Here is a 57,671-nt window from a genome sequence, read left to right as displayed (position 1 = left end):
GCAGGGAACGATTTAGCAAGCGATTACAAAAAGCTTCATACCAAACTTTGGAACCATGATTCTTAAATTTGTTATTCTGCCAATATTCACATAATTCCTTAAACATTTTTTTCAAAATCATATTGTCTTTTTCTGCAGCTATAAACCAATTGGAAATAATCCTGTCTCTCCCTGGTTTATAAAACATAAAAAGACCGCCTGACAAATATTCCGGAATCCATGAATTCAGGCTTGTGGTACAAAAAGTAGTAGGATCGGCCCAAACTCCACCATATTTTATTAATAATTGCGTCCTTATAAGGTCAGACCTGTGGGCTAGGTTAAGTTTATTAAGAACATTTTCCGCTATGGGCAAAGGCCCGGCATATTGATTAACAGAGTTTTGATCAAGCAATTTTATTTCCCAGTCAGGATGCATCACAATCCATTGTTCCACACAGCGTGAAACAATTTCAGGTGCTTGTTCAAAACCCTGATGCCAGTACATCCATATAATTTTGGTATATTCCATTTACAGCGTCCTAATTAATTTTGCAGGAATTCCCCCAATAATTGAATTGTCCGGAAAACTTTTAGTTACTACGCTGTTTGCGCCTATTACACAATTATTCCCAATAATAATACCTTCTTTTATAAACACGTTAGTGCCTATCCATACGTTATTACCAATGATCGTATCACTCTCGATATGTTTAATATTAGGACCTGTAGGCTGTGCTAAATCATGCGTGATACTTGATATTGTAACATTATGGCCAATTGCACAGCTTTCACCAATCACTATTTTGGATTCTTTTCCCGTTAAGAATCTTCCCGAATTAATATATGTGTGTGGACCAATGCTAATATTACCTTTCAAAGTTGTTATTAACGGATTGTGTAGTCGCACGCTGGAACTTAAGTTATACAATTTCTTATAATGCTGTTCCTGTATTTTTCCAATCCTTCTCTTAAGAAATAAATATATTTTTAATTGTAAATCCATAAAAAATTAAGCCTTAAACACTAGTTATATTCTTCAAGCACGATTATATACTCATTTAAGAAACTGTAAAGGAAATTCACCGATAAATCCTTTTTAAAAATTGTGGCATTGAATTCTTCACTTTGCTGACAATTGGTTTAAGTTCATGCAGAATAAATTGATAGCCTGCATTCTTGGTTGCTATAAAAAATATCCATTGTAAAGCGATAAATATAATAGCTAAAATCCATGAACTTATCTCCGGAAAAAGTTGTTTGTACCCTATGTATAAGCCAAATAACGGAACTAATGGCACAAAAAAGCCCGAAAGTTGTTTTGCAAAGCTAAGATGGAGATAACGATATACTACGTATGCATTAACTATAAAAGCTACAACATTGGCAATAACCATTATAATTACGAATACTGTAATATCATTATAAAGATAACCCAACGTCAAAGGAGTAAACATTATTAACCTTTGCACGATACTAAGATTAAATTTTACTTTGGAAAAGCCTTTGCTCAACAATGCTTTGCTTAATAAAGCTCCGAAAGGAGAAGTTAGCGTTTTGAAAACCAATATCTGGAAAATGACTATACTTGGTGCCCACTTACCTCCGAGAAGACCCAAAATGATCTTGTCCGATAGAAAGAATAAGACTCCCGCAATTGATGACGAAACGACAGATGCTAAGTTAAATACCTTAAAATATATCGTTTTAAAACGTTCATCATCATCCTGTACAGTACTTAAAATAGGAAAAACAATTTTACGAAGGCTATTGGAACAATAAGAATTAATCTGAGCATTTAGCGATTCAGCCCTCGTGTAAAAACCTAATATTGCAGGAGAAAATACTTTACCTATAAAAAGTGTGTCAATCCTGTCAAAAACATTCCTCATGAACTGATCGAGGAAAATATAGCTGGAATAAGAAAAAAGCGCACGAACTTCAGCAAGCGAAAAAATAAGTTTTGGCCGCCAGTTTGAGCTAAACCATAAACTTATTGTCCCTACAAGAGCAGTGACGATTTGCTGCCAAACCAAACTAAGCACTCCCTGCCCGTTGAAGGCAGCTATTACTCCGGCTATACCACCGGCAATAGTTGCGACAATGTCCCTTATATTAAGGGATTTAAAATTCAGGTTTTTTACAAGTATCGTACCGTGGACTTTACCCAAAGCTCCAATGACCGGAACAACAGAAAGCCAACGCAAAACGACAGTAACCTGGGCATTCTCATAAAATACACCGATATAAGGGGCCGCAAAGAAAATTATTACTGCTAAAAGTACGCTTATAGCGATATTGATATAAAAAATCGATGAATATGCAACATCACTTGCGTCTTTTTTCTGAATCAGGCCATCTGTAAACCCAACGTCTATAAACACCTGGGTAACAGTAATAAATATAAGGCTCATCCCAATAATACCGAATTGCTCCGGAGCAAGAAGGCGGGCTAAAAGAATAGTTATCCCTAAACTAACAGCTTGCCTCAAAAAGGAACCTGCAAGATCCCAGGCTAAAGCATTTTTTGCTTTAGATTTTAATGTTTTTTCCTTGGACGACACTTTATAGTATTAAAATATTCAGGAGAATTATTGCGGGCAGCCTACCTCAAAAACACAAAGTATTCTTAAGTCAGGTTAGCCATATTAGTTAACAACCATACCGGCAGCAACCGTTTCGTTGGTACCTTCATCAACAAGGATGATACTTCCTGTAATACGGTTCTCACGATATGAGTCAAGCATCAAACGGTTGTTTGTTTTCAGGGTTACTCGTGAAATATCGTTCATTTGAAGATCTTTATTGTCGGTAATCCTTTCATAGGTATTGATATCGACTTTGTAAATTACGTCTTTTATAATTGCACGCTGCTCATTCGAAGTATGCATAAGCGTATATTTCGCACCCGGTTTCATTGGATTGTTATTTAACCAGCAAAGCATTACGTCGAATTCCTGGAATAATTCAGGCTGGTTGTTCGCCTTTACGATCATATCGCCACGTCCCACATCTATATCATCTTCAAGCTGTATGGCAACCGACATTGGAGCGAAAGCCTCATCAACTTCAACCTCACCGGCGTTTATTGACTTGATCTTTGAAGTAAATCCTGAAGGAAGCACTACAACATCATCTCCAACACGGTATATTCCGCTTGCAATCCTTCCCGCATAACCTCTGTAGTCAATAAACCCTTCACGCTGTGGCCTGATAACTGTCTGTACGGGGAATCGTGCATCAATCTTATTAATGTCGCTACTGATATGCAGAGTTTCAAGCACATGCAAAAGTGGGGATCCCTGATACCAGTCGGCCCTTTCAGACCTGTTTACCACATTGTCGCCATCAAGCGCACTGATTGGAATAAAATGTACGTCCTTAACATTCAACTTTGAGGAGAACTCCTCAAACTGCGAAACAATCTTCGTATAAACCTCTTCAGAAAAATCAACAAGATCCATCTTATTTACACATACAATGATATGTGGAATCTGCAGGAGCGACGCAATGAAAGCATGCCTTTTGGTTTGCTCTATAACGCCATGGCGCGCATCGATGAGGATGATGGCTGCATTGGCGGTAGAAGCTCCGGTTACCATATTACGTGTATACTGTATGTGTCCCGGTGTATCTGCAATGATAAACTTCCGCTTTGGTGTTGTAAAGTAGCGGTACGCCACGTCTATAGTAATACCCTGCTCACGCTCGTCCCTGAGTCCGTCTGTAAAAAGCGCAAGGTCTACACCTCCGTGCCCTTTTCTTTTACTGGTCGCCTCAATGGCTTCCAATTGATCTTCAAAAATAGATTTGGAATCATATAAAAGGCGTCCTATAAGGGTACTTTTTCCGTCGTCAACGCTTCCTGCCGTTGTAAATCGTAATAGCTGATTATTGTCAATGCTCATTGTATTGAAGTATAAGTTGTAAGCTCGGGCTTAGATTGTACAATTTATTAAATATGGATTGGTAATTTGCTTTCCTCTTAGAAATATCCTTCGCGTTTCCTGTCTTCCATAGAAGATTCTGAACGTTTGTCATCAGAACGGTTACCCCTTTCGGTATGGCGCATAGTGGAAACTTCATCCACAATCTTGGCAAGTGTATCTGCGTCAGATTCAATACCTCCTGTAATCGTAATATCTCCAAGGGTACGGAAACGTATCCTTTTAGTGATAACCTCTTCTCTTCCATCCAGTTTAAGATATTCCGATTTTGGTATCCAGCTGTCATTACGCCACACAACTTCTCGGTCGTGTGCGAAATAAAGGGAGGGTATTGCAATGTTTTCACGCTTAATATAGTTCCAAACATCCATTTCAGTCCAGTTACTGATAGGGAATGCCCTAAAGTGTTCACCCATAAAATGCTTGCCATTCAACAGGTTCCAAAGCTCAGGACGCTGGTTTTTAGGATCCCATTGGCCAAAGTCGTCCCTGTGAGAGAAGAAGCGCTCTTTTGCCCTTGCTTTTTCCTCGTCCCTACGGCCACCGCCAATGGCACAATCGATTTTGTTACTTTCTATAGCATCAAGCAAGGCTGTAATCTGAAGCACGTTACGGCTTGCATTTTTACCTTTTTCCTCAGTAACGCGGCCTTTGTCAATAGCTTCCTGTACAGATCCCACAAGCAGGCTTACACCCAGCTCCTTTACAAGATCGTCCCTGAACTGCATCGTTTCCGGAAAGTTGTGCCCGGTGTCAACATGCAATAGAGCAAAAGGTATTTTTGCAGGATGAAAAGCTTTTTTAGCCAGATGGGTTACAACAATCGAGTCCTTACCGCCTGAAAAAAGGATTACGGGGTTTTGGAACTGTGCCCATACTTCGCGAAGAATGAATATTGCTTCGGACTCTAACTCGTCAAGGTAATTCAAATAATATTTGCTCATTGCTTTAAATTTCAAGTTTATGCTTTACAAATGTAACTACTTTTTTAACTGCCATATCAATAGATTCCTTTTCAGTTTCGATTAAAACATCAGGATTAACAGGCTTCTCGTAAGGGGCATCTATGCCTGTAAAGTTCTTAATCTCACCGGCACGGGCTTTTTTATAAAGGCCCTTAACATCCCTGCGCTCACACTCTTCCAGGCTGGTATCTACAAAGATTTCCACAAAATCGGCCCCGCCAACAATGTTTCTCACCAATTCCCTGTCTTTATGCAAAGGCGATACAAAAGCTCCTATCGTGACCATTCCCGCATCTGCAAATAGTTTTGCCACTTCTGCGATACGCCTTAAATTTTCATACCTGTCCTCTTCAGAGAAACTCAGCCCTTTATTTATTCCTGAGCGGATGTTATCTCCATCCAGTGTATAGGTCTGAAGGCCGTCAAGAAAAAGCGCTTCTTCAACCTTATTAGCAATAGTCGATTTCCCTGAGCCGGAAAGGCCGGTAAACCATAATACAACCGATTTATGTTTGTTCTTATGATTTCGCATTTCTCTCGAAACCACATAATCATGCATTACAATATTTTCGCTCATATCTTGCCGTTTTGCTTAGCAGCCTTTACTGCTTCCATTTCTTCAATCTTTTCTTTAGGCAGGCCGAATTTCACTTTATACCAAATCCTTTCGTGCAGGTAATAAAGCGTCATTTTAGTCATCACTTCCGAAAGGCCGATTTTAAATCCTGTGAGAGGATTACCCGAAATAATCCAGGCAAGTATCATAGTGTCGATTGTCCCAACCATACGCCAGCTAACAGTTTTTGCAAGGTGGCGCTTGCGGCTTTCGCGTAATATCCCGTCTTTAGAAAGGTTAATTTTAAACCACGCCCGCTCATGAAGATAATAGAGCAATATTTTGGTCAATACTTCAGAGAAGCCTACCTTGACACCTATCATTGGGTCTCCGGAAATCAGCCAGCTAAGCAGCATGGTATCAATAGTACCCACTACACGCCAGCTAACCGCCTTAACTAAATGCCGCTTGTGTGAATTATCCTTCATATGACACTAAAAAATACGGATTTAAAAGATTCTCTTTATTATACTGCATTTCCTGCTTGGTTCCCCAATCAATGACAGAAACGCCAACAGCCTTACAGATGGCCTGTCCTGCAGCTGTATCCCATTCCATGGTAGGGGCAAACCTGGGGTAAACATCAGCTTTACCTTCTGCAACAAGGCAAAATTTAAGTGAACTACCCTTAGAAACAATCTCTATTTCCTTATCCGTAACTTGTTTAAGGCCATCTACATACTCCAATGTATCCTGGCTCATATGTGACCGGCTGCCTACCACCCTCATCGCCTTATCGTCCCTTGCCGGGCCAATGGCAACTGCATTTTTTAACACTTCTTCAACATCTGCAGAGGTATCTTTGACTTCAGCACGATAGGCAGTACCTGTAGCTGCATCGGCATAATACACCATATTTACAGCAGGGACATAAATTACACCAAATTGTGGCACACCATTAGTCACTAATGCAATATTTACAGTAAACTCTCCATTCTTCTTGATGAATTCCTTTGTACCGTCAAGTGGGTCCACTATCCAACAAGATGTCCAGCCTTTACGTTCTTCATATGGCAATTGTTTGTTTTCCTCACTGATTACAGGGATTCCAATAGGCATCAGGTGCTCCATGATAACCTCATTAGCAGCCTTGTCGGCATCGGTCAGGGGCGACTCGTCCTGTTTGTAATCAACTGCAAAATCCTTTACATAAATTTGCATGATCGCCTCTCCTGCCTCAATACTGGCTTTTATGGCTGTTTTGTAGTTCTGGTTCATCAATTGTATGGTTTGGTTTTATATTTTCAAAAATTGCTTCGAAAGCCTGTTTTTCTTAACAATCTCAAGCTCTTAGCAACCGGGCAAATATAATGCAATTTCACAATAGCAAGCGAAGAATTCTATTAATTATACCAAATCAGTATAATTATATAGTGTTAGCATTCAACATATTGTTTCCAACCTTACTAATTATACTTTATAATATTCCTTATACCAGTTTATGAATTTTTCGACCCCCACACTGATATCGGTTGAAGGCTGGTAGTCAAAATCGGCAGCAAGAGGCGCTACATCGGCCCATGTCCTTTCAACGTCACCCGGCTGCATTGGCAGGTAATCCTTCTTTGCCTCGCGGCCTATGGTTTTTTCTATTTCGGCAATAAAATCTAACAGTTTTACAGGCTTGCTGTTACCTATGTTGTATACTTTGTACAGTGTATCCTTATCAGCATCAAACAATGTATCTACAATACCCTGCACTGTGTCATCTATATAAGTAAAATCCCTTGAGAGCCTACCTTCATTGAATACTTGTATTGGCTTATCTTTTAATATTGCGTCTGTAAACAGGAACATGGCCATGTCAGGCCTGCCCCATGGGCCATACACAGTAAAGAAGCGGAGGCCAGTTGTCTTGATTCCAAACAAGTGGCTGTAAGTGTGCGCCATCAGCTCATTGCTTTTCTTGGTGGCAGCATAGAGGCTTATCGGGTTATCGACGTTGTCATCTGTAGAAAATGGAATCTTATCGTTAAGCCCATATATACTTGAGCTGCTTGCATACACAAGATTTTTCACATTATTATTCCTGCAACACTCGAGTATGTTCATGAATCCTACAATGTTGCTGTCTATATAGGCAAACGGGTTTTGCAGGCTATACCTTACTCCCGCCTGGGCTGCAAGATTGCATACGATGTCAAATTGCTGTTGTTCAAACAGGGCAGGTAGCGCTTGCCTTTCCTCAAGCCCCATCTTCACAAAGCTGAATTTATCATAAATGCTGCTTGGCTGCAAAACATTGTCGGCAGGATCTGCAATACCCAATTGCAAAAGCCTTCCGTATTTAAGGTTTACATCATAGTAATCATTAATGTTGTCAAGCCCCACTACATCATGGCCCATAGCCAGAAGCCTCTCACAAAGGTGGTATCCAATGAATCCCGCAGCGCCTGTAACCAATATTTTCATGCTATGTCCGGTTTATCTGGTTGTGTCCTTGCCCGCGCCATATTTAATGGTCAGCACGACACCTATTGATTCTATTATCAGTTTAATTGTGCTTTTGCTTATTTCATGTATAACGCCGGAATGGTTTGCAAAAGGCCCGTCTTTAATTTCAAAAAGATCGCCTTTTTTTATGCTGCCAACTTCTACATCTGTCACCTCTTCTGTAAGCCATTTTTTTATGGCAAGAATTTCTTCTTCCCTCACAACCGCAGGCTTGCCAAGCCAAAACAGGTATTTGACAACTCCCCTGGCATCAAACACACGGTTTTTATCTTTTTCCTCTATATTTACAAACACATAGGATGTAAATAAAGGTACTTCTACCTTCTTCTTCCTGTCAGACCATTGCCTTACAGCAGACACCAAAGGGCAATATACCTCGATGCCCATTGCGACAAGCTGTTGTGAAACTTTTTTCTCGGATTTCGGATTTGTATAAACTACGTACCACGGCATTATCAGGTCCTTTTCGGCACGCCTTTTCACGGCTCCGCCCCGTCAGTCCCAATTACCTTTGGGCTAACATTCAGTATTATTAATTAATATTATTCAAAACCCTAAGGATCCGTTAATAGGCTTTTCCTACCCCATTAAATATGAACCCTATTCCCATCAGCTTACCGGCATCCAAAACATTCCTGCCATCAAAAACAAAGGCAGGTTTTTTCATATTATCGTATATTTTTTGCCAGTCATATCCTTTAAATTCATCCCACTCTGTCAATACTGCTATAGCATGAGCATTGTGGCATGCCTCATAGGCATCTTCAAATGTTACAACGCCCGATTTGTTTTCAGCAGGCGTCCTTGTACCGAGATAGTCCAGATCCCTGTAAATTGTTTCAGTCTCCACTTTCGGGTCATAAACCGCTATGCTGGCTTGTTCGTTTAACAGGTCATCAGCTACATATATTGCTGCCGATTCACGTGTGTCATTGGTGTCTTTTTTAAATGCCCATCCGAGGAAAGCAATTTTTTTCCCGGATACGGTATTGTAAAGCGTTTTAACAATGTTTGCCGCAAAACGCCTTTTTTGATGATCGTTCATTATGATAACCTGCTCCCAGTAATCAGCAACTTCATGAAGGCCGTATGACTTGGCAATATAGACAAGATTAAGGATATCCTTTTGGAAACATGAGCCGCCAAAACCAACAGATGCCTTGAGGAATTTTGGCCCTATCCGGCTGTCCATCCCTATAGCCCTTGCCACCTCATTCACATCGGCACCGGTTTTTTCACACAGCTCCGACATTGCATTGATAGATGAAACCCTTTGCGCCAGGAAAGCGTTGGCAGTTAACTTTGAAAGTTCTGACGACCATACATTCGTAGTAAGGATGCGCTCCTTAGGTATCCAGTTTGCATATACCTCAACCAGCGCATTGATAGCTTCCTGCCCTTCTGCATCGGTATCGCCGCCTATAAGCACCCTGTCAGGATTCAGCAAATCATCTACAGCTGTTCCTTCGGCAAGGAATTCTGGGTTCGACAATATTTGGAATTTAACACCATTCCCTGTATTATCAAGAATGCTCCTCACCGCTTCAGCAGTACGCACGGGAAGTGTTGATTTTTCAACTACTATTTTATCATCCTTTGCCACAGAGGCAATCTGCCTGGCACAAAGTTCAATATACTTCAAATCTGCCGCCTTGCCCTTCCCAAGTCCATAAGTTTTCGTTGGGGTATTCACAGAAATGAATATCATCTGCGCTTCGTCAATCGCTTTTTCAACTTCTGTAGAGAAAAAAAGGTTCCTTCCCCTTGCCGACCGGACAATCTCTCCAAGGCCCGGTTCATAAACAGGAAGGTTATCTATATTTTCATCATTCCATGCTGCAATCCTTTCAGCATTCAGGTCAACAATTGTTACCTTAATGTCCGGGCACTTGTGCGCAATGACTGCCATTGTCGGCCCGCCAACGTAACCGGCACCTATACAACATATATTTGTAATTTTCATAATTGTAAAAATGTAAGTATCCAATATTAGAGCTTACCGTCGGCTTTAGCGCCCAGTATACCCTTCACATCATAAACAACACTATTAGCTGTCCTGATATTTGAAAAATCAAGCTCTTTAAACTCATTGTGAGCGACACCAAGAACAATGGCATCATACTTTTCAGAAGGAAGCACGGTAACGGTTTCAAGGCCATATTCATGATTAACCTCCGCAGGGCTTGCCCACGGATCAAAAATGGTAATATTGATACCGTAATCCTTCAGTGCCTTGATAACATCGATAATCTTTGTATTCCTCACATCCGGGCAGTTCTCTTTAAAGGTAATACCCAGCATGAGGAGGTTAGAATTATTGATCGTTATATTCCTCTTTATCATCAGCTTAACCACCTGGGATGCTACATACTCCCCCATGCTGTCATTAAGCCTCCTGCCTGCAAGAATGATTTCGGGATGATAGCCTACCTCCTGGGCTTTCTGGGCCAGGTAATAAGGATCTACCCCTATGCAGTGCCCCCCCACAAGGCCCGGCCTGAAGGGAAGGAAATTCCACTTTGTACCCGCGGCCTCCAATACTGCATGTGTATCAATGTCCATGCAGTTGAATATTTTAGCCAACTCATTTACAAAGGCGATATTGATATCCCTTTGCGAGTTCTCGATTACTTTAGCCGCTTCGGCAACTTTTATAGTTGGCGCAAGGTGTGTACCCGCTTTTATAACCGACCTGTAAAGCTCGTTTACTTTCTCGCCAACTTCAGGTGTAGAACCTGCAGTCACCTTTAATATTTTTTCTACAGTATGTTCTTTATCACCGGGGTTAATCCTTTCGGGAGAGTAGCCTGCAAAGAAATCCTCATTGAATTTAAGGCCGCTTACACGCTCCAGCACCGGTACGCATTCGTCCTCGGTAACTCCGGGATACACAGTAGATTCATAAATGACAATATCGCCTTTCTTGAGCACCTTACCTACGGTTTCGCTGGACTTATAAAGCGGCGTGAGATCCGGCCTGTTGTTCTTATCAACAGGGGTCGGAACAGTAACTACATAATAATTACAGTCTTTGATATCGTCTATGTTTGTTGAGCAGTACAAGCCAGGCTTGCCCGGCTCATCTACAAGGACAGACTTAAGGAGATCATCTTCAACCTCCAGGGTACTGTCTTTGCCTGAATTAAGCTCATTTACCCGGGATTGGTTGATATCAAAGCCTATTACTGAATATTTTGTAGCAAACAGCCTGGCTAAAGGCAGCCCGACATATCCTAATCCAATTACTGCTATTTTCATCTATTATTTTACTGTTTCTGTAGTTTTTAGGTTTTCCCAATACCATCCCACGGCTTGTTTTAAACCGGCCTGAAGTGAAAATTCCGGATTATAGCCAAGCATCTGCTTCGCTTTGTCTATACTTGCAAGCGAATGCGGGATATCCCCCTGTCTGTTTGGCCCGTGAATAACTTCTACATTAGCAATTTCTGCATCGTATTCAGAAAGATATTGCTTCAGGTAGCCAATAAGGTCATTAAGCGTATTGCGGTCGCCAAAAGCGGTGTTATATACTGTATTTACAGCCTCCGGATTATCCGTAGTCATAGCCAGCTCATTCATCAGCACCACATTATCGATATAGGTAAAATCTCTCGAATAATTACCATCACCGTTAACAACAGGGCTCTCATGCTTCATGAACTGCATTACAAATTTTGGTATTACCGCCGCATAAGCCCCATTAGGGTCCTGCCTCCTGCCAAAAACATTGAAATAGCGGAGACCGATCGTTTCGATGCCATAGGTCTTGCTGAAGATATCGGCATATAGTTCATTCACATACTTGGTAATGGCATAAGGCGATAGCGGTTTCCCAATTTTATCCTCGACTTTAGGAAGCGACTCAAAATCACCGTAGGTGGATGAGCTTGCAGCGTAGACAAACCTCTTAACACCCGCATCCCTGGATGCTATGATCATGTTAAGAAACCCGCTAACATTGACATCGTTGCTGGTATACGGATCTTTTATGGAGCGCGGCACAGAACCCAAGGCCGCCTGATGCAACACATAGTCAGCACCTTCAGCTGCTGCCATGCAATCAGCCATATTCCTTATGTCGCCCTCAATAAGCGTGAAATCGGGATTTGAAAGATGGTGTTCGATATTCTTCCTGTGGCCGGTGGCAAAATTATCAAGGCAAACTACTTTATAACCTTTGTTTATAAAATGGTCGCACAAATTTGAGCCGATAAAGCCTGCACCACCCGTTATAAGAACTTTTTTCTTTAATTCTGCGTGCATTAAAATTGGTTTTATGCTATAAATAGCATCTGGTTTGGATTGCAAATATATAGACTAATATTTTAACATACTATTATTTTATCTTTACTTCTGTCCTTTTTTTATTAATTCAATATTACCCCAAAACACCTGAAAAAACAGCAATGATTCACCCATTTAGCCACGGTAAAAACCAATTATTTCCGTACCGGTACAAAACTATCAGAACATTTTGACAAAATACTATAATCAACATTAAGAGAACGCACAAATGCCGCTAATATACGACTATAAATATTTAAATTTTAAATATTTTAACACCATTATAGCAATTATCCTAAATCACTCCTTCAAATGGTACCCTGTGCACGATGCTCCTTCCCAGTGTAACCTCGTCGGCAAACTCAAGCTCATCCCCAACCCCTATGCCACGCGCAATTGTAGTTGTAGTAACCTGATAATCCCTGATTTGCCTGTATATATAAAAATTGGTAGTATCGCCCTCCATAGTGGAACTGAGGGCAAAAATAAGCTCCTTTACACCACCGGATTTTACTTTCTCAACCAACGATGTTATATTCAGCTGCCCCGGCCCCACACCGTCTATTGGTGAAATTTTGCCGCCCAGCACATGGTAAATACCTTTAAAAAAACCGGTATTCTCAATAGCCATCACATCGCGAATATCCTCTACCACACAAATGACCGACTTATCGCGCAGAGCATTGGCACATATCCCGCACACCTCAACATCAGATATGTTATGGCATTGCCTGCAAAACTGTATTTCCTCCCTCATTTTGCGTAGCGCCGCTGCCAGTTCCTGCGTTTGATCTTCCGGCTGTTTAAGCAGGTGCAATGCCAGCCTGAGCGCCGTACGCTTACCTATGCCGGGTAGTTGGGATATCTCTGCCACAGCCCTTTCCAGTAATTTTGAAGACATTTCCATCATGGTGCAAAGGTAACAATCATCCGAAATATTAAACAAAATTGATACAAATTTAGCATACGTGCATTATTCAAAATATTTTTAGTTGCTTTGTAAAACAAACACAAACATATGCAGCCGGTCACCATACTTTCCATCATAATAGTCTACTTTGGGTTACTCATCCTCATTTCGAGGGTCGTAAGCCGAAAGGACAGCAGCAATGATACGTTTTTCAAAGCCAATAAAAACTCAAAATGGTACCTGGTAGCCTTCGGGATGATAGGCACCGCGCTCTCGGGAGTAACTTTCATATCGGTACCGGGAGAAGTGGGCTCACCAAACGGTGAGCAGTTTAAGTATTTCCAGTTCATTCTCGGCAATGCCATAGGCTTCATACTGATTGCCAAAGTATTGCTGCCGCTGTATTACAGACTTAACCTTACCTCCATTTACAGCTACATCGAAGGCAGGCTGGGCTACTACAGCTACAAAACCTCGGCTATGATATTCCTCATCAGCCGTACTATCGGGTCGGCATTTCGCTTGTATCTTGTGGTTATCGTACTGCAACGCTATGTGTTCAATGCCTTTGGAATTCCGTTTTGGGTAACGGTACTGCTTTCATTGCTGCTCATTTTTGCCTATACTTACAAAGGCGGCCTAAAAACCATCATCATTACTGATACACTTCAAACATTCTTTTTGGTATCATCGGTTTTCTTTACCATTTACTTCATCTGCGACAGCCTGGAAATGAGCCTTGGCGAGGCATTTACCGCTGTAGAGCAAAGCAGCTATTCGAAAATATTTTTCTTTGAAGATTTCATAGGGAGCAGGTTCCACTTCGTAAAGCAGATACTGGGTGGTATTTTTGTCACCCTTGCGATGGTAGGGCTTGACCAGGACCTGATGCAAAAAAACCTGAGCTGCAAAAACATTGGCGAAGCACAAAAGAACATGTTCACTTTTACAGGCATCTTCGTGGTAATAAACATTTTTTTCCTTGGAGTGGGTGCCTTGCTGTACATCTATGCCTCCAGGAATGGAATAGACGTTCCGCTTGAGGCCGGCAAGCCCCGCACCGACTTGCTTTTCCCCGAGATCGCTTTCCATCACTTGGCGCTTATCCCTTCAGTAATTTTCCTGCTTGGGCTCACTGCCGCAACCTTCGCCACGACCGATTCGGCGCTTACAGCACTGACCACATCATTCTGCGTCGATTTTTTAGGTATGGACAAAGCCGAAAACCAGGGAAAAGCAGGCAATGTAAAAACACGCCATGGGGTACACATAGCCTTTTCGCTGTTGATGTTCCTGGTTATAATCGTATTCAATTCACTGAATGACAAATCAGTAGTAAGCATGATATTCCGTATTGCGGGATATACTTACGGACCGCTGCTGGGGCTTTACTCCTTTGGGCTTTTCATGAAAAACTATACCGTAATGGACAAAGCAGTACCTTTCATATGCATTGCATCGCCATTATTGACGTTACTGCTGCACACCTATTCCGGAGAATTGCTGGGCGGCTATGTGTTTGATAACGAACTCATCATCGTTAATGGATTGATAACCTTCCTGTTGCTGTTGTGCATCAGCAAAAAAGCCGCTAATACTGATTTATCGAGAGCATAACCAGCGTACAGGCCACTTCTATTTCTATCCCGTTTTTCTTTAGCAGCTCAAAAAACTCGGGGTTCTCAGTCCCCGGATTAAAGATGACACGCTCGGGCTCCAACTCAACAATGTAGTCGTAATACTGCCTTTGGTTCATTGGGTTAAGATACAGGGTAACCGTATCCACATCCTCAAAAGGCACCTGCTCCTTCTCTATTTTCAGGCCGTCGAGGTCTTCTTCTTTTTTGCCCACCGCCAAAACCGGGTGGCCATAGCGCTGCAGCATTTTTATGGCTTTATAGGAGTACCGGCCGGGATCGGTAGATGCCCCCATAACCAGGGTCTTTTTTACTTTCATGATGACTTTTTACCCAAATTTAGGAATTTTAGCGTGATCCCAAGATGATTTTAGGGTATATATAACAATTAGAATGATGATTTTAGGGGTAGCCCGATAGGAAAAAAAGGTTACTTATTGAGCCATTTTTTAAAATTGCCTGAATCCGATAGTCAACACTTTTAACTGCACTTTTTGCAGTTAAGGCTTCAGATCATTTCTCCTGTTTATTGCAAACAAAAAAGCCTTCCTTCCGGAAAGCTTTTGTATTGTTTGGGATGTAAATTACTCCGCGTTGGCAACGATCTTCTGGGCGCTGCGGTAGAGGTAGGTACCGTAGATATGCCTGCGGGCAAAACGCGCCGGCGACTCGGCATTTACCATTTTTACATAGGTGTTGTACGGCACACCGAAGTACTCGTAGCTGCTGCCGTCGAGGAAGTTGATGTACAGTGCCTGCTTCTCGAAGTAAAATTCGGTTATAGGCGATGCTGAAGTCGTCTTTGTGTATTCCTCCTTATTCTTTTCGGAAGTTTCGGGTGCAATGCTCACCAAAAAGTGGTACGCCTCAATGATGGTCTTGCTTTTTTCTTCGGCAGCATTCCTTTCCTCCTCGGTGGTCAGGGTATCAGGATGGCATTCTTTCATGCTGTTCCTGTAAATGGTTTTCAGTTCCTTTAGCGTGGCTGTTTTTGTAACGTTGAGCAGCTTGCGGTACTCAACAATCTTGTTCATGTTCATAAATTCCTCAGTAATTGCGCTTTAGTTAGCGGCGGCAAAAGTAGTCAAATATAATGAAGACGCAAGGCGTAATTAGAAAATATTGAGGGAATTAGCAAAATGATAATGATGCGTTCACACGATCTCAGCTTTCAGTATTTCTTTGAGGTCTTGCAGGCTTCCTTTGCTTTCGATCTTAAACAGGCCATGCACAAACGCTAACATAAATAAAAGCATCCCGAACAGCACTATGAAAGACATAGTGAATCCTCCCGAAAGAGCTATAGCGATGCAGCCCAATGAAGTACCTCCAAACCAAATGATCGTAAATGCGATCACAAAACCGACAGGCTTCATAGTTACTTTTATTCTTGTGCTTTCGGCGTGTTCAAATATCTCTCCTTTAATCTCAGGCAAATATGAATTTCTATACCAAATTACCCTTTTAATCCTGAAGGAGCTATCGCTGACAACCCCTACATAAGGTTTTGAATAACTATTCCCAAAAAAACTAAACTTTTGCATCTCAACATTCTCCTGAAGCCTTTGAAATACTTCTGTTTTGGAAAGGCTGGTCTTGTACTCGATACTTTCAAAAGGTAGGAATTTGCTCATGCCGCATTATTGACGGTTTCGGATTTTTTGTTTTGCTTCTTGCCAGTTATAAGACTTGCTTTCACCATTCAGGTGGCATTCCCTGCGGGAGTCGATTGTTATGTAATCGTCTGCGGTTAGGCTATTTTGTTCCCGGAGCAGTTGGGCAAATTTCATTTTTGCTGATTGTATATCCATGATGAATATTATATCATAAAGATAAATATTTCTTGTGGAATTTTTACAAAACAAAAAGCCACTCAATCCCGAGTGGCTTTCCTTATTATTATGAGATTCCTCAGCAACCCTTATTCTTGCTAAAGTCGCGCTTAAAAAGCACCTTGCCGTTATGCTCGATATAATCGCCCGACAGGATCAGGTAGGGATGGTTGTTCGAATAACCTGCACTGCGGCTCTTTACCGTAATTTTGTCGCCGACCTCAAGGCTGCTCAGCTGTTCCCACTCATCAGGGATAAACTGCATCATGTAATAGTCGCCATCAATACTCACGATAAGCCATTTAGGGCCATGTTCCGCACCCTCACGCTGAAAAGTATCCGAAATTACCACAGCCTCCATATCGGCGAATGCATCAATCTGCTTCCTGATCTTATCATGGCTGGCATGCACTTTTTTACCTTCCGGGGAAGCCTCCCATGCTTTGTACTTGACGCCGTCAGGGGAAGCCTCCCATTTTTTCTTTTCATCCGTGCAGGATTTCGCCGGCGCGACAGCTACCGGCTTTTGGGATAGTTGGGTTTCATTTTTGAATTCGCGATTCGCAAATACCAGTCCGCCCGCCACAACCAGTGGCAGGATCAGTACATAGAGTTTTTTTTTCATCTGTTTCATTTTTTAAATTGATACAGCGAAGCTACCCCCGATGTTTTGAAAATGAGCAATTTGGATTGTAAATTAAAATGTAAACTTTGTAAATAATTGTAAATGGCCGGTTTAACTGCGGTGGCAAACCCATCAAAAACAGCCACGAATTACACAAATTTCCACTAATTTTTACCTCATTTCAGTAATTTTCAGCAATGAAAATCTGACCATTAGCGCAATTTGTGAAAATTTGTGTAATTCGTGGCTAAAACTTTTATAAGACTCATAATAACTTTCCGTAGGGGAAGAGTAACAGACCTGTGCGCGGCAAAGATATTTTATAGGCAATAAAAAACTCTCTCATTTCTGAGAGGGTTTCCTTTGTAGCGTGAACAGGACCCGAACCTGTGTCCGCCGCTACGGATAGAAGCCCTCCAAAGCACATAATGAAAAAAGCCACTCATTTCTGAATGGCTTTTCCTTAGTAGCGGGAACAGGACTCGAACCTGTGTCCGCCGCGGCGGATAAGAGCCCTCCAAAGCCTACACTTTGATAATAAACAAAAAACCCTCTCATTTCTGAGAGGGTTTACTTAGTAGCGGGAACAGGACTCGAACCTGTGACCTTCGGGTTATGAGCCCGACGAGCTGCCTACTGCTCTATCCCGCGATGTTTCGAGTGCAAATATACGACGGTTATTTAAAATAGCAAGTTAAAATTGATAAAAATCTTTTATTTCTACTATTCCGCTGATATGCCTACCTTTGCGGGATAATATTTTTACCATGTCACACAAAGCCGGTTTCGTTAATATAATAGGCAACCCCAACGTAGGGAAATCAACCCTCATGAATGCCTTCGTGGGCGAGCGCCTCTCCATAATCACCTCCAAGGCACAGACTACGCGCCACCGCATACTGGGCATCGTCAATGGCGACGACTTCCAGGTGGTATTGTCCGATACGCCGGGCATCATCAAGCCGGCGTATGAGCTGCAAAGCTCCATGATGGACTTTGTAAAGTCGGCTTTCGAGGATGCCGACATCCTTATCTATATGGTGGAGATCGGTGAAAAGGAACTGAAGGACGAGGCTTTCTTTAATAAGATCATCCACGCCAAAATCCCCGTATTGCTGCTGCTCAACAAGATCGACAAGTCGTCGCAGGAACAGCTAGAAGAGCAGGTGCAATTCTGGACGGAGAAAGTGCCCAATGCCGAGATATACCCTATCTCCGCCTTGCAGAACTTCAACGTCAAGGAAGTGTTCAGCCGCATCATCGAACTGATGCCGCTATCACCGCCTTACTATCCTAAAGATACGCTGACCGACAAGCCGGAACGCTTCTTCGTCAACGAGACCATCCGCGAGAAGATACTCCTGCACTACGACAAGGAGATCCCGTATGCCGTGGAGATTGAGACCGAAGAATTCATCGAGACCGACAACATCATCCGCATACGTGCCCTGATCATGGTAGAGCGCGATACCCAAAAGGGCATCATCATCGGCCATAAGGGTGAGGCCATCAAGCGTGTAGGCATGGAAGCCCGTGCCGACCTCGAAAAATTCTTCGGCAAGCAGATACACATCGAAATGTTCGTAAAGGTCAATAAGGACTGGAGGAGCAACAACTACCAGCTGAGGAGGTTTGGTTATAATCAGAAGTAATTATTTCAGATTGTAGATTTCAGATTTCAGATTGAGCTACACTCTTGAGGTATTTCAGATCGTAGATTGCAGATTGCAGATTGAGCTAGACTCTTGAGGTATTTCAAATCGTAGATTGCAGATTTCAGATTGAGCTACACTCTTGAGGAATTTCAAATCGTAGATTTCAGATTGAGCTACACTCATACTCTAACTTAATGGATTAAACAATGACAGCAGAGCAGTTAAAAGCAAGGACTAAATCATTTTCCTTATCTATCATTGATTTGGTTGAAAAATTACCGATTACTGCTGCATCTAAAATAGTATCGTACCAAATTGCTAAAAGCGGGACTTCAGTTGGGGCAAATTACAGGGCAGTATGCCGGGCAAGGAGCGATAAGGAATTTATTGCCAAGATGGAAATCGTGCTTGAAGAAGCAGACGAGACACTCTTTTGGCTTGAGATAATTATGGAAAAAAACTGGCTCGATAAAAACATAACTGAAGTTGTCTGGAAAGAAGCAAATGAGTTAACATCAATATTTGTCAGTTCACTTAAAACAGTTAAAGCGAAGCTTTCGTAATGTAGGCCACCAAGCTATTCAGAAGGAGTGAAGCTTAATCTGAAATCTGAAATCTACAATCTGAAATTAGTGGAGTGAAGCTCAATCTGAAATCTACAATCTGAAATCTGAAATTAAAAGAGTACTTTTGCAAAAAATTAAAAACAACGAATGAATAATATCGTAGCCATAGTAGGAAGGCCGAATGTGGGCAAATCCACTTTTTTTAACAGGCTGATACAGCGCAGGGAAGCTATTGTCGACTCGGTGAGCGGGGTAACCCGTGACCGCAATTACGGCAAAAGCGAATGGAACGGAAAAGAGTTTTCGGTGATCGATACCGGTGGCTACATTAAAGGTTCTGACGATGTTTTTGAGGCCGAAATCCGCCGCCAGGTAGAGCTGGCCATCGACGAGGCCGACGTGATCATATTTGTGGTGGATGTAGAGGAAGGCATCACGCCGATGGATGACGAAGTGGCTAAATTGCTGCGCAAAGTCACCAAGCCGGTGCTTTTGGCTGTTAACAAAGTGGACAATTCCATGCGTGAAAAAGACGCGATAGAGTTTTACAACCTTGGGCTTGGCGATTATTATACCATTGCCGGGATGAGCGGATCGGGTACAGGCGAATTGCTGGATGCCCTTGTTGACCTGCTTCCCGAAGCCGTGGCACCGGATGAGAATGCCGTTGCCTTGCCGCGCTTTGCCGTAGTGGGCCGCCCCAATGCGGGAAAATCATCGTTCATCAATGCGCTTATCGGTGAGGACCGCTTTGTGGTGACCGACATTGCCGGTACCACCCGCGATGCCATCGACACGACCTACAACCGTTTCGGGTTTGAGTTCAACCTGGTAGATACCGCGGGCATCCGCCGTAAGGCCAAGGTGAAGGAAGACCTGGAATTCTATTCGGTAATGCGTTCCGTGCGTGCCATTGAGCACAGCGACATCTGCATATTGGTAATTGACGCGACCCGTGGCTTTGAAGGCCAGGACCAGAGCATCTTCTGGCTTGCAGAAAAGAACCGTAAGGGCGTTGTGATACTGGTCAACAAATGGGACCTTGTAGAAAAGGACACCATGACCACCCGTGACTATGAGCGCAAGATACGCGAAGAACTGCAGCCGTTTACGGACGTGCCTATCCTATTCGTGTCGGCACTGACAAAGCAGCGTTTACTGAAGGCACTGGAAACAGCGGTGGACGTATTCGAGAACAGGAAACAACGCATTGCGACTTCGAAACTGAACGAAACCATGCTGCCTATCATAGAGAATAACCCGCCGCCTGCACTGAAGGGTAAGTATGTAAAGATCAAGTTCTGCATGCAGCTGCCTACGCCTACACCGCAGTTCGTGTTCTTCTGCAACCTGCCGCAGTATGTAAAGGATCCGTACAAGCGCTACCTTGAAAACAAGATGCGAGAGATATACAACTTTGAAGGCGTGCCGATTGACATTTACTTCAGGCAGAAGTAATAATAATTTAACCACATAGATACATAGGTTTCTAAGAGGTAAAGGGAGGGATAGTAACGCAAAGATGAAGCTAAGCTTCACTATGAGTACCTTATTAATTCACGATAACTTCATCCGTTTAAATGCTATGTGCCTATGTGATTGAAATTTATTTGTTTTCACTAAATTTGTGTCAAAGCAGGTATCATGGAAATGCGGTTTGAGACAAAAGAAGAAAGCAACAGGCGTAGGGAAGAAGAATTCCTGAAGCTGTCAGGGGGTGAACGTGTGATGCGTTTCTTAAAGCTTTCAATGCAGATGAGAATGTTCCCGACAACTGCCAAGCCTGATAAATCGTCTAACTTTGTTTTAGAAATGCCAAAGAAAAATGCTACAGGCCTGGAATGAAAGCATAAGTACATTTATTACCTTAGCAAATAAGCATAATGTAAGGATGCTCATGGTTGGCGGGGGTGCGGTAAACTTTCACGGATACCAACGCCATTCGGCTGATGTGGACTTTTGGATCGAAACTACCGAAGAAAATTTCAGAAAGCTTGTTACAGTTTTTAATGAGATGGGATTTGAAGTTGATGATTTTCCTGATACTGTAAAAAACCAACAGCAAAACATCTCTATCAAGTTCACTCCGCAGGAAGACATGGATTTGGAATTAATAACAAACTTTTCGGTAAACAAATCTTTCGAACAGGCATATACCGATAGCGTTGCTGTTGAAGTAAATGAAACGCGATTTTTAAGGTGGAGCGTCTTATCATTGGAAGACCTCATTACCAGCAAGGTTAAGGCAGGCAGGCCAAAAGACCTTTTGGATATCCAGCAACTACGAAAAATAAATAATGACAAAAAATAACAAAACCCGGAGCTCACACTCCGGGTTTTTCAGTAAACAAACTGTCCCTCCCCTATTTTACTATTATCGCTTCGGAAGTAATGAAGATATTCCTGTAGGCGCCGCTGCCTTCGCAACGGTTCTTGTTGGTGCTTTTCAGCTTTTCGTCCACGCAGTTATAGAATATCTGTGCCGCACTGCCCTTCTGCCCGTCGGCCAGCTCATACATCAGCCCCTCCTCTTTTGACAGGAAGCGTTTTGAGCCATCGGGCCAGCTGTTCTTTATGGGAACAAGGTTTTTCATGGTATATACCCCTTTAAACGTATTGTAAAAGATAAAATGGTGGTATATGGTATTCTTATTATCCGGTGTGGGATAGGAAAATGCCATCACATACCCTTCGCAGTCGGCGCTTTTGCAAAATATGTCATCCTGCTGGTTGATGCGGAACTGTACGCTGTAGTGCCCCACATCGCCCTCCTGCTTTACAAGGGCATAGCGCACCTGCACGGCCTTATCCGATTGTACAAACAGCCAGTTGGTATAGTCGGCCTCCTTTTGTGCAAAGGCCGGCAGCGCGAACAGCAGGAACATGGCAAGGCCAAATCCGTTTTTGCATTCTTTAGAAAAATTCATAATTGGTATTTAATTGGTTATCAATGTAAATTTCATCCAAATAACATTTGCAGGCAATACCCATAAGTAGGTATTTTTACGCGGCAGTGCCTTGTTGATACTAAAACGCAACGTAATGCAGTTTACTTAATAAACCAGCCTCACTATACGCCTATGCGCCTTTTATTATTCCTGTTGCTTTTTACGTTTGCCGGCTATAGCCAATCGGTCACGCTCCGTGGTGTTGTTACCGACAGCGCCGCTGTACCGCTCGAATCGGCCACGGTGTACCTCATGCGGGCCAAAGACTCGTCTGTCGTAGATTATACCATCACGTCGAAAAGCGGAAGCTGGGAACTTAAGGTCCCTCCGGTGGCTGCCCCCGCAAATCTTAAAATCTCCTTCATGGGAATAGCAAATCATTCGGTGGAGATGGCCTCAGTGGAAAAAGACCGCGATTTTGGCACGGTACAGCTCAAAGACCTGCCGACAGAGCTGAATGAGGTGGTGATAGAAAGCGAGATTCCACCCATACGCATCAAAAAAGACACGCTGGAGTTCAATGCGTCATCGTTTAAGGTCAGGCCCGATGCCAATGTGGAAGCACTGTTGAGACAATTGCCGGGCGTAGTAATAACCCCCGACAAAAAAATAACCGTCAACGGCAAGGAAGTGAACCAGATACTGGTGAACGGCAAGCCCTTTTTTGATGCCGACGGACAGATAGCGCTGCAAAACCTGCCTGCCGACATGATTGACAAAGTGCAGGTTACCGATACCAAGACCAAAAAAGAAGAACTCGCCAAACAGCAGGCCAGCGGTGATAATGCCAGCATTAACCTCACCATAAAAAAAGACAAGAACAAAGGGCTCTTCGGGCGGGTCACGGGGGGCTATGGCAGTGACGGGCGGTATGAAGTCAGCGGGCTGCTCAACTATTTTAAGGACAAGCGAAAGATAAGCGTACTGGGATCGTCCAACAACATCAACTCTTCCGGTTTTTCGATGGATGAAATATTCGGGAGCGTGGGGCGCGGGGCGGGCCCGCGGTCGTTGGTAAGCGGTGGCGGCAACGCCCCCGGCATAACGATAAGCAACACGGCCGGGGTAAACTACAATGACGAATGGTTTAAAGGCTTTGAGCCCGGCGTGAGCTACAATTATTCCGGAGCCACCACCGAAAACCGCCGCAAGTATGAGGGCACCGAATACCTGCCCGAAGGTGAGGATGCCGATAATCCCGGCACCTTCATCGACAAGAGCTATAACACAAAATCGGAATCGCGCAACGAGAGCGAATCGTATTCCCATAGCATAAACGGCGAACTGCAGTATAAAATCGACAGTACTGCCACCCTCAATTACATGCCCAGGCTGCGTTTGTCCAATTCCAACAGCACGTCCGCTTCCAGCAGTTTTTCCAACAGGATGGCAGACGGGAAGCTGCTGAATGAGAGCACCTCCAATTCGTACTCGGAAAGCGAGACGCGCAATTTTGGCAATTCGCTCACCTTTTTCAAAAGCTTCACGAAAAAAGGCCGTGGGCTGAGCGTACACCTGAATGCCAATAGCAACGACAGCGACCGCGAGAACCTGAACCGGTCCAATACCATAAAGTATAAATATCCGGGCGGCATTACCGGGACGACAACTGACAACCGGAACCAAATACTGGACAATACGGACAACACCTCAACGTATAGTGCAAACGTTGAGTTCATAGAGCCGCTTACCGACTCCCTGAGCATCAGCCTCACTGCCCGTTACAGCAATAACAGCGACACCAGCAGCCGAAACAGCTACGATTATGACCCTGTAACAAATACCTATTCGGTTTTCAACGATTCACTATCGAACTACCTTGCATCGGTGACCAATACCCTTGCACCTGTGGCAGGATTTTCCCTGGATAAAAGCAAGCTCCGCATGAGTGGCGAATTCGGGGCGCAGTTTTCGTCGTTCCGCAACAATGCCGAATACATTGGCCAGCTGTATAACCTCGACAGGGACTACCTGATGCCACAGGGATATTTACGTGCCACCTACAGGTTTACCAAGACGAAATCGGTATTTGCCAACTATCGTTATTCGGTGACTTTCCCCCAGCCGGGCCAGCTGCTCCCCGTTGAGGACCTGAGCAATCCGCTGAACACCATTGTAGGGAACCCCAACCTGGACCTTACGCAATCGCACACCATCAGGGCCGGTTACCGCAACTTCAATAACGGCAGCCGCTCAGGCATAAACGCAAGTGCCTACCTGGTCATGTATGACGACCAGGTAACACAGTATGCCACCATTGACGAAAGCGCTAAGCGGACCACCAGCTACCGCAACATTTCGGGCAACATGAATGCTTCGGTTTCGCTAAACTGGAACAAAACCTTTAAGCAGGATGCGCACGAATGGCTGGTTAATACGGGCCTGAGCACCAATTTCAGCACCAACAAGGGCTACCTGAACACCGAACTGTACAATTCCAGATCCATCGGCATCAGCCCGAACGTCAACGTTACCTATCGCTATGGCGAATTGCTCACCCTCAGCCCGTCGTATAACTTTAATTATAATGAATATAATTACGATAATTACAGCGTTAGCAGCGCCTCGGGCTTTATGCATACCATAGGGATGGAGGCCACCAGCTACTGGCCGAAGCATACGGTAGCAGGGCTGGATTTTGGCTATACCTATAATTCCAATATACCTGACGGCTTCCGGAAGGATTTTTACCTTCTCAATACCAGTGTGGGCTATAACTTCCTGAAGGACGACCTTATGTTCAAGGTAAAAGTTTATGATTTGCTGAACCAGAACACCGGCGTGAAAAGGACAATTGAGCCAACGTCTGTAAGCAATGAGGAAAATACCGTACTGAAACGTTATGTGATGTTTTCGCTCACGTGGAAGTTCAACAAGTTCGGCAGCACACCGGCGCCGCAAAGGCAGCGTGGCCCACGCATGAGATAGCTCTAACAAGCGTTAAAAACGAATTCTTTTGGCCAATATTGGCAATAAAATGCTTTCTTAGCAGTTTTATAAGGATAACCTTACTATTTAAACCAACCTATTACCTAAAATTGCATGCACAAATTACTAACGTTCCTATTCTTTTTTGCCTGTACCACATTAAGCTTCAGCCAGACCATTACCTTAAAAGGAAAAATCACCGACAGCCAGGACATCCCACTCGAATCGGCCACGGTATACCTCACTTCGGTAAAGGATTCGACCATGGTGGATTACACCATTTCCAACAAAAACGGAAACTGGGAGATAAAGACCCGCAAGATCACGCAGCCTGTTTACCTTAAAGTATCCTTCATCGGTATGGCCGACCATAGGCAGCTGATCGAATCGGCTGCCGAAGACCGCGATTTCGGCACGGTAAAGCTGGAGGACAAACCCTCGGAACTGAACGAGGTAGTCATTGAGTCGGAAATACCGCCCATCCGGATCAAATCGGATACGCTCGAATTTAATGCCGCATCGTTCAAGGTGCGGCCTGACGCCAACGTGGAAGCGCTCCTGAAACAGCTGCCCGGCGTAGACATTGACGAAGAAGGCAAGATAACCGTAAACGGGAAGGAAGTAAACCAGATACTGGTAAACGGAAAGCCGTTTTTTGACAAGGACGGCAAGATAGCCCTGCAAAACCTGCCTGCCGATATCATCAATAAAGTACAGGTAACCGACAGCAAAACCAAGCAGGAAGAGCTTTCCGGACAAAAGGCAACGAGCGACAGCGCGAGCATTAACCTTACCATAGACGAAGATAAGAACAAAGGCTACTTTGGCAAGCTCATGGGGGGCTACGGCAGCGATGACCGCTATGAAAGCAGTCTGTTGGCCAACTACTTTAAAGGGCCTACCAAGATAAGCCTGCTGGCATCGTCCAACAACATCAATTCCAGCGGGTTTAGCATGGATGAGATATTCGATACGATGGGCGGCGGGCGCAACCGCTCCTTCTGGAGCAGTGACGATGGAAGTTTCAGCATCAACGGAATGCAGTTTGGCGGAGGCAGGGGAATTACGCAGTCCAACATCCTGGGCCTTAACTATGCGGACGAATGGGTAAAAGGCTTTGACGGGAGCGCCAACTATTTTTACAGCAGCGCCGATACCGACAACCGCAACCGCACCAGCGAAACCAATTTTCTTCCTGTAGATGCCGAATCCGGTGACCTGACCGATCCCAGCTACCGAACCGATTCGCGCTCTGTAACGAATACAAGCCGCTATTCCCATAACTTCAACACCGAGTTTGACGTTAAGATCGATTCAACGGCATCAATCTATTTTGCACCAAAATTTGTCACTGCAAATTCAAAATACAGCAATGCTTCGAGCCAGGAATCCTACCGTGTAGTGGATGCCCGCCCGATGAACGAGAGTGTGAACAACAACTTTACCAACAACGACAACAAAGGCTTTGAGAGTTACTTTGTATTTAACAAAGCTTTTAAAAAGAAAGGAAGGTCGATGAACGTTGTGCTGCAGAATGACAATAAGGCTGATGACGGCACTGAGCAAAACAGCTATGATATTGATACCTATACGTATGAAAATGGTGTAGAAGCCGTACGCAACAGGAACAGGAACCAGTTACGCTACAACCGCCAGGCGAATGACAATTACACGGCAGGACTTGAATACCTTGAGCCCGTAACTGACTCTATGAACGTAAAAATTGGGATGGCCTATGAGCATAAAAGAATGCTGCAGGACCGCGATGGTTTCGACTTTGACCCAACAACCAACAGTTACAGCATTTACAATGACTCGCTGACCAATTACATGACTTCCAAAACCAACATACTTCGCCCCACTGCAGGCTTCAGCATAAGCAAGGGCAAGCTGTGGTTCAATTTCGAAGCGGGTCCCCAAATTTCGAAGTTCGACAACTACTCGCTGTACAGGGGCGAGAATACAACACTGGCAAAAGATTATGTGCTGCCTTCGGCAAATTTGGGCTTCCATTACCAAATTACAAAGTCAAAATCGATGTGGGTCGGATACAATTATGATGTAACCTTTGCCCAGCCCAACCAGATATTGCCGGTAGATGATGTAAGCAACCCTTTGTCCATAACCCGCGGTAACCCGGACCTGGATCCGCAGCGTTACCACAACGTAAACATGAGCTTCCGTGATTTTGACTATGCCACCCGCTCCGGATACAACTTTTGGGCAGGCGGGCAGTTCAATCATGACGAAATAAAAGGCTTTACCGAGGTGAATACAAGCGGCGAACGCACAACGCAATACACCAATGTTTCGGGCACATTTTACACTTGGTTTGGGGGTAACTACAGCAAATCGATCAAAACAGAAGCCGGCAGCACCTACCGCTTTAGCTTTGGCCTAAGCGGCAACTACAATGTTGACAAGGGCTTCCTGAATGGTGAAATGTTTGACTCCCAGACATTACGTTTAACACCACGAGTGAATTTTACCTATGAATTTGGCGAGTTGCTTACTATCAACCCGTCGTATAATTTTACATATAACCAAACGAATTATTCCGCTAACTATCCTGAAAGCCAGGCAAGCAATGCGGTACACCGGCTTAACCTGCAGACAACCAGCTACTGGCCCAAGCACGTAGTTTTCGGTAACGACTTTGGCTATACCTATACCACACAGATTGCTGATGGGTTTAAGCGCGATTTCTTCCTGTGGAACAGCAGCCTTGGCTACAACTTTTTACAGGACCACCTGCTTTTCAAAGTTAAAGTATACGATTTGCTGAACCAAAACGTAGGGACTTCGAGAAGGATCAACGCTACGAGCATACGCGATGAGGAAAACACGGTACTGAAACGCTATGTGATGTTCTCGCTAACCTTTAAGCTGGACAAGTTTGCCAAGAAAAAAGACGAAGGCGGAAGCCCGTTCTGGTGGTTTTAAAAATAAGTAAGTTGTCCGAAAGGGCAGCTTTTTTTATTTGATTGACTTCATCAAAACATGATTCCTCCTGCTTTCTACAGACCTCACCCCCAACCTCTCTCCAAAGGAGAGGGAGCCCGAACCCAATACAATTATGAATCACAACCTCAAAAATAGGATTAGACAGTAGTTTTCATTCGAGTGTAACTACTCCCTCTCCTTTCGTGAGGGGAGTTTGAGGTTAAAACGTCAGGATTACTTTATCGAGAAGCTTGCCGTTATCTTAAATACAAGGTTGTCATTAAAATCATCGTAGGCATAGCCGCCATACCTGCAAAAAACACCAGCGCCAAAGCCAAGGTAGCCAATATTAAGGTAGTTCATCTTTACAATTTGATCTACCTGAAGGCCGGTTTCCATAAATAGTTTGTCCTTTACCTTAAAGTCGGTAAGGTGGCTGTACGGGTTGCGAAGGTCGCCATAGCCAAAGTTATTGTGTACGGAAAGTTGCGGCTGGAACCATGCCGTTTTGAACAGCAGGCTCTCAAAATTGTGAGAAGTGAAAAGGTTCACATACCTGTCGGATAAAAACTCATAAGGGAGCAACGTCTGGAAAGTGTTTTTCACTATGATTTTGGTATCGTCATCATAGCTCCCTTCTCCGGTAAAGAGCTGGCCGTAGGGCACCGGCTTATCGATGTAACCGGCCTCGACCCTGTATGTTGTTTTCCCAAAGCTTTTGGTATAGAAAGAATCCTCAATGACCGCTTCGATCTTGTTGTAATTGAAATCGCCCTCAAACATATCTTTTATCCCACGCGTATAATAAAGGTACAATACCGGCCAGGTTGTACCCGTGCTGATATTCTGGCGGAAAGAATTAACGATCTTTTCCTTGTACGCAAACCGGAGGCTTACGCCCACGGTACTGTTATCATACCTTGTAAAGGTGGTTCCGTCATTAATAAACGCATACGGATATAACGGATTGACTCTTTGGTGGCTCAGGTTCAAATTCCATTTGAAGTAGCGCATCGCCCTGAATCCGACATTAAAGGTTTCCTCCTGTATCCTGTCCATGCGGTAGGCAATAATATCACGGAAATTATAATAGCTGAAGCTGGCATGCTTAAAGCCATGCTCACCCACCTCGACCAGATTATCCTGGTACTTGGCCCCTATCTTAAATTCATGCCTTTTGGAAAGCTCATAATTGATCTCCCCGCCATACTTCCACTTTTCATCCTTTAGGCCATAGCCAAAGAACCCGCCAAGCTCAAGCCTGTCGAACAGCTTTTCGTTGGTATACAGCCCAAGGCCAAGCCGGAAGCCTTCATATTTGTTATAGACAAGCGTTTTGCCGAGGTCAATGTCAACAAATTTTACAGGGATCCTGCCGCGCACCAGTTTTTCCACAACGGTAAGCATCCCGTCAAAATTATGCTTTTCACCCAGGCTGTCAATAACCCTGTAGGTCGTTGCCTCCTCTGTATTCAGGGCTTCGCGTCGCGCCGTTTGCCAATAAATGCTGTCCTTTTTTGCAGCGTCGTCATCAATCCATACCGATTCGAGCCTGAAGTCCTTTTTGCGTAACGGCACATTGAGCTGCACATTGTCAATATAACTCCTCCCCTGCACGATCATGCCGGTTTTTTTGGTAGGATAATCATTCATGATGAGTGCGTATTCCAACTGTTGCGGAAACCATTGCCCATCCACAAGAGAGTACTGCTGCTGGATCTTGATGTCGATCTTACCCTTTTCAAACGGCGTGGCCGAAACATTTTGCAGCGCATACTTATTGGTATTGATGTACAGGAGTCCCGTAAGCCCGTCAAAATTTTTGCGTGGCAGCGGCTTATAGGAGATGACATACACGGTGTCCCGCCCCTGGTAAAGGGTATCCTGCAGCGTAAACTTATACTTGTTGAGGCTGCCTTTACTCACGGGGTTCAGGTAGTTGACGTTGATGAATGGTATATTGTCTTTATAAAATGAAAACGGCTGGAGGTCGGTGGCAAGTGAGGCAAACGAAGGATTCTTAAATCCGGAAACCCTGGTAGCAAGCACTACTTCCTCACTATTGTCGGGCGAAATGAACTTCCTCTCTGTAACCGACTCCATCATGAAGATGTGTCCGTTTTGCAGCCGCTGCTTCAGCTTAATGCTGTCGTTCTTATCCTTTGCCTTAAAATCGTAAATGACCTTGTTATAGGATTTGTATTTGAAGGATTCTATATTTTCGGGATTATTAATCTCTTTGTTGGCAATCACTTTTCTCATAATGGCGTTGGCCGGGTTTTCTCCCTGGTTGACGACAACCTCTTCAAGCACATTTTCGGCAAATGTAAGCTCTATGACTATGTCCTGCCTGTTGCCTGAAATCTGAAGCACCTCCTCGCTATAGCCAACATAACTGCATTTGATCGTATGGATGGCTTCGGCTCCGGAATAGGCAAATTTTCCATCGATATTGGTTGTTGTGCCAAAGCGTGGGTTATTATTAAAGATAACAGAGGCAAATGCCAGTGGCTCACCCGTGTCTTTATCCTTTACCCGGCCACTGATACGGTGTTGTGAATAAGCAAAATTAATAACTGCAAAAAACAGGAACAATGAAAATTTAAAGTGCATGATTGATGATTTTGCGGCAAAAGTAGGATTGAATAAAACTGAAAAATTGTACATATGGGACAAATGAGCCATGAATAAGCTACCATTTACCCCCCGCTCCGCCGCCGCTAAATCCGCCGCCTCCAAAGCCGCCGCGGAAACCGATTCTGGGGCTTTCCGATTTACCGGAGCTTGATAGCGCAGAGGCTGCAAGAGCTATGCCTGCCGGGGCTTTAAAATGGTACAGGAAACAAACTATGAACACAAAAAGTTCCAGCAGTACTATGGCCCAAAACTTGTTCATAAAGCCTTTATCAACCTCATCGGCAACATACTTGCCGGACAGTATGCTGAAAATGGCATCGGTTCCCTTGTCCAGCCCTGCATAATAATTTCCTTCCTTAAATTCAGGCAGGATGCGCCCGCGTATCATTTCGCCCAGCTTGCCTGCGGTTAGCCGGTCGTCTACCCCATAGCCGGGTGCTATCCATATTTCCCTGTCGCTTTCAGAAAGCAGTATGAGTATGCCATTGTCTTTTTCAGCCTGGCCTATGCCCCACTTTTGGGCCCAGCGCGGAGTGAGTTCGCCTATGCTTTCGCCCTGCAGGGAGGGTATGGTAATAATTACAATTTGCGTAGAAGTGGTATCGGCATAGTTCAGCAGCTTTGTTTCGAGTGCTTTTGCATCACTTGCCTTCAACGTTTTTGCATAGTCATAAACGCTCGTCTGTATTTCGGGCTTATCCGGTATGATGAATGTCTGTCCGAAAGACAGCGTATCCTGCACCCCAAACGCAGTATTTGCCCCCAGCAGCATAGGAAAAAGGGCAAATAATATGATTATCAGGTTTGTGCCGTATGATTTTTTCATTTTGAGCCTTTAAGTAAAGTTACCAGCTGCCACCTGCACCGCCGCCGCCAAAGCCTCCGCCGCCAAAGCCTCCGCGAAAGCCTCTTGAAGATTTACCCCCTGATGAAGGACTACTGTACGTTACACTTTCTGAACCTGAAGACGACGACGACGACGACGAATCACTCCATCCATCCTTGCTTTTGAAACGGAATATTAAAAGTGCCAGCGGAAATCCTATTATTATAAACCAGATGAGAAACTTGCATATATAATCGAGAATTGTGTATTCGTCAGTCCTTGTTTCTTTATATTTTCCTTTAAGCATTAAAAACAGGGCATCCGCGCCTTTATCGAGTCCTGTATAATAATTCCCCGTTTTAAATTCCGGGATGATGACATTGCGTATCATTTCGCCCAAAACGCCCGCGGTTAGCCGGTCGTCAACGCCATAACCCGGAGCGATCCATATTTTCCTTTCTTCTTTTGCCAAAAGGATAAGCACACCATTGTCCTTATCGGCCTGGCCAATGCCCCACTCGTGCGCCCATTTGGGAGTAAGCTCACCAATGCTTTCGCCTTTTAGCGATTCGATAGTGATGAGTACAATTTGGGTAGAAGTAGAGTCGGCATAGCGCACCAGCTTATTTTCCAGCACCTGTCTGTCGTTACCGTTCAGGATGTTGGCATAGTCATACATCGCCGTCTGTAATTCCGGCTTTTCGGGTATGTCAAACTGTGCCAATGCTATCGCAGGCAACATTAGAAACAGGTGAGCGAAGATAAATCTGATGACTAATGCTTTTTTCATTTTTACAAATATTTACGAAGAACTTTGGATACGGCATCCTACCTCAACCTACCAGCTGCCACCGGCACCGCCGCCACTAAAGCCTCCGCCGCCAAAACCACCCCGGAAGCCGCTTCGGGAACTCCCTGAAGAACTGCTCCGTGAAGACGATGAGCTGCGGCTTGGCGTATAAGAACTACCCGATGAACTGTAGCTGCTCCTGCCGGAACTGCTATAGGTCGTGCCTCCGCCTTTCGCAATTATTTTCAATATTTGCCATAAAAGCCATAGCCCGGCAAAAACTACAAGAATAACGATAAGCCATGCTATACCATTTATCCAAATATCATTCATTTCAAACTTCCTCTCCTCCTTATACTTGCCCTTCAGGAGTAAAAATATGGCATCCGCGCCTTTATCGAGTCCTGTATAATAATTCCCCGTTTTAAATTCCGGGATGATGACATTACGGATCATTTCACCCAAAACACCCGCGGTAAGCCGGTCATCCACCCCATAACCCGGGGCAATCCATATTTTTCGTTCTTCTTTTGCCAAAAGGATGAGTACGCCGTTATCCTTATCAGCCTGCCCTATGCCCCATTCGTGCGCCCATTTCGGGGTCAGTTCGCCAATGCTTTCGCCTTTCAAAGATTCGATTGTAATCAGAACAATTTGCGTAGACGTCGAGTCGGCGTAGCGCAGCAGTTTATTTTCCAGCACCTGTTTGTCGTTACCGTTAAGGATGTTGGCATAGTCGTACATCGCCGACTGTAATTCCGGCTTTTTGGGTATGTTGAACTGTCCCAATGCCATATGTGGCATCCACATGGCCAACATAAAAAGAAGGACGCTTGTTTGGTGAAGCTTTATCATCTAAATGGTTACGTCTTAAACATAATCAACACTTACAATCTCACTGGCCGGGGAAGGCTATTGGCCATTATTCGCTCTTTTTTTTAATGGCTTCGTATAGCAGCCATGCTACAAAAATGGCTACTGCGAGAAGTATAAAAAAAATTGTAGGGGTAGCATGGGTCACCTGTGCTGCCCATGCCATGGCATTGGCAGGCAACAGTAAAGAAATCAGTCCTGAAGCCAGAGAAAATGCTTTATATGATCTACTCATGGAAATGAGATGTGAATTAGGATTTTCGATTGTAAAACTACCAGCTGCCACCGGCACCGCCGCCACTAAAGCCGCCGCCACCGAATCCTCCGCCAAATCCACCGCCTCCGGAACTTCCGCCCCAGCCGCCACTGCTTCGTCCGCCGCGCCCAAGGCTGCTAAGTATGAGGATGTCGCCAAGCGTGCTTCCTGTAAAGCCACGGCCTCCGCGACCCCCTCCTCCGCCACGCCTGGAAAACACCGCTGCAAGGATGATGATTACGATGATGATGAAGATGAAGCCGCCCGGGCCGTCATCAGAGCTTTTTTTATTGGGGGGTCGCTTTGCTTCAGCCTTGTACTTACCGGTTAGCATTTTGAAAATGGCATCGGTCCCTTTGTCAAGCCCGTTGTAATAGCTTCCTGCCTTAAATTCCGGAATAATCACATCACGCGTCATTTCGCCAAGCTCTCCCGCTGTAAGCCGGTCGTCAACGCCATAGCCGGGGGATATCCATATCTTACGCTCTTCTTCTGCCAGCAGGATAAGTACGCCATTGTCCTTATCGGCCTGGCCAATGCCCCATTCGTGCGCCCATTTTGGGGTGAGCTCGCCAATACTCTCACCTTTCAGCGATTTAATGGTTATTACCACGATTTGCGTGGACGTAGTGTCAGAATACTGTACCAGCTTTTGTTCCAGCGCGCTTTTCTCATCCGCTGCCAGAACTTTGGCATAGTCATACACACTGGTTTGCAGTGAAGGTTTTTGGGGAATGTCGAACTGTGCAAATACCACCGCAGGAAGCAATACCGCCAATAACGTAATTATGTAGGCTGCCTTTCTCATCCTTTCGAAATGGTATCGGGAAGCTCATTCTTGTCGCTGTCGGCAAACGGAAAATAGGTCTTGAGCCTGTCACCCGCACGAAGGATGCCTTCCACAAGCCCCTGGCTGAAACGGCCTTCCTTAAAATGCCCTATCACAAGGTCTTTGGTACAGTCCCAAAAATCACCCTCCACCACCTTGTCGATACCTTCATCGCCCACAATGGCAAAAGAGTGGTCCTTCACACCCACATAAAACAATACGCCATTGCGCGCTTCGGTAGCCTGCATGCCCAATTGCTGAAAAACCTCCTGTGCCCTTTCGAGCGGAGGTTGTTCAGATGTATTTTCGACATGCACGCGTATTTCCCCGGACGTGTTTTTCTCTGCCTGGCCTATGGCAGCTATAATAGCTTCCTCCTCAGCCGGCGTAAGGAAATCTTTTGCCTTAGCCATCGCTATTTGATGTTAAATTGTACATCGACAGGCTTATAGGCGCTGGCTACCGCTTCAAAGTAAGGTTTCTCCTTGTAGTTGCCCAGGAACATCGAGTTAGGAAAACGCAGCACATAATTATTGTAAACCTCTACTTTTTCGTTGTAACGGGTCCTCGCTGTACGTATCTCATTTTCTGTAGAAGCCAGCTCGTCCTGCAATTTCAGGAAGTTTTGGTTGGTTTGCAGCGTAGGGTATGCCTCAACAGTAACCAATAGCCTGGATAATGCGGAAGACACTCCTGCCTGGGCCTGGTTGAATTCGGCCAGTTTTTCAGGCGTGATGTTGCTCGGGTCAACTTTTACCTGTGTCGCCGCTGCCCTTGCCTGGGTAACCTCCACCAAAGTGCTTTTCTCAAAATTAGCCGCGCCCTCAACGGTCTTAACGAGGTTGCCTATAAGGTCATTACGCCTTTGGTACGATGTGTTCACGTCGCCCCACGATTTCGAAACGCCCTGGCTGAACTCCAGCGCGCTGTTTTTAATATTTACCGACCAAAAGAAAATGATTACGGCAAGTATGCCGATAATGATTGCAGGTATTACCCATCCGGGCCTGCCGCTTTTTACTGTGCTAGAGCTCATTTTTTAGATTTATAAGGTTAGTTTTAATTGTTTCAAGCTTTCGGATAATTTCAAATTTATCCATGGTTTTTTTCTGCCCTTCCTTCAGGTGCACCCGCGCGCCATCGAGCGTAAAGCCGCGCTCCTTGACCAGGTGGTAAATCAGTTGGAGGTTCTTCACATCCTCAGGTGTGAACATGCGGTTGCCCTTGGCGTTCTTTTTGGGCTTCAGGATGTCAAACTCCTTATCCCAAAAGCGTATGAGCGAGGCATTCACATCGAAAGCCTTTGCGAGTTCGCCTATGCTGTAATATCTTTTTTCGGGAAGGTCTAAATGCATTAGTCTAACGATTGGTTTTCCTGGTTAGCTAATTTAGAAATTAAAATGTATTCTTTGGCAGAAATATTTCCGTAATAGAAATTTATCGGGTTGATCACCTCGCCGTTCTTATGCACTTCATAATGCAGGTGGGGCGCCTCGCTGCGGCCCGTGCTGCCCACGTAGCCAATGATGTCGCCGCGCTTCACCTTCTGTCCCGCTTTCGCCTTGAACTTGCTCATGTGGCCGTATAGCGTTTCGTAACCAAATCCGTGGCGTATCACGATGCGGTTGCCGTAGCCCGACATCTTGTTATCGGCCACGACCACTACGCCGTCACCCGTGGCAAAAATGGGCGTACCGGTGCGTGCAGAGAAGTCCATCCCGGCGTGGAATTTGCGTATCTTGGTAAAAGGGTCACTGCGGTATCCAAAACCGGAAGCCATCATCCGCAGGTCTTCGTTCTTGACCGGCTGTATGGCAGGTATCGAGGCTAATAGTTTTTCCTTGTCTTTTGCCAGCTTCGCAATTTCATCAAGCGATTTGGACTGCACTACCAATTCCTTCGAGATGACATCCAGCCTTTTGGTCGTGTTGATAACGAGTTCGGAGTTATTATATCCCTCCATGTCCTTATAGCGGTTTACACCACCAAAGCCCGCCTTGCGCTGCTCTTCCGGGATTGGTGTCGTATTGAAGTAGGTACGGTAAATATTATTATCGCGGTCCTCCACGTTTGCAAGCACTTCCTCCACTTCTTCCATTTTACGGTTGAGAATCTCGTAACGTATCTTCATGTTCTCTATCTCGCGGGCCTGCAGCCTGTCCTTCGGCGTTTCGAAGTACGGCGTATTAAGGAGCGCGACAAAACACAGGAACCCGAAGAGGGCCGCCGCCGTGAGGAAAAGCAGCACCACGCCTATCTTTTTGCTAAGCTTGGTCTTTATCTTCCGGTAGGCCAGGTTTTCGGTATCAAAGTAATATTTTACCTTCGCCATGTCTTAAATTATTCTATTTTTGCACCTTACGAAAAATGCCTGTAAAGTAGCGTGAAAACGAACAAATATAGTAAATGTTGCGACTTCGCGGAATCCTTTTTAATTTATGGGCGATAAATTTTTAACCACATAGGCACATAGATGAGCTTGGTCACGAAAAAATATCTTGATGAATTAACCTATGAGATTATCGGGGCTGCGATTGAAGTGCATAAAATTATGGGGAGGGGATTGTTGGAAAGCGTGTATCATCAATGCCTTAAAGAAGAGTTGCAGCATAGAAAAATAAATTTTTACACAGAGATGCAACTACCTGTTTATTACAAAGGAAAACTACTGGAATTAGACTTCCGATGTGACCTTTTTGTGGAAAACGTCATCGTTCTTGAATTGAAAACTGTGCAGGAATTTACGCCCGCTTTCGAAGCGCAGCTTCTCACCTATATGAAGCTATTGAAAGCTCCGAAAGGAATATTGATCAACTTTAATTGCTCTAACATTTTTAGAGAAGGTCAAAAAACATATGTAAGTGAATATTTTAGTTCTTTGCCGCCGAGTTAGCTATGTACCTATGTGGTTAAAAACTAGCAACAGTGGCTTATAAATATAAATGGTAAAATAAATTAGTATCCCGAAATATGAAATCCCGCGACATAAGGAAGCAATTCCTCGATTTTTTTGAAAGCAAAGGCCACCTCATCGTGCCATCGGCGCCTATCGTAACCAAAGATGACCCTACCCTGATGTTCAACAACTCGGGGATGGCGCAGTTCAAGGAATACTTTTTGGGCAACGGCACGCCAAAGAGCAGGCGCATTGCCGATACCCAGAAATGCCTTCGCGTGAGCGGCAAGCACAACGACCTTGAGGATGTAGGCTTTGACACCTACCACCACACCATGTTCGAGATGCTGGGCAACTGGAGCTTTGGCGATTACTTCAAAAAAGATGCGATCCACTGGGCATGGGAACTGCTTACGGAAGTGTACAAAATACCGAAAGACATCTTGTACGTAACTGTATTCGAGGGCAGCCCTGAAGAAAATGTGCCCTTCGACCAGGAGGCCTACGACATATGGAAATCGCTTATCGCGGAAGACCGCATCCTGCTTGGCAACAAGAAAGACAATTTCTGGGAAATGGGCGACCAGGGTCCGTGCGGGCCGTGCTCGGAGATACATGTGGATATCCGTTCGGCTTCAGAGAAGGCCGAAGTTGACGGTAAAGACCTTGTGAATGCCGACCACCCACAGGTAGTAGAGATATGGAACAACGTATTTATGGAGTTCAACCGCAAGGCCGATGGGTCTTTGGAAAAACTCCCGGCACAGCATGTAGATACCGGTATGGGCTTTGAGCGCCTGTGCATGGTGCTGCAAAACGTGCAGAGCAACTACGACACCGACGTTTTCACTCCGCTGATTGAAAAAATAGAAGCCCTAACTGGTGCAAAATACAACTCGAAGGCCGCCAACGATGCCGAAGAGAAAACCAACATCGCCATACGCGTTATCGCCGACCACGTACGTGCCGTGGCTTTTGCCATTGCCGACGGCCAGCTGCCCTCTAACGGTGGTGCCGGTTACGTAATCCGCAGGATATTGAGGAGGGCGATACGCTACGGCTTTACCTTCCTTGACAAGAAAGAGCCGTTCATCAATGAACTAGTGGCAGTGCTATCCAGCCAGATGGGCGAATTCTTCCCAGAGATAAAGAACCAGCAGGGTTTGGTAACGAATGTCATCCGTGAGGAAGAGGCCTCTTTCCTTCAAAAACTGGTGCTTGGGATGGAACTACTGGAAGATGTTGTCGGCGAAACAAAGGGTAAGGAAGTTGAGGGAGCAAAAGTTTTCAAACTGTATGACACTTTTGGGTTTCCGGAAGACCTTACTGCGCTTATATTAAAGGAAAAAGGATATACCTATGACAAAGCGTCTTTCGATGCTGAACTAAAAAAACAAAAAGACCGCTCGCGTGAAGCCAATGAAGTAGCTAAGGGCGACTGGGTTATTTTGACAGAGGGCAATACTGAAAGTTTCGTTGGTTATGACCAAACTGAAAACGAGGTAAAGATAACCCGTTACCGAAAGGTAGATTCTGCAAAAGATGGCATACAATACCAAATCGTTCTTAATGCAACACCATTCTATCCTGAAGGCGGCGGGCAGGTAGGCGACCGCGGCGTATTGGAATCTGCCAATGACCGCATAGAAGTACTTGACACTAAAAAGGAAAACAACCTCATCATACACACTACCCAGGAACTGCCTGAAAATGTAGAAGGCGTGTTTACCGCGAAAGTAAATGAAAAGCTGCGTGACGATTCGGCGAGCAACCACTCGGCTACCCACCTGCTCCACCAGGCGTTGAGGACCATCCTCGGCACGCACGTGGAACAGAAAGGTTCATTGGTTAGCCCTAACTACCTGCGCTTCGACTTCTCGCACTTTGCCAAAGTGACCGATGAGGAGCTGCAACAGGTGGAGGACTTCGTGAACGCCCGCATACAGGAGCACCTGCCGCTTATCGAGCGCAGGAGCATACCGTTCAAGCAGGCGGTGGAGGAAGGCGCGATGGCGTTGTTCGGCGAGAAGTATGGCGACAATGTGCGTGCGATCAAATTTGGCGAGAGCATGGAACTTTGCGGGGGCATCCACGTGAAGAACACTGCCGATATATGGTACTTCAAGATTGTGAGCGAAGGGGCGGTTGCGGCAGGCATACGCCGTATCGAAGCCATTACCAACGAGGCTGTGAAGGAGTACTTTGCCAGGCAGGAAAAAGCGCTTGAAGAAATCAACAATGCACTGAAAAACCCGCAGGATACCCTGAAAGCTGTGGTATCGTTGCAGGATGAAAATACAAAACTGAAAAAACAGCTGGAGGCACTGCTTCGCGACAAGGCTAAAAACCTGAAAGGTGACCTGGTGAAAGAATTGCAGGACATCAACGGTGTGCAGTTCCTTGCCAAACAAGTCGACCTTGACGCTAACGGCGCCAAAGACCTTGCTTATGAGCTGGGCAACCTGGGTACGAACCTGTTCCTTGTGCTGGCAACCGTAACCGATGGCAAGCCAATGCTGACGTGCTACATATCCAAAGAGCTTGTGGCCGAAAAAGGCCTCAACGCCGGCCAGGTGGTACGCGAATTGGGTAAATACATCCAGGGCGGCGGCGGCGGGCAGCCCTTCTTTGCAACGGCAGGCGGCAAAAACCCCGGCGGCATCAATGAAGCGCTGGGCGCGGCTGTTGAGTTTGTGAAGTAAGTTTATGTTTCTCGCGAAGATTACTTCACGCAAATCTTTTTTGAATTTCACGCAAAAGCGCTAAGACGTAAAGGTTGTACGCATAGAATTGCATGCAATTCAACTTTGCGGCTTATCAGCGCAACATTTCCGGTATGAGTCTTGGCGGCTTTGCGACTTTGCGTGAAAATAATTTCTACAGTAGCAGATGAAACCCTGATTAAAAATGGGATTACGAGAGTTGCAAATAACTTATAATGTGTTTTACATCTAGAATAAATTACTTTTTCCTGCGTTTTTCATAATATTGCAACACTTATAACCAACCAATGAAAAAAATAATTGCGGCAGCCGCTGCTGCCCTGTTCCTTTTTACTTCCTGTTCTGAAGTGGTCTCTTCAGACGATACCAATGTAAAAGAGGTACTCCTTAAGAAAAAGATCGAGCAATCTGAGGACGGTATCCTATTCACCACCCTATATGAATATGAGGGTGCCAAAATAGCATCGATATTGCGAAGCGATGGGCAAAGGATGGAATTTACCTATACCGGCGAACAGATTACCACAGTGGAATATTTTGAGAACAGCGGTCAGGCACAAACTACCGAATTTACATACGATACTGAGGGAAGGATAATCGAAATGCTCGAATATGGCATTGAAAACGTACCCGGCGAGGAAGGCGAAGATCCTACACCAGTGCCATGGGCCGACAGGACAACCTTTACTTTCAATGCAGACGGAACCGTTTCGCTTATAAAGTATAGCGGCGACCATGAATCGCAAACCGAAATTACTGAAGAAGGTACGCTTACCATTGCCAACGGGAACGTTACAGCCTATGCATCGGCTTCAGGAAACTCTTCCTATACTTTTGACGGTGCCAATAATGCCGAACTGAACATTACCGGCATTAGCCCGCTGAACATTGCGTGGGGGTATGGCGGCATTAACAATGTAACCGGTGCTACACACAGCAATGGGCCTTCTTATAGCGCAACGTTTACCTACAACAGCAAAGATTATCCTGTATCTGCTACCGAAGTTGAGGATGGGCAGACAACACAGATATGGTTCATGTATTAATACCCTACTTTACATATTTCAACAATTTTTAATCACTAACAAACCCAATTTACCAAATGAAAAAAATTTTTGCTGCGGCAGCTATTGCCCTGGTTATGATCACATCATGTTCTGATGACGATTCTTCTTCAAACAACAACAATAATTCCGACGCAGTATTGCTGAAGAAAATGGTTGAGACGTATGAGGATGGAACTAGCTTCACTACAACTTATACTTATGACGAGGACAAACTTGTGCGGAAAAATGAATCTGACGGTTATCGAACAGAATACTTTTATACTAACAATAAACTATCTGGGATAAAATCATATGATGATACTAATCACCTTACTGGTGAAGATGTTTTGACTTACGATAACAACGGCAGGCTTGCTACCCGTGTCGAATATTGGTATGCTTTGGAAGAAGGTGATGAAGAATGGGCTGAAAAATCTGTATTTACATACAATTCCAATGGCACAATATCGCGTACTATCTATATTGGCGACATGGATTCCCAAACAGAACTGTGGGAAGAAGGAACAATTACTATAGCTAATGGTAATATGACCAAGCTTGTTTCGGAAGGCGATACAGCCGTAAACACTTACGACTCGAAGAACAACCCAATGAAAAATACGTTTGCACAGGATATCTTTACACTCCTTGATGGAATATATGGCGGCAAAAACAACCTGCTCACTTACACACAGACTGGGGCTGATCCTGAAAGCATAACCAGAACTTACACTTATAATTCTGATGATTATCCAACAACTGCTGTGGAAACCAACCTTACAGATGGTTCGAATGATCAGACTAACATCCAATATTTCTACGAATAATCAATGCAATTCACAACCCAAATACCCGTCCAGAAAAGCAGTAATCCCATTGAGTACAACAGCAGGGTGGTGTCATTGGGTTCATGCTTTGCGGTAAACATAAGGCAAAAGCTGGACTATTTTAAGTTCAGGAACACGACCAACCCGTTTGGCATACTGTTTCACCCGCTTGCCCTCGAAAAATTCATCGCCTTCGCTGTAAACGGCAAAACGTTTACCGAAGGCGATATTTTTTTCCATAACGAGCGCTGGCACTGCTTCGATGCGCATTCCGACCTCAGCCATCCGGACAAGGATGTTTTACTGCAAAACCTCAACAGCGCTGCCGCCTTGGCAAATGCCGAAATAAAAGCCGCATCGCACCTTATCATTACGCTGGGCACGGCATGGGTATACCGCAGCAATGCAAGCGGGGAGCTTGTTGCCAACTGCCATAAAGTCCCGCAAAAAGAATTTACGAAAGAATTGCTTTCTGTAGATTCGATACGCCAAAGCCTGCAAAACATCATAACTTTGGTAAAGGATACCAATCCCGAAGCACACATCATCTTTACCATTTCACCCGTGCGCCACATTAAGGACGGCTTTGTGCAAAACCAGTGGAGCAAGGCCAACCTCATCACCGCCCTCCATCAAATACTGGCAACCGGCAACCAACAACCGGCAACTGGTTATTTCCCCTCTTACGAAATAATGATGGACGAGCTGCGCGACTACCGCTTTTATGCAGAGGACATGATTCACCCCAACCAGGTAGCAATCAACTACATTTGGGAGCGCTTTACCGACGCCTTCATGACCCACGAAGCCCTGGCCACCATGAAAATGGCCGACAGCATACAAAAAGGATTGCAGCACCGCTCTTTTAATCCCGAATCGCAGCAGCACAGGGATTTTTTATCAAACCTCAATGATAAAATAGCCGCCTTACAGCAACAGCATTCGCATATTCGGTTTTAAAATATACGTATAGTTTCGTATTGAATTGGTTTGAGCCACTTTACATCTTTGCGGTGTAAACTTCAAACCCGATTATTATGAAACTCACTAAAATTCTTCCTGTATTTTTCTGCATTGCAGCAGGCCTTATTTCCTCTTGCAGCAGCGACGATTCCTCCGATCCGGGTCCCGGGCCGGATGAACCCGGCGAACTTGTGCTCGTAGCCATCGATACCGCCAAGGTGATATCCATGGGCGAAAACGGCAATAACCCTACTATCGTCCTCAACCGCCTGCAAAACTCCAGCAGCTACTTCACCGGACTAGCTATCAGCCCGGAGGGCGACAAGATTGCGTATGGCGACTATCAAACGCTGTCGTTCTCTCCGGATGCTGTGCGCACCCGCCAAATTCGCATCGCAGGAATTGACGGAACCGGTGATAATGCGGTATATAGTGCAGACGACACGAGTGTATCTTTCGGCGCGATAAGATACCTCAGTGGTAATAAGATATTTTTTGTTGAAGAAACCTTCTGGCCTGATGCTACCAGAAAATTACAAATTGTAAATACGGACGGGAGCGGGCTGCAAATCCTGCCCGGACAATATGATGCCGCAGACATTACAGATGACCTGGGCTACTTGCTGCTAAATCCTGTCACTGCTGCTAATGGCCCACGCGTTCAAATAATAAACCGCACAGGCGACAATGGCGCGGGAAGCCTTTACCATAACGAAATGTTTGAAGGAATTGGAGAATATGCCGTTGGCCATGGTGTATTTACTACCGATGGCAAGCTTGCAATCATACCATACGCAGACGGCAATGAGATCAGGCTACGCATAATAAACATGGATTCGAAGACTTCATCGGACATGACTATCGTAAGCGGTCTTACCGGAGGGTGGCTATCATACCGCGTTGCAATGGCTTCAGACTCGAACAGGGGCGTACTGACCGTTACAGGAGAAGGATATGCCAAATCAAAATCGTACGTTTTTAACCTTACCGAAACTACCATTGCAGCACCATTTGAAAACAATGACGAAAACGTGCTTGACGTATACGTACATTAAAATTTAAAATATACGCAACTCTTCGTATTGAACTGCATACCCCAATTATAAACCTTTGTCAAATAAAAATCACATAATCATTTATCTTTTAAAACTATGAAAACAATCTACAAAACAGTAATGGCAATGATTGCAGCAACAACCCTACTAACTTCCTGCAGCGACGACAGTGACGGGAACACGGGCGGAAATACACCGAGCGGAACCTATATCAGTGCAAAAGTAGGCGGGTCGACTTTTGAAACTTTGTCACAGCAGGGCTTCAATGCAGCATCTGCAACAAAGCAGGTTATTGGCGATGACACTTTTATAACAATAACCGCTACAAGCGGCAACACCAACACCATGGTAATTACACTTATGGGTATTACCGCTACGGGGACCTATGATGTAGGGCCTGCTTCCGGAAATGCAGTTGCATTTTTTGATACGGCTACGGAGACAGCATTTGCAAGCAGTGCAGATTGTGCCGGGGCAGAGGGCGAACTGAAAGTAACCCATTACAGCGCTGAAAAGATCGAAGGAACATTCACTTTTACAGGTAAAAGTGATGATGACTGCTCACAAAGCAAAACTGTGACCCAGGGAAAATTCAGGGGCATTTATGCCAACTAAAAGATCATAGTAATTTTTCTAATTTGTGTTGGTTGCTTACGAAATACGGCTACGGCCGTATTTCTTTTACTTTAAATTACAAGAACATGGTATTCCTCATAATCCTCAACATTGCACTGTTCATACTTATAGCAGCAATTATTATCAGGGCGCGAAAATCGATAGCAGAGCATCATAAAAACATGGAGCTGCTTCACGGCATGATACAGGACGTAATAGCCATCAATAAATCGCAGGCTGAGCAAGCCGGTCTTTCCGAAGAACTTGAGATAAAGATGAAGCGTGTTAAAACCAGGCTTTTAACGGACATTGAAGAACTGATGCGCGAATTCCTCGACCTTACAGCTGAAAAAAAAATCTGAATATAATGATTATTCATTTATTAACTATATTTATTAAAATTTTGGATCATGGTAAAAAAAATACTCTGCCTGCTCTTTTTTATCGCGGCCATTGACTGCAATGCCCAAAATCCAAAAAAAATAATAGATACGCTCAAGGCTGAGCTATCCCGCCCAATCACCCCCGAAAGGAAAGCAGCAGTGTACAGCGACCTCACATGGTATTATGCAAATGTCTCCATTGATTCGGCACTTGCTTACGGCAAAAAGGCCTTGGCGCTTGCCAAAGTGCAAAACAATGAAAAGCTTATTGCACAGGTACACAGCGACCTGGGAGCTGTTTACCTGAACAAAGGCAATATTGATGATTCGTACGAAAATTACCTCGCCTGCCTCAAAATACGGAAGAAATTGAAGGACGCATCGGGCGTAGCCGGAACAATGAGCAATTTGGGCGTGATTTACGAACGCATAGGCCAACGCGATAGCGCTATGGCGAATTATACCCATGCACTGGATTATTTTGAATCTGTAAAGGATCATAAGAAAACGGACATGCTGAAGAACAATATAGGGTTGCTATATGAAAAAATGGGCAACTATCCCCAGGCAGAAAAGCTTTATAAAGAAGTAGCTGCCTACCGAAGGGCTTCAGGCCAAAAAGTACCGCTGGCCATGGTGCTGAACAATTTAGGCAATGTCAAAAAAACGCAGGGTAAGCTGGCGGAAGCCGAGCCTTACTACCGTGATGCGCTGGAAATATCCCTTAAGCAGAATGACCCTACGCTGGTCTCTTCAACATACCTGAATCTTGGCTTTTTATACAATGCCATGGACAAGCCAAAAGAGGCCATACCGATGTTTGAAAAAAGTCTCGAAATAGCTAACACCGTAAAATCCAATTATGACATTGCCAAGATAAATAATGGCCTGGGGATAGCCTATAAAAAGCTAAATGATGACGAAAAGGCAAAATCTTATTACCTGAAAGCTTTGGGTGAAATGAAAAAAATGGACCGCCGGGAAACCGAGAGGCTCCATCTGGACCTTATACCCATATACAGTTCGCTGGGCATGCAGGACAGTGCCGACTACCATTTGCAAAAATATAAGGCAGCCATGGGGGTAAAGGTCGAAGACCGTGTACTGGGCGAGGCTATGGAACTCGAAAAAAAATACCAAACCGAAAAGAAAGAAAAGGAACTCCTGCTTAAAGAGGCTGAAGCACGCCGGCGTAATGCACTGATTGCTATACTTTCCATAGTAGTAGTATTCTCACTCGTTGTAACCTACCTTATCTACAGGCAGCAAAAACTGAAAAACAAGCAGCTGCAACAGGAATTTACACTCAAGGAAGCACTCAAGGAAATAGAAACGCAAAACCGCCTGCAACGCCAAAGGCTTGAAATCTCTAAAGACCTGCACGACAATATAGGATCGCAGCTTACGTTCATTATTTCATCCGTAGACAATATTAACGAAGCATACCACATTGAGAATCCTGCCATTGCTAACAGGCTCAACACTATTTCATCCTTTACGCGCGATACCATTTTGGAACTGCGTGATACGATATGGGCCATGAACAGTAAGGACATATCGTTTGAGCAGCTTGGGGCGCGGATATTCAATTTTATAGACAAGGCGCGGCAGGCAAAAGAGGATGTGGCATTTACCTTTACGGTTGATGAAAACCTGGAGCAGGCCAGCCTTTCGTCACTGGAAGGAATGAACATTTACCGTACCATACAGGAAGCCGTGAACAATGCCATAAAACATTCCGCTGCATCTTCGGTAGATATTACTATTACTTATGAAAATGACGCTATCAGGATAAGCATCCGGGACAACGGAAAAGGATTTGCCAAGAATGAAGCAAGCCCCGGCAATGGCCTGCTGAATATGGAAAAACGCATAGGTGACATTGGCGGAAGATTTGAGTTGGCCACTGCTAATGGCGAAGGAACAACCGTATCAGCAATCCTGCCCAACAAAAAAGAAAACACCTAACACTACAGCCAATGATACGAATAGCCATTGCCGAAGACAATACTTTCCTGCAAAAGGCCATTATCGAAAAGATATCCTTTTATGAGGACCTGGCCTGCCGTTTTACAGCACTCAACGGAAAAGAACTGTTGGAAAAGCTGGAAGCCAACCCTAACATCGACCTTATCATCATGGACATAGAGATGCCAAAGATGAATGGTATTGAGGCAACTTTTGCAGTAAAGTCAAGATACCCGCATATTAAGATCATCATGCTGACTATCTTTGATAATGATGAACGTATCTTCGACTCCATAAAAGCGGGTGCCGATGGCTATTTGCTGAAAGAGGTAAAATCGGGAGAGCTGCATAAGGGTATCCTCGAAACCATGGAAGGAGGCGCTGCAATGACCCCTTCGATTGCACTGAAAACCCTAAAGCTGCTGCGCAATCCTATTGAAAACCGTAATCCGGCACCTGCCAACGACGTTTGTCTTACATCTCGAGAAACCGAAGTATTGGAACAATTGAGCAAAGGATTGAATTATAACCAGATTGCGACTAATTTATTTATCTCAACAGGTACCGTCCGCAAGCACATTGAGAACATTTATTCGAAATTGCAGGTACACAACAAGATGGAGGCTGTAGAAAAGGCGAGGCATAATAATATCATTTAGGTCGCAAGTCCGAATTCGGAAGTTATCATTTGTTACTTTGAAGCTTTTTGGAATTTGAGATTTGCATTTTGGAATTTAAAAATAAGCCATTTGCCTTATTGATTGCCTTAGTAGTAAATCAGAATTTTGGTTAACTAATTTAAACTTCTGATTACTATGAAAACAATTACTAAAATTCAGTTTGTATTGTTCATGGGGCTTACGCTATCGTTAACTTCCTGCAGTGATGACGACAGTTCCGGAGGAGGTACTCCGTCAGGCGAGTATGTTAAAGCAAAAGTAGACGGCCAGAACTTCAGGTCCAGCACATCGTTTGACGCTACGGCTGCATCCCACCCGAATGCATCTACCCTTATGGTGCAGGGCAGCGACAACAATGGCAAAGTGATCCAGCTGATGATCATGAACTTTAACGGCGAGGGCACTTACAACGTGACCGATATGACCAATGGCTTTGCTCAGTATGGAATGGCCACAACACAAACCTTTTACTCGTCTGCGGCGGGCGGAGGCGCTATGGGTGAAGTTGAAATTACCCTTGTGGATGATGAAAAGGTAGAAGGCACCTTCCATTTTGACGGCAGGCGTGTACAGGAAGGCAGCACCGAAATGGTTGAGGTTACCGATGGTTCGTTCAGGGCCAACTTCCAATAATATTGACGACAGGTATTTTTTTAGTTGCGCCCCGCACGGTTCCGGAATGTGATAGTTCCGGAATGGCGGGGCAATAACTATTTTAGTATCTTTATGCAAACCGCTGCACATGCACAAAATATACTGCATAATACTGGTCTCCATCATTTTCTTCGCGGGGCAAAATACCCATGCACAGGACCGCCGCACCGATTCTATAAAAGCGGTAAACGAATATGTCATTGCCCGCGACAATACCTACAGCAACCCTTCCCTCGGCAAAACACACGCGCAGGAAAGCGTTCGCCTGGCAAAACTGGCGAAATGCCCGCAGGTGGAGGCTACGGCATCGAACATTCTCGGGCTTTGCCACCGCAACCTGGGCGAGTACAAGCCTGCCATAAACGCGTTTACCAATGCCTCTAACATTTACTGTAAAAGAAAAGACCGCACGGGCTACGGGCAGACCGAGAACAACATTGCCATAACCTGGTTTTACCTCGGCGATGTGGAGAAAGCCCACGGTATGTTGCTGGAGGTGATAAAGGAGGCCGAGGAACACAAACTATTCTCGGTGCTTGCCAACGCCTACCAGAACATGGGCCTGATAAACGACTCTCAAAAACGCTATATGGATGCGCTGGAAAACTTCAGGCTGGCTGAAAAGTACCACGGCCTCTCGGGAAATCCGCGCGGCGAATCGGGTGCGCTCATGAACCAAGGCGCCATTTACTCCAAGCACCTGCAGGACTTTGACAAGGCCATTGCCATATACAACAAAGTTATCCCAATAAAGGAACAGGTACGCGACGACAAGGGAGTGGGTATTGCCTACAATAACCTCTCTGAAATTTACTTCAAAGAGGGCAATTACAAATTGGCTATAGAAACTGTGACCAAAGCCATTGCCATACGGCAAAAGGTGAACGACCAACTGGGATTGATATTGAGCAACGGTATATTGGCAAAGATTTACCTGGCACAGGAAAAGTATGCCGATGCCGAAAAGCACGCCACTATAGCCACCGAAATCGCACACAGGATAGGAGCCAAAAAAGAACTGGCCGATCACCTCATGCTACTGGCAACAGTGCAGGAAGCCAGTAACAATATTCCGGGAGCATACAGCAATTTTGTAAAGTCGACCAATATGCGCGACACCCTGCTGAACCGGGAGAACTTTGCCCGCATGGCCGAACTTGAGGCAAGGTACCAAAATGAAAAAAAAGAAAAGCTGATAGCTGAAAACAATATAAAGCTGTTACTGGCCGAAACTGAAATGCAGGAGAATGAAAAGCTAATTGCCCAAAAGAAAGCGGAACTGGCTGATGCTAAAGCCAAAACCGGACAGAGAGAAAAACAACTGGCCGAAGACCGCCTGAAACTCCTGAAAACCGAAGCCGAATCCGGGCGAAGGGGTAAGCTCATTGCTGAAAACCAGATAAAGATGGACCGGCAGCACCTGACGATCCTTGGGATTACAGCACTGGCCATCATTGTTACGCTTACCGTTTTCATTTTCTACAGCAGGCAAAAACTCAAGAACATGCGACTTGAGAAAGAAGCCGAACTGAAAGAAGCGCTACGGCTCATTGAAACACAGAACCAGTTGCAGCAGCAGCGGCTGGAAATATCACGCGACCTTCACGACAACATCGGCTCTCAACTTACCTTCATCATATCGTCGCTCGACAACCTGAAGTATGGTTTCGAGATACCCACCGGGTTGCAGGGGCGGCTTTCGGGAATACACACCTTTACCAAAGATACCATTACCGAACTGCGCGACACCATTTGGGCAATGAACAAGGACGAGATTTCGCTGCTGGACCTGCGTACACGCATCAGCAACTTCATCGAAAAAGCCAAAACAGCATCCAAAGGCATACAGTTTGACTTCACTACCGACAGCAGCATTGCCGACAGCACGTCCTTTTCGTCGCTTAAAGGCATCAACCTGTACCGCGTGATCCAGGAGGGCATCAACAACGCACTGAAGCACTCTGACGCCACGATGATCAATGTGGACATTTCGAAATCGCAAAGCGGCTATACCATCTGCATAAAAGACAACGGCAATGGTTTTGACGCTAATAACATCAACCCCGGCAACGGGCTGGCGAACATCAAAAAGCGTGTAGTCGAAATTGGCGGCGAACTGGCCATGGTCACTGCACCGGATGATGGGACAGAGATTATCATACACGTGAAATAAGGCAACTGGCGTATGTGATTTATCCTGCCGATGCGCTACATTTACCTTTCATAAAATGCCCATGGAACAAAAAATACGCATCGCGATCGCGGACGACAACACCTTCCTGCTGCGTTCGGTGGCGGAGAAGCTGTCTTTTTTTGCCAATGCCGATGTGCGTTTCCATGCCCTGAATGGCGAGGAATTGCTGAAGAAACTCGGCGACAGCCATAAGATAGACGTAGTGCTGATGGATATTGAGATGCCTGTTCTTAATGGCATTGAGGCCACTACCCAGCTCAAGCAGCGATATCCCCAGATAAAAGTGATTATGCTTACGGTTTTTGACAACGACGAGAACATCTTTAAATCGATAAAGGCCGGTGCGGATGGCTATTTGCTCAAAGATGTTGAGGCGCGCGACCTGTACGACGGTATTGTTGATACGCTGAAGGGCGGCGCTGCGATGAACCCTTCCATTGCCATGAAAACACTGAAGCTGCTGCGTAACCCCTTCGACATGGAGAACATTGGGGAAATGGATGACGTAAAGCTCAGCCAGCGTGAAATAGATGTCCTGGAGCAATTGAGCAAGGGACTCAGCTATACCATCATTGCCGACAACCTGTTCCTCTCCCCCAGCACGGTACGCAAGCATATTGAGAACATTTACAAGAAACTGCAGGTACACTCTAAGATTGAGGCCGTACAAAAAGCGAAGAGCAATAACCTGATTTGATTGCCACATACTCATTAGGGCAGTCATTGCGAGAAACGAAGCGATCTTTACAGATCACACCCTAAAAAGGAAAGATTGCCGCGCTCCAATCCTCCGCTCGCAATGACAGCCCGGTAAGAAATGATTCTCAATTTCCCGTTAATTATAACTCCTATAACATTCCTGCCTTATAATTCTTACTAACTTTAAAACAAAAAGATGGTAAAAAAGGCATTGCTGGGCATCATTGCAGTCGGGGTCATTATACTGCTGTTCAAATATTGCGGGTTTAAGGATGACAACGGCACGACCATAATCGAAGAAAGCGCCCTGATACAGGAGCAGATACGCAATGTGGGCAAGCTGGTAGTGACCGAAGGGCATTTCAGTGAGGTGATCACCTACAAAAACACCAAGAAAGGTTTTTTAAATATTTTTGATGCCGAGAAGAAAGCCATCGTAATTGTGAATGCGGAGGTAACTGTGGGCTATGACCTGAGCCAGATAAAATACGACATTGATGAGACTAATAAAACCATCACCATACTCAATATACCTAAAGAAGAAATTAAGATAAATCCGGACTTGAAGTACTATGACATCGAGCAGAATGGCTTCAACGAGTTTGGAGGGGAAGATTACAACAAGATCAATAAACAGGTAAGAGAAAGCCTTGCCAAAAAGATTGAAAAATCATCACTGAAGAGCAACGCCCAAAACCGCCTGATTAGTGAATTGGGCAAGATACTTATATTGACCAATACCATGGGCTGGACGCTTAAATATAATGGCCAGCAGGTGGATAACCAACGATTGAATGATGGGATTTTTTAAGTTTGTTTCATTGCCGGGAGGAACGACGAAGAAATCTTCCCTCCGGTTGTACTCAGACAAGGAAAGATTGCCGCGCTCCGTAAGCTACGCTCGCATTGATACGAACGCAGGGAAAACTAAACCGCTTTTTCTTTTTCAAATATGAGGTCGAGGCCGCCATCAATAAGATGGGCGACTTCGGGGCGTTTCTTTTTAACTTCATCGAGGTGCGCCATCACTTCCGGGAGCAGGCCTTCGGCATCGTCAGCGTTGAGCAGCTCGGCGATCTCTACAGACAGCAGCCAGTCGTTCGGGTGTCTTTCCTTCACTTTAGCGAAAGTATCTGCAATGTTGAGCGTTTGCTCATTGCCTTCCCTGATACTGCGGATATTTTGGTATAAGCCTTCCAGCTCTTCGCGTTCCGGTGATTTTTTAGCCTTGATAGTTTTGCTCGACGGCACGTGTGTTACCAGGTCAAAGCTGTTTACATCAGCAGGGCCTGAATAGGCCGAAACTACTTTTTTGCCAACTGCCATGTCATAAATGCCCCACTCCGGCTGGAACAGCACGGTATCGCCGTGGGTCACGGTACAATCTTTGAAACTGATGATGATGATCTTGCCCTGGATGTTTCGCGTGCCGGTAATGATTTCTCCACTCACTTGTATGTCGCCTTCAAATTCAAGGGTTACGCGGAGTCCTTCGTAAATATCGTATGCTTTCAGGTCGCGCGGGCTCATATCCTCAATAGCGAGGTTGATGCCTACCAGTTTGCCTATCGGGCTTCCAAACCCTTCGGAATGGTAATCTACGCCATGCCCTACCAATTCTTTCTCACGGTAGGAAAGAGCCGTTTTGCCGGTCGTTTGTATATAAACGGGCTTGCCGTCATTTTCTATTACATTGGTAAATATACCTGAAACCTGTATGCCCGTGCTCAGTTCTATTGTACCGAGCGCTTTCGATTTGATAAGCTTCTGCACTCCCGAAAGTCCCCCGGTGCGCAATGCCATTTTGTTGGCGAACTCCTCGAGCACCTGGCTCAGGAAGGCAAAATCGGGCGTAACAAAAAGCTGCGGCTGCGGCTTGGTAATGTCGAAGCCCTGGTAGGCAGCTTCAATATCGTACGGCAGTTTTGTTACATTATCAGTCATGCACCACGCGCTTTCTCCAATGGAGGAAAGCAATCCGGCGCCGTATATTTTAGGCTCTTCAACTGTGCCAATGAGACCGTACTCTACCGTCCACCAGTGCAGGTTGCGGATGAGTGCCATTTCGGATGGTTCTACCACCTGGTTCTGAAGTTCGTCAACACGTTTTTCAATCGCATCGATCTCTTCCTGCGGTGTGCCCTCGGCTTCTTTTAGTATGGAAAGCAGGCGTATCGCCTCGTAAATTTCATAATCGTGCGACGATGAGATGGCTTTACAGCCAATTTCGCCAAAACGCCTTAAATACTCGGCATATTCAGGGTTCGCAATTATTGGTGCATGCCCTGCACCCTCGTGGATGATGTCCGGTGCGGGTGTATATTCTATGTGTTCCAGCTGGCGTATGTCCGATGCGATAACCAGTACGTTGTATGCCTGGAATTCCATGAACGCGTTGGGCGGAATGAACCCGTCTACAGCCACGGCAGCCCAGCCTATCTCCTTCAATATCCTGTTCATGCCGTACATGCTCGGGATGTTGTCAATTTCAATGCCCGTCTTCTTCAATCCGTCAAGGTAAGAGCTGTGCGCAACCCTGCTGAGGTAATCTACATTCTTACGCATAACATAGCGCCACACTGCCTGGTTGATGGGGGTGTAATCGCTGTAATCCTGCGGTTTTATAAATTGCCTCAAATGATTGGGAAGCCTGTCGATTAAGGGATTGCTCTCAATGGGTGCACTCATAGTTTCTTCATTAGTAACTTCGTAAAATTACGAAATTCTCATTTAATATCAATAAAACGTAAAGTTTATATTTAAATTTCGTTCATTCGAAACTGTCGGTTAAAAAATAATCAACATGAAAAAGCCGTGGTTTTCACCACGGCTACAGAACAGAAACAAAGTAATAATTGAAATAACAGTAATAAACAGTATTTATAGAACTGAACTATTAACCTGTTTAGTATGCCGGTTGATAATTATTTTCATCCGACTTTTGTAATTTAGCCGCCAAACTTTTAAAGTAAGCCTAAATGCTGACTAATCTTAACTCAATAAAATAATACGGAATTAATTTCATCATGAAGAAAAAAACACTGTCAACCATATTAATTTTAGTTTCATTCTGTTCATTTGCACAGGAAAGAGTAACATTTTCGGAGAAATATAAAAAAGAGAACCTGGGGAAATATAAAATTGAAATCAACGAAGTTAAGGAATTGATTCAAATTATGCTTGCCATTACAAATTCAGGAAAAGAGAATGATGATATGGTGCAACAGGAAGGACAGTATTACCAGGATGTACTAAATCATTTTAAATCCTATGAAAATGAAAATATCATCAGGACGTTTGATTCGTTAATGGTTTCCTCTCCCTACAATTATATTTTTCTTACAGGGAATGCTATTTCTTACAATTTCAAAGGGAATAAGCTTGTAAAAAGTAAAGTCTTCATCTTTCCGGCTACCGCAGTGGCAAATATGAAAATCGACAAAAACCCCATTACTACCTATAAAGACGAAATAGAAAAATTTGCGAAAAAATCAAATTTCAGAAAATTCTATTCTGAGCACAAGGAGTATTATTCAGGCATTATCTCAGACTACGAAAAAAACGCTAACCTGGGAAGGCAGTGGAAATGGCTTGAAAATAATTTTGAAACAAAAAGAGACAGCTATATCATTCTATGCTCTCCCTTAATTAACGGATTGAACTATACGGGGCAATTTACCAATAATAATTTTTCATTAATTCACATGAATCTTCCACCTGTTGATTTTTACCCCAATCTTACCCCGAAGGAAAACGAATTATTGAATACAAGGGTAATGTTTACAGAAATTGACCATAATTATGTCGACACTCCGACAGAAGCAAATAAAGAAACTATCAATCAAATTTTTGCTGAACGAAAAATATGGGTAAATGAAGACGCAGAAGGAACTTTTGCCTATCCTAAACCTGTTAATGTATTTAATGAATATATGACTTATGGTGTATTCGTGCTTTATTGTAAAGATCATTATGACCAGGCTACATTGGATAAAGTAATTAAAGATATTACTGACCTAATGACTGAAAGGGGGTTTCCGAAAATGAAATTATTTATAGAGAACCTTTTAAAAATCCGCTCAAAATATCCCTATGAAAAAATTGATAAATGGTATCCGGAATTTTTAAAACAGTTTGAGGAAATAAAATAGATAACAAGATCTATTACACATAATCATGAAGCCGCAAAATGTTTTGCGGCTTCATGATTATATTTCAATAAAAATCATTTTTTGAAAACTTTCTCCACCTTCATTCCTTCTTCCGTAAACACCCTTACAAAATACATCCCGGCCGCCCGGCCTGAAGTGTCTAACGAAGCATTGGTGCCAGCCTGTAGCAGCCTGCCCTGTACATCATACAGTTCAAACGACTTTATTTCCGAAGCGGCTGAAATATTCACAATGCCATCAGAAGGGTTTGGATAAACCTTTATGGTATAATCCCTTTCAAATTCCCCACTGTTCAGCACCTCGAATACCGTTGTAGCATCATTAGTCTGTATTGGCCAGTTATAATCGAAATAGATATTGGCTTGCTGGGTAACGTCATCATTTGCCTGCAGTGTACTCAACGTTTTTATCCTGAACACCACATTACCCTTGCCCAGCGGCCCGAGATTGATATTATTAAAATAGAACTCCACTTTGTTTCCTGTGATGGTAGCATTGACAGGATGCGAAGCGCCCAGCATCCCGAACGAGGTTATATCGAACTGAGATGTGTCTATGACATTTTTTATAACAACGAAGGTGGCCGGAGCCGTACCGGTGTTCTCAAAATTGATGTTGTAGTGCAGGTACTCCCCTATCATGTCAGGACTTACGCTCCGGCCTTCAAGACATGTAATATCATTAGGATCGAAGGACCCAATCACCGTTTCCTTAATTCCAAAGACATTATCCAATGGCGTATCATCGCCTGTTACCGGATTTATGGTTGCTGTAAATTGCAGGTTATCATCAATGTTCACAGGAGGGGTCTCCATTGGCCCGTTAACGTTTAACGTTACAAAGATCTCGCGCTGCTGAAAGGGTGCCAGATCGTTATAATCCCAAGTTAGCGAACCTGAAGCTGAAGCATCCTGCAGAGGATTGGCCGATACAAAGTCCAGCTCATCCTCCTGGTAGGTAAACACGATATTGCCGGAAAGCGTCTGGTTACCCTTATTTCTGTAAATGATCTTATAATCGGCATCAAAGCCCGGACGTGCGCCGAAAGGCACAATTACGATATCGAGGTCGGGATGGTTGCCGTTTGGCATAAGGCAGAAGTTTTGCGTAGTGACAAGGCTGTCGACTTCTATAAAATTTATCTCGGCGAATGGCGGTGTAATGGTGAAGAGGTCGTTTTCAAAATCAGGGGTTACCGTAAATGTGCCTGTCTGGGTGTAGAAGCTGTAAAGGCCGGTACTGCTAATGGTTGAGCCGCTTTCCGTACCGTCATTGATGTTAAGTTTTATGTTGCTGATAACCGTGTCATTGGTATCGCAGCCATCGGCTTCATTGTCAAAAAGCAATGAGCCGGTGATGACATTGTAATTGCCACCGGGTGTGAAGGTGCAGTAATTAGTAATTATTGCATTAGCATCAATATACGCTATATTTTCCATTTCCCCTTCGTCTAAGCAGACGAAGAATTTATATTGGCCCTCACCTAAAGTATAATTATAAAGGGCCGAAGAGTTCGGTTCGTAATAAGAGTTACCATTTTTAAGATTTATAAAAACATGGTGATTTTCGGTATTTAAAGTAACACCTACCATAGTAATATTTGGGCAACTGCTTAAATCAAGCTCCTGTAGAGAATTGGAATGAATTTCAAAAGCGTAAAGATTGATATTATCACCTATGATTAAAGACGTTATCGAATCCAAGCTGAGGCTAATTTCTACGAGATTTGGCAAACCCGAAAAATCCAAAGAAGTAATTGGTGCATTATATATTGTTAAATGACCCAGATTTTGCAGGCCGGTCATGTCTAATTCTGAAAGATTGGAACAGTCGAGAAAAAGATTTACAAGTTGGGACATTCCACTTAAATTAATATTTGTAACCGAAGATGTTATACTTAGTGAGCTAAGGTTACTAAATGCTTCTATTCCCTCTAGAGAAGAAAAAAGGCCATCCTCATCATATATAGTAAGCTGTTGTACCGCTAATGCTTCAGAAACTTGTATTTCGCCATCATTATTAGTATTGATAGTTTGGCTGCCACTCAGATACAATAAATAGTCCTTAAAATCTTCATCCGGGATATTCACGATCTGTGCCTGCATTATTCCCGTAAACAGGAGCAATAACAATAGTAAAGTTTTTTTCATAGCATTTATTGGGGGATTAACAATTGGTTGCGCTAAATGTATGAAAAAAGCCCGTTAAAAAACGGACTTGAAAATAAAAATAAGAGTACGATTACTTTTTTTGTACGGGCGGGAACTGCGCAATGATTTCTTCTACAAACTCATTA

The 57,671-nt window shown here is 44.4% G+C and carries 55 protein-coding genes and 1 tRNA gene (2 of these 56 cut by a window edge); 23 read left to right on the top strand and 33 right to left on the bottom strand.

Features of this window, described 5'->3' with window-relative positions; translation table 11 throughout:
• The 14 genes from OGH69_RS11350 to recR all read right to left on the bottom strand — a co-directional run.
• Positions 1-511 carry the 5' portion of a capsular polysaccharide synthesis protein gene (locus OGH69_RS11350; RefSeq protein WP_265174587.1) on the bottom strand. The gene continues 314 nt to the left of window position 1, outside the view, so the window shows 511 of its 825 coding nt (coding positions 1-511); its start codon is at positions 509-511; its stop codon lies off the left edge, out of view.
• Positions 512-985: an acyltransferase gene (locus tag OGH69_RS11345; RefSeq protein WP_265174586.1), complete on the bottom strand. Its 474-nt coding sequence runs from the start codon at positions 983-985 to the stop codon at positions 512-514. It abuts the gene before it with no gap.
• Between the two features lie 76 nt (positions 986-1,061).
• Positions 1,062-2,543, bottom strand: a complete 1,482-nt coding sequence (locus OGH69_RS11340; RefSeq protein WP_265174585.1) for a lipopolysaccharide biosynthesis protein — start codon at positions 2,541-2,543, stop codon at positions 1,062-1,064.
• 84 nt (positions 2,544-2,627) lie between these two features.
• Positions 2,628-3,887 (bottom strand): sulfate adenylyltransferase subunit 1, encoded by a 1,260-nt coding sequence (locus tag OGH69_RS11335; protein WP_265174584.1) that lies wholly within the window; start codon positions 3,885-3,887, stop codon positions 2,628-2,630.
• A 77-nt stretch (positions 3,888-3,964) separates the two neighbouring features.
• On the bottom strand, positions 3,965-4,870 hold the full coding sequence (gene cysD / locus OGH69_RS11330; RefSeq protein ID WP_265174583.1) for a sulfate adenylyltransferase subunit CysD: 906 nt from the start codon (positions 4,868-4,870) through the stop codon (positions 3,965-3,967).
• Positions 4,871-4,874: 4 nt separating this feature from the next.
• On the bottom strand, positions 4,875-5,468 hold the full coding sequence (gene cysC / locus OGH69_RS11325) for an adenylyl-sulfate kinase (RefSeq protein ID WP_265174582.1): 594 nt from the start codon (positions 5,466-5,468) through the stop codon (positions 4,875-4,877).
• Complete coding sequence (locus OGH69_RS11320; protein WP_265174581.1) at positions 5,465-5,935, bottom strand: DUF2061 domain-containing protein; 471 nt, start codon at positions 5,933-5,935, stop codon at positions 5,465-5,467. The genes cysC and OGH69_RS11320 overlap by 4 nt, the downstream gene beginning before the upstream one ends.
• Entirely contained in the window at positions 5,925-6,725 is an 801-nt protein-coding gene (gene cysQ, locus OGH69_RS11315; RefSeq protein ID WP_265174580.1) for a 3'(2'),5'-bisphosphate nucleotidase CysQ, read from the bottom strand. The genes OGH69_RS11320 and cysQ overlap by 11 nt, the downstream gene beginning before the upstream one ends.
• A 192-nt stretch (positions 6,726-6,917) precedes the next feature.
• Positions 6,918-7,919: an NAD-dependent epimerase gene (locus OGH69_RS11310; RefSeq protein WP_265174579.1), complete on the bottom strand. Its 1,002-nt coding sequence runs from the start codon at positions 7,917-7,919 to the stop codon at positions 6,918-6,920.
• A 12-nt stretch (positions 7,920-7,931) separates the two neighbouring features.
• The gene (locus OGH69_RS11305; protein WP_265174578.1) at positions 7,932-8,414 is read right to left on the bottom strand and encodes a UpxY family transcription antiterminator; all 483 of its coding nucleotides are present in this window, start codon (positions 8,412-8,414) and stop codon (positions 7,932-7,934) included.
• A 112-nt stretch (positions 8,415-8,526) separates the two neighbouring features.
• On the bottom strand, positions 8,527-9,924 hold the full coding sequence (locus OGH69_RS11300) for a UDP-glucose 6-dehydrogenase (protein ID WP_265174577.1): 1,398 nt from the start codon (positions 9,922-9,924) through the stop codon (positions 8,527-8,529).
• A gap of 26 nt (positions 9,925-9,950) precedes the next feature.
• The gene (locus OGH69_RS11295; RefSeq protein WP_265174576.1) at positions 9,951-11,219 is read right to left on the bottom strand and encodes a nucleotide sugar dehydrogenase; all 1,269 of its coding nucleotides are present in this window, start codon (positions 11,217-11,219) and stop codon (positions 9,951-9,953) included.
• Between the two features lie 3 nt (positions 11,220-11,222).
• Positions 11,223-12,224, bottom strand: coding sequence for an SDR family oxidoreductase (locus OGH69_RS11290; protein WP_265174575.1), 1,002 nt, complete (start codon positions 12,222-12,224; stop codon positions 11,223-11,225).
• A gap of 316 nt (positions 12,225-12,540) precedes the next feature.
• On the bottom strand, positions 12,541-13,152 hold the full coding sequence (recR, locus tag OGH69_RS11285; RefSeq protein ID WP_265174620.1) for a recombination mediator RecR: 612 nt from the start codon (positions 13,150-13,152) through the stop codon (positions 12,541-12,543).
• A 111-nt stretch (positions 13,153-13,263) separates the two neighbouring features.
• On the opposite strand from recR, the gene OGH69_RS11280 reads away from it, so the two are divergent.
• Positions 13,264-14,772, top strand: coding sequence for a sodium:solute symporter (locus OGH69_RS11280; RefSeq protein ID WP_265174574.1), 1,509 nt, complete (start codon positions 13,264-13,266; stop codon positions 14,770-14,772).
• Here the strand turns inward: OGH69_RS11280 and OGH69_RS11275 are convergent.
• From OGH69_RS11275 to OGH69_RS11255, 5 genes are all read right to left on the bottom strand, one after another.
• Positions 14,747-15,112, bottom strand: a complete 366-nt coding sequence (locus OGH69_RS11275) for a CoA-binding protein (protein ID WP_265174573.1) — start codon at positions 15,110-15,112, stop codon at positions 14,747-14,749. The two genes, OGH69_RS11280 and OGH69_RS11275, sit on opposite strands and share 26 nt — an antisense overlap.
• A 264-nt stretch (positions 15,113-15,376) precedes the next feature.
• Positions 15,377-15,826: a KTSC domain-containing protein gene (locus OGH69_RS11270; protein WP_265174572.1), complete on the bottom strand. Its 450-nt coding sequence runs from the start codon at positions 15,824-15,826 to the stop codon at positions 15,377-15,379.
• A gap of 120 nt (positions 15,827-15,946) precedes the next feature.
• Positions 15,947-16,426, bottom strand: a complete 480-nt coding sequence (locus tag OGH69_RS11265; RefSeq protein ID WP_265174571.1) for a hypothetical protein — start codon at positions 16,424-16,426, stop codon at positions 15,947-15,949.
• A gap of 277 nt (positions 16,427-16,703) precedes the next feature.
• On the bottom strand, positions 16,704-17,249 hold the full coding sequence (locus OGH69_RS11260; RefSeq protein WP_265174570.1) for a hypothetical protein: 546 nt from the start codon (positions 17,247-17,249) through the stop codon (positions 16,704-16,706).
• A 578-nt stretch (positions 17,250-17,827) separates the two neighbouring features.
• A tRNA-Met gene (locus OGH69_RS11255) sits at positions 17,828-17,900 on the bottom strand.
• Between the two features lie 116 nt (positions 17,901-18,016).
• Between OGH69_RS11255 and era the strand changes: the two genes are divergently transcribed.
• The 5 genes from era (at position 18,017) to OGH69_RS11230 (ending at position 21,781) form a co-directional block, all read left to right on the top strand.
• A complete protein-coding gene (gene era / locus OGH69_RS11250; RefSeq protein WP_265174569.1) occupies positions 18,017-18,901 on the top strand; it encodes a GTPase Era in 885 nt (294 codons plus the stop codon).
• 209 nt (positions 18,902-19,110) lie between these two features.
• Positions 19,111-19,467, top strand: a complete 357-nt coding sequence (locus tag OGH69_RS11245; RefSeq protein ID WP_265174568.1) for a four helix bundle protein — start codon at positions 19,111-19,113, stop codon at positions 19,465-19,467.
• A 150-nt stretch (positions 19,468-19,617) separates the two neighbouring features.
• Positions 19,618-20,928 carry a ribosome biogenesis GTPase Der gene (der, locus tag OGH69_RS11240; protein ID WP_265174567.1) on the top strand — a complete coding sequence of 437 codons (1,311 nt, stop codon included), beginning with the start codon at positions 19,618-19,620 and terminating at the stop codon, positions 20,926-20,928.
• 186 nt (positions 20,929-21,114) lie between these two features.
• Positions 21,115-21,315: a hypothetical protein gene (locus OGH69_RS11235; protein ID WP_265174566.1), complete on the top strand. Its 201-nt coding sequence runs from the start codon at positions 21,115-21,117 to the stop codon at positions 21,313-21,315.
• Positions 21,296-21,781 carry a nucleotidyl transferase AbiEii/AbiGii toxin family protein gene (locus OGH69_RS11230; RefSeq protein WP_265174565.1) on the top strand — a complete coding sequence of 162 codons (486 nt, stop codon included), beginning with the start codon at positions 21,296-21,298 and terminating at the stop codon, positions 21,779-21,781. The genes OGH69_RS11235 and OGH69_RS11230 overlap by 20 nt, the downstream gene beginning before the upstream one ends.
• 52 nt (positions 21,782-21,833) lie before the next feature.
• Here OGH69_RS11230 and OGH69_RS11225 read toward each other — a convergent pair whose 3' ends face one another.
• Entirely contained in the window at positions 21,834-22,397 is a 564-nt protein-coding gene (locus OGH69_RS11225) for a hypothetical protein (RefSeq protein WP_265174564.1), read from the bottom strand.
• 153 nt (positions 22,398-22,550) lie between these two features.
• Here OGH69_RS11225 and OGH69_RS11220 point away from each other — a divergent pair, with 153 nt between their 5' ends.
• Both OGH69_RS11220 and OGH69_RS11215 read left to right on the top strand, forming a co-directional pair.
• Positions 22,551-25,346, top strand: a complete 2,796-nt coding sequence (locus tag OGH69_RS11220; protein WP_265174563.1) for a TonB-dependent receptor — start codon at positions 22,551-22,553, stop codon at positions 25,344-25,346.
• A gap of 114 nt (positions 25,347-25,460) precedes the next feature.
• Entirely contained in the window at positions 25,461-28,289 is a 2,829-nt protein-coding gene (locus OGH69_RS11215) for an outer membrane beta-barrel protein (RefSeq protein WP_265174562.1), read from the top strand.
• A 234-nt stretch (positions 28,290-28,523) separates the two neighbouring features.
• On the opposite strand, the gene OGH69_RS11210 is transcribed toward OGH69_RS11215, so the two are convergent.
• The 10 genes from OGH69_RS11210 to OGH69_RS11165 all read right to left on the bottom strand — a co-directional run bounded on the left by OGH69_RS11210 (position 28,524) and on the right by OGH69_RS11165 (position 36,832).
• Positions 28,524-30,902 carry a DUF5686 and carboxypeptidase-like regulatory domain-containing protein gene (locus OGH69_RS11210; protein ID WP_265174561.1) on the bottom strand — a complete coding sequence of 793 codons (2,379 nt, stop codon included), beginning with the start codon at positions 30,900-30,902 and terminating at the stop codon, positions 28,524-28,526.
• Between the two features lie 79 nt (positions 30,903-30,981).
• Positions 30,982-31,752, bottom strand: a complete 771-nt coding sequence (locus tag OGH69_RS11205; RefSeq protein ID WP_265174560.1) for a TPM domain-containing protein — start codon at positions 31,750-31,752, stop codon at positions 30,982-30,984.
• 19 nt (positions 31,753-31,771) lie between these two features.
• Complete coding sequence (locus tag OGH69_RS11200; RefSeq protein ID WP_265174559.1) at positions 31,772-32,542, bottom strand: TPM domain-containing protein; 771 nt, start codon at positions 32,540-32,542, stop codon at positions 31,772-31,774.
• A gap of 48 nt (positions 32,543-32,590) precedes the next feature.
• On the bottom strand, positions 32,591-33,397 hold the full coding sequence (locus tag OGH69_RS11195; protein ID WP_265174558.1) for a TPM domain-containing protein: 807 nt from the start codon (positions 33,395-33,397) through the stop codon (positions 32,591-32,593).
• 67 nt (positions 33,398-33,464) lie between these two features.
• Positions 33,465-33,650: a hypothetical protein gene (locus OGH69_RS11190; protein ID WP_265174557.1), complete on the bottom strand. Its 186-nt coding sequence runs from the start codon at positions 33,648-33,650 to the stop codon at positions 33,465-33,467.
• 37 nt (positions 33,651-33,687) lie between these two features.
• Positions 33,688-34,479: a TPM domain-containing protein gene (locus tag OGH69_RS11185; RefSeq protein WP_265174556.1), complete on the bottom strand. Its 792-nt coding sequence runs from the start codon at positions 34,477-34,479 to the stop codon at positions 33,688-33,690.
• Complete coding sequence (locus tag OGH69_RS11180) at positions 34,476-34,913, bottom strand: TPM domain-containing protein (RefSeq protein ID WP_265174555.1); 438 nt, start codon at positions 34,911-34,913, stop codon at positions 34,476-34,478. Before OGH69_RS11180 ends, OGH69_RS11185 begins: the two co-directional genes overlap by 4 nt.
• Before the next feature lie 2 nt (positions 34,914-34,915).
• Positions 34,916-35,536, bottom strand: a complete 621-nt coding sequence (locus tag OGH69_RS11175; RefSeq protein ID WP_265174554.1) for a LemA family protein — start codon at positions 35,534-35,536, stop codon at positions 34,916-34,918.
• Positions 35,526-35,855 carry a MerR family transcriptional regulator gene (locus tag OGH69_RS11170; RefSeq protein ID WP_265174553.1) on the bottom strand — a complete coding sequence of 110 codons (330 nt, stop codon included), beginning with the start codon at positions 35,853-35,855 and terminating at the stop codon, positions 35,526-35,528. The genes OGH69_RS11175 and OGH69_RS11170 overlap by 11 nt, the downstream gene beginning before the upstream one ends.
• Positions 35,855-36,832, bottom strand: coding sequence for a M23 family metallopeptidase (locus OGH69_RS11165; RefSeq protein WP_265174552.1), 978 nt, complete (start codon positions 36,830-36,832; stop codon positions 35,855-35,857). Before OGH69_RS11165 ends, OGH69_RS11170 begins: the two co-directional genes overlap by 1 nt.
• A 141-nt stretch (positions 36,833-36,973) precedes the next feature.
• Here OGH69_RS11165 and OGH69_RS11160 point away from each other — a divergent pair, with 141 nt between their 5' ends.
• From OGH69_RS11160 to OGH69_RS11095, 14 genes are all read left to right on the top strand, one after another.
• Positions 36,974-37,393: a GxxExxY protein gene (locus tag OGH69_RS11160; protein ID WP_265174551.1), complete on the top strand. Its 420-nt coding sequence runs from the start codon at positions 36,974-36,976 to the stop codon at positions 37,391-37,393.
• Between the two features lie 77 nt (positions 37,394-37,470).
• Positions 37,471-40,098 carry an alanine--tRNA ligase gene (alaS, locus tag OGH69_RS11155; protein WP_265174550.1) on the top strand — a complete coding sequence of 876 codons (2,628 nt, stop codon included), beginning with the start codon at positions 37,471-37,473 and terminating at the stop codon, positions 40,096-40,098.
• Positions 40,099-40,406: 308 nt separating this feature from the next.
• Positions 40,407-41,165, top strand: coding sequence for a hypothetical protein (locus OGH69_RS11150; protein WP_265174549.1), 759 nt, complete (start codon positions 40,407-40,409; stop codon positions 41,163-41,165).
• A gap of 95 nt (positions 41,166-41,260) precedes the next feature.
• Positions 41,261-41,992 carry a hypothetical protein gene (locus OGH69_RS11145; protein ID WP_265174548.1) on the top strand — a complete coding sequence of 244 codons (732 nt, stop codon included), beginning with the start codon at positions 41,261-41,263 and terminating at the stop codon, positions 41,990-41,992.
• A 3-nt stretch (positions 41,993-41,995) separates the two neighbouring features.
• Positions 41,996-42,952: a GSCFA domain-containing protein gene (locus tag OGH69_RS11140; RefSeq protein WP_265174547.1), complete on the top strand. Its 957-nt coding sequence runs from the start codon at positions 41,996-41,998 to the stop codon at positions 42,950-42,952.
• Between the two features lie 77 nt (positions 42,953-43,029).
• Positions 43,030-44,010, top strand: coding sequence for a hypothetical protein (locus tag OGH69_RS11135; RefSeq protein WP_265174546.1), 981 nt, complete (start codon positions 43,030-43,032; stop codon positions 44,008-44,010).
• Between the two features lie 96 nt (positions 44,011-44,106).
• Positions 44,107-44,625, top strand: coding sequence for a DUF6252 domain-containing protein (locus OGH69_RS11130; RefSeq protein WP_265174545.1), 519 nt, complete (start codon positions 44,107-44,109; stop codon positions 44,623-44,625).
• A gap of 86 nt (positions 44,626-44,711) precedes the next feature.
• The gene (locus OGH69_RS11125; RefSeq protein WP_265174544.1) at positions 44,712-44,987 is read left to right on the top strand and encodes a hypothetical protein; all 276 of its coding nucleotides are present in this window, start codon (positions 44,712-44,714) and stop codon (positions 44,985-44,987) included.
• A gap of 48 nt (positions 44,988-45,035) precedes the next feature.
• Positions 45,036-46,976, top strand: coding sequence for a tetratricopeptide repeat-containing sensor histidine kinase (locus OGH69_RS11120; RefSeq protein WP_265174543.1), 1,941 nt, complete (start codon positions 45,036-45,038; stop codon positions 46,974-46,976).
• A gap of 11 nt (positions 46,977-46,987) precedes the next feature.
• Positions 46,988-47,635: a response regulator gene (locus OGH69_RS11115; protein WP_265174542.1), complete on the top strand. Its 648-nt coding sequence runs from the start codon at positions 46,988-46,990 to the stop codon at positions 47,633-47,635.
• Positions 47,636-47,791: 156 nt separating this feature from the next.
• Positions 47,792-48,289: a DUF6252 domain-containing protein gene (locus OGH69_RS11110; RefSeq protein ID WP_265174541.1), complete on the top strand. Its 498-nt coding sequence runs from the start codon at positions 47,792-47,794 to the stop codon at positions 48,287-48,289.
• A 109-nt stretch (positions 48,290-48,398) separates the two neighbouring features.
• Positions 48,399-50,483, top strand: coding sequence for a tetratricopeptide repeat-containing sensor histidine kinase (locus OGH69_RS11105; protein ID WP_265174540.1), 2,085 nt, complete (start codon positions 48,399-48,401; stop codon positions 50,481-50,483).
• Between the two features lie 61 nt (positions 50,484-50,544).
• Positions 50,545-51,201 carry a response regulator gene (locus OGH69_RS11100; RefSeq protein WP_265174539.1) on the top strand — a complete coding sequence of 219 codons (657 nt, stop codon included), beginning with the start codon at positions 50,545-50,547 and terminating at the stop codon, positions 51,199-51,201.
• Positions 51,202-51,399: 198 nt separating this feature from the next.
• Positions 51,400-52,014, top strand: coding sequence for a DUF4230 domain-containing protein (locus OGH69_RS11095; protein WP_265174538.1), 615 nt, complete (start codon positions 51,400-51,402; stop codon positions 52,012-52,014).
• A gap of 116 nt (positions 52,015-52,130) precedes the next feature.
• Here the strand turns inward: OGH69_RS11095 and OGH69_RS11090 are convergent, their stop codons facing one another.
• A complete protein-coding gene (locus tag OGH69_RS11090) occupies positions 52,131-53,891 on the bottom strand; it encodes an aromatic amino acid hydroxylase (RefSeq protein WP_265174537.1) in 1,761 nt (586 codons plus the stop codon).
• Between the two features lie 338 nt (positions 53,892-54,229).
• On the opposite strand from OGH69_RS11090, the gene OGH69_RS11085 reads away from it, so the two are divergent.
• Positions 54,230-55,354: a DUF4932 domain-containing protein gene (locus OGH69_RS11085; RefSeq protein ID WP_265174536.1), complete on the top strand. Its 1,125-nt coding sequence runs from the start codon at positions 54,230-54,232 to the stop codon at positions 55,352-55,354.
• Between the two features lie 74 nt (positions 55,355-55,428).
• Here the strand turns inward: OGH69_RS11085 and OGH69_RS11080 are convergent, their stop codons facing one another.
• The gene (locus tag OGH69_RS11080; RefSeq protein WP_265174535.1) at positions 55,429-57,525 is read right to left on the bottom strand and encodes a T9SS type A sorting domain-containing protein; all 2,097 of its coding nucleotides are present in this window, start codon (positions 57,523-57,525) and stop codon (positions 55,429-55,431) included.
• 91 nt (positions 57,526-57,616) lie between these two features.
• On the bottom strand, positions 57,617-57,671 hold the 3' portion of the coding sequence (locus OGH69_RS11075) for a DUF4136 domain-containing protein (protein ID WP_265174534.1). 494 nt of this gene lie beyond the right edge of the window; 55 of the gene's 549 nt are visible here — the last part of the coding sequence; the start codon falls outside the window, past its right edge — the gene reads right to left on this strand; it ends in the stop codon at positions 57,617-57,619.

This window comes from Flavobacterium sp. MFBS3-15 (assembly GCF_026107645.2).
GTDB lineage: Bacteria > Bacteroidota > Bacteroidia > Flavobacteriales > Flavobacteriaceae > Flavobacterium.
The sequence above is the reverse complement of the archived record's forward strand: the minus strand, read 5'-3'. Positions and strand labels throughout refer to the sequence as shown.

What these genes read in the sequence shown, in the direction of transcription:
- OGH69_RS11345 (WP_265174586.1), bottom strand. Translation starts at nt 985, where the DNA reads ATGGATTTACAATTAAAAATATATTTATTTCTTAAGAGAAGGATTGGA.
- OGH69_RS11335 (WP_265174584.1), bottom strand. Translation starts at nt 3,887, where the DNA reads ATGAGCATTGACAATAATCAGCTATTACGATTTACAACGGCAGGAAGC.
- cysD (WP_265174583.1), bottom strand. Translation starts at nt 4,870, where the DNA reads ATGAGCAAATATTATTTGAATTACCTTGACGAGTTAGAGTCCGAAGCA.
- cysC (WP_265174582.1), bottom strand. Translation starts at nt 5,468, where the DNA reads ATGAGCGAAAATATTGTAATGCATGATTATGTGGTTTCGAGAGAAATG.
- OGH69_RS11320 (WP_265174581.1), bottom strand. Translation starts at nt 5,935, where the DNA reads ATGAAGGATAATTCACACAAGCGGCATTTAGTTAAGGCGGTTAGCTGG.
- cysQ (WP_265174580.1), bottom strand. Translation starts at nt 6,725, where the DNA reads ATGAACCAGAACTACAAAACAGCCATAAAAGCCAGTATTGAGGCAGGA.
- OGH69_RS11310 (WP_265174579.1), bottom strand. Translation starts at nt 7,919, where the DNA reads ATGAAAATATTGGTTACAGGCGCTGCGGGATTCATTGGATACCACCTT.
- OGH69_RS11305 (WP_265174578.1), bottom strand. Translation starts at nt 8,414, where the DNA reads ATGCCGTGGTACGTAGTTTATACAAATCCGAAATCCGAGAAAAAAGTT.
- OGH69_RS11300 (WP_265174577.1), bottom strand. Translation starts at nt 9,924, where the DNA reads ATGAAAATTACAAATATATGTTGTATAGGTGCCGGTTACGTTGGCGGG.
- OGH69_RS11295 (WP_265174576.1), bottom strand. Translation starts at nt 11,219, where the DNA reads ATGAAAATAGCAGTAATTGGATTAGGATATGTCGGGCTGCCTTTAGCC.
- OGH69_RS11290 (WP_265174575.1), bottom strand. Translation starts at nt 12,224, where the DNA reads ATGCACGCAGAATTAAAGAAAAAAGTTCTTATAACGGGTGGTGCAGGC.
- recR (WP_265174620.1), bottom strand. Translation starts at nt 13,152, where the DNA reads ATGGAAATGTCTTCAAAATTACTGGAAAGGGCTGTGGCAGAGATATCC.
- OGH69_RS11280 (WP_265174574.1), top strand. Translation starts at nt 13,264, where the DNA reads ATGCAGCCGGTCACCATACTTTCCATCATAATAGTCTACTTTGGGTTA.
- OGH69_RS11275 (WP_265174573.1), bottom strand. Translation starts at nt 15,112, where the DNA reads ATGAAAGTAAAAAAGACCCTGGTTATGGGGGCATCTACCGATCCCGGC.
- OGH69_RS11270 (WP_265174572.1), bottom strand. Translation starts at nt 15,826, where the DNA reads ATGAACAAGATTGTTGAGTACCGCAAGCTGCTCAACGTTACAAAAACA.
- OGH69_RS11265 (WP_265174571.1), bottom strand. Translation starts at nt 16,426, where the DNA reads ATGAGCAAATTCCTACCTTTTGAAAGTATCGAGTACAAGACCAGCCTT.
- OGH69_RS11260 (WP_265174570.1), bottom strand. Translation starts at nt 17,249, where the DNA reads ATGAAAAAAAAACTCTATGTACTGATCCTGCCACTGGTTGTGGCGGGC.
- era (WP_265174569.1), top strand. Translation starts at nt 18,017, where the DNA reads ATGTCACACAAAGCCGGTTTCGTTAATATAATAGGCAACCCCAACGTA.
- OGH69_RS11245 (WP_265174568.1), top strand. Translation starts at nt 19,111, where the DNA reads ATGACAGCAGAGCAGTTAAAAGCAAGGACTAAATCATTTTCCTTATCT.
- der (WP_265174567.1), top strand. Translation starts at nt 19,618, where the DNA reads ATGAATAATATCGTAGCCATAGTAGGAAGGCCGAATGTGGGCAAATCC.
- OGH69_RS11235 (WP_265174566.1), top strand. Translation starts at nt 21,115, where the DNA reads ATGGAAATGCGGTTTGAGACAAAAGAAGAAAGCAACAGGCGTAGGGAA.
- OGH69_RS11230 (WP_265174565.1), top strand. Translation starts at nt 21,296, where the DNA reads ATGCTACAGGCCTGGAATGAAAGCATAAGTACATTTATTACCTTAGCA.
- OGH69_RS11225 (WP_265174564.1), bottom strand. Translation starts at nt 22,397, where the DNA reads ATGAATTTTTCTAAAGAATGCAAAAACGGATTTGGCCTTGCCATGTTC.
- OGH69_RS11220 (WP_265174563.1), top strand. Translation starts at nt 22,551, where the DNA reads ATGCGCCTTTTATTATTCCTGTTGCTTTTTACGTTTGCCGGCTATAGC.
- OGH69_RS11215 (WP_265174562.1), top strand. Translation starts at nt 25,461, where the DNA reads ATGCACAAATTACTAACGTTCCTATTCTTTTTTGCCTGTACCACATTA.
- OGH69_RS11210 (WP_265174561.1), bottom strand. Translation starts at nt 30,902, where the DNA reads ATGCACTTTAAATTTTCATTGTTCCTGTTTTTTGCAGTTATTAATTTT.
- OGH69_RS11205 (WP_265174560.1), bottom strand. Translation starts at nt 31,752, where the DNA reads ATGAAAAAATCATACGGCACAAACCTGATAATCATATTATTTGCCCTT.
- OGH69_RS11200 (WP_265174559.1), bottom strand. Translation starts at nt 32,542, where the DNA reads ATGAAAAAAGCATTAGTCATCAGATTTATCTTCGCTCACCTGTTTCTA.
- OGH69_RS11195 (WP_265174558.1), bottom strand. Translation starts at nt 33,397, where the DNA reads ATGATAAAGCTTCACCAAACAAGCGTCCTTCTTTTTATGTTGGCCATG.
- OGH69_RS11190 (WP_265174557.1), bottom strand. Translation starts at nt 33,650, where the DNA reads ATGAGTAGATCATATAAAGCATTTTCTCTGGCTTCAGGACTGATTTCT.
- OGH69_RS11185 (WP_265174556.1), bottom strand. Translation starts at nt 34,479, where the DNA reads ATGAGAAAGGCAGCCTACATAATTACGTTATTGGCGGTATTGCTTCCT.
- OGH69_RS11180 (WP_265174555.1), bottom strand. Translation starts at nt 34,913, where the DNA reads ATGGCTAAGGCAAAAGATTTCCTTACGCCGGCTGAGGAGGAAGCTATT.
- OGH69_RS11175 (WP_265174554.1), bottom strand. Translation starts at nt 35,536, where the DNA reads ATGAGCTCTAGCACAGTAAAAAGCGGCAGGCCCGGATGGGTAATACCT.
- OGH69_RS11170 (WP_265174553.1), bottom strand. Translation starts at nt 35,855, where the DNA reads ATGCATTTAGACCTTCCCGAAAAAAGATATTACAGCATAGGCGAACTC.
- OGH69_RS11165 (WP_265174552.1), bottom strand. Translation starts at nt 36,832, where the DNA reads ATGGCGAAGGTAAAATATTACTTTGATACCGAAAACCTGGCCTACCGG.
- OGH69_RS11160 (WP_265174551.1), top strand. Translation starts at nt 36,974, where the DNA reads ATGAGCTTGGTCACGAAAAAATATCTTGATGAATTAACCTATGAGATT.
- alaS (WP_265174550.1), top strand. Translation starts at nt 37,471, where the DNA reads ATGAAATCCCGCGACATAAGGAAGCAATTCCTCGATTTTTTTGAAAGC.
- OGH69_RS11150 (WP_265174549.1), top strand. Translation starts at nt 40,407, where the DNA reads ATGAAAAAAATAATTGCGGCAGCCGCTGCTGCCCTGTTCCTTTTTACT.
- OGH69_RS11145 (WP_265174548.1), top strand. Translation starts at nt 41,261, where the DNA reads ATGATCACATCATGTTCTGATGACGATTCTTCTTCAAACAACAACAAT.
- OGH69_RS11140 (WP_265174547.1), top strand. Translation starts at nt 41,996, where the DNA reads ATGCAATTCACAACCCAAATACCCGTCCAGAAAAGCAGTAATCCCATT.
- OGH69_RS11135 (WP_265174546.1), top strand. Translation starts at nt 43,030, where the DNA reads ATGAAACTCACTAAAATTCTTCCTGTATTTTTCTGCATTGCAGCAGGC.
- OGH69_RS11130 (WP_265174545.1), top strand. Translation starts at nt 44,107, where the DNA reads ATGAAAACAATCTACAAAACAGTAATGGCAATGATTGCAGCAACAACC.
- OGH69_RS11125 (WP_265174544.1), top strand. Translation starts at nt 44,712, where the DNA reads ATGGTATTCCTCATAATCCTCAACATTGCACTGTTCATACTTATAGCA.
- OGH69_RS11120 (WP_265174543.1), top strand. Translation starts at nt 45,036, where the DNA reads ATGGTAAAAAAAATACTCTGCCTGCTCTTTTTTATCGCGGCCATTGAC.
- OGH69_RS11115 (WP_265174542.1), top strand. Translation starts at nt 46,988, where the DNA reads ATGATACGAATAGCCATTGCCGAAGACAATACTTTCCTGCAAAAGGCC.
- OGH69_RS11110 (WP_265174541.1), top strand. Translation starts at nt 47,792, where the DNA reads ATGAAAACAATTACTAAAATTCAGTTTGTATTGTTCATGGGGCTTACG.
- OGH69_RS11105 (WP_265174540.1), top strand. Translation starts at nt 48,399, where the DNA reads ATGCACAAAATATACTGCATAATACTGGTCTCCATCATTTTCTTCGCG.
- OGH69_RS11100 (WP_265174539.1), top strand. Translation starts at nt 50,545, where the DNA reads ATGGAACAAAAAATACGCATCGCGATCGCGGACGACAACACCTTCCTG.
- OGH69_RS11095 (WP_265174538.1), top strand. Translation starts at nt 51,400, where the DNA reads ATGGTAAAAAAGGCATTGCTGGGCATCATTGCAGTCGGGGTCATTATA.
- OGH69_RS11090 (WP_265174537.1), bottom strand. Translation starts at nt 53,891, where the DNA reads ATGAGTGCACCCATTGAGAGCAATCCCTTAATCGACAGGCTTCCCAAT.
- OGH69_RS11085 (WP_265174536.1), top strand. Translation starts at nt 54,230, where the DNA reads ATGAAGAAAAAAACACTGTCAACCATATTAATTTTAGTTTCATTCTGT.
- OGH69_RS11080 (WP_265174535.1), bottom strand. Translation starts at nt 57,525, where the DNA reads ATGAAAAAAACTTTACTATTGTTATTGCTCCTGTTTACGGGAATAATG.